Raw genomic sequence first — 56362 nt, 5'->3', positions numbered from 1 at the left:
CCGATGGTCGCCAGCGCTCCGCCATCGGGGATCACCTTGTACGAGGTGCTGCGCACGCCCGCTTCGGCCGCGGCCTCGGCGTGGCCGGGCCAGGATCCGGTCGGCACGACCACGTAGAGCCCGCCGGGCCGCAGCACCTCGAGCGAGCGAGTGCCGGTCTCGGACTGGACGTTGCCCACCAGGTCGATGACGACGTCCACCTCGGAGACGACCTCCTCGAACCGCGTGGTCGTGTAGTCGATCACGACGGCCGCGCCGAGCTCACGAAGCCACGAGGCGTTGCGACCGGAGGCGGTCACCGTGACGTGCGCGCCGAAGTAGGCGGCGAACTGCACCGCGAAGTGGCCGACCCCGCCGCTGCCGGCGTGGATCAGCACGCGCTGCCCCTCGTGCGCGTGGGCGGTCTCCACCACGAGACCCCAGGCCGTGAGCGCGGCCAGCGGCGCGCCGGCCGCTTCGACGTGCGAGAGGGATGCGGGCTTGCGGGCGACCGAGAGCGACGGCGCCACCACGTACTCGGCGTACGAGCCGCCGGTGCGTGGGAACGACGCCATGCCGAACACCTCGGTGCCCGGTGCCAACGGGTGAGCCTCATATGGGCTCTTGACCACGATGCCGCTGAAGTCGTAGCCCAGGGTCGCGGGGTACGCCGCGATGGCTCCCGAGACGCCCCTGCCGCCGCGCGTCTTGGCGTCGATCGGGTTGACCCCCGCCGCGACGACCCGCACCAGCACCTCGCTCAGCACGGGCGAGGGGACGGGAACGGATGCTGCGCGCAACGCGTCCGCATCGCCCGGGGCGTCCACGACCATCGCCCGCATCTCGGCGGGCGGCGCCGCGACGGGGGCGAGCGGGGTCTCTGGTGCCGATCGCAGCGGTCGGATCCTCATCGTGCGCTCCTTCCGCGGGCGTGCCGCCCTCGGCACAGAACTGAACCCCCGTTGGGTACAGTCAACCCTGCCTTCGTCTCGCCCGTGTTACGCGGGTGCTACCGGTGTCGCAACACGGACCGCGCACCGCGGACGATCGATGCGGCGGGTTGCGGGAGGACGACGCCGTCGAGCCCTGAGGAAGCGGCTCAGGACGCGGGGCGCTCGCCGAGCGTGAGCGCATGCAGCAGGCGCGTGAGGTTGAGGATGTCGTCGACAGGCCACTCCTCGAGCGCGTCCACGAGCAGGTTCTCCTGCGGGGCGCGCGCCTGGGCCAGGCGCTCTAGCCCGAACGGGGTGGGGGAGAGCAGGCTCGACCGTCCGTCATCGGGATCGGGCGTGCGCTGCACGAGGCCGAGCTGCTCGAGCTCGCGCACGGTGCGGCTGATCTGGCCCTTGTCGGAGGCGAGCGACTCGGCCAGTGCCGACAGCGTGATGCCCTCGCGGCGCACGATGGTCGTGAACACCTTGTAGGCGCCCGGCAGCATTCCGGGGCTCACCCGGTTGGCGTTGTCGATGAGGATCCGGCGTATGCGGTTGATCAGCTCCGAGAATTCCGCCTCGAGGGCGCGCACCGCCTCGGTGCGCGCCGCTCGAGTGTCGTCGGAGGTCATCAGGTTCGACACTAGCGTCGGGTTCCGGATGCCTCGTCCGCGACGCCTGCGGCCGGGGCCGCAGCATCCGTGTCCGCCGTCGCGGTGAGCGTCTCCATGCCCTCGGCGACCGAGACGGTCGCGAGGTCGGCCTCGCTCGCCTGGACGCGCTCGCTCGTGGTCATGCGGGTGAGCGGCTTGTTCGGCAGGAAGATGATCGCGATGAGGCTGATCACGGCCAGCGGCACGGCGATCAGGAACGAGTGGGCGATGGCCTGGGCGTAGATGTCCTCGACGATCACGCGGATCGACTCGGGCAGCGTCGAGACCTGGGGGATGGTGCCCGACGCGAGCTGCTGCCCGATGGCGGCGCCCTTCTCGCCGAGCGCCATGAGGGCCGCGCCGATGTCGTCCTTGCGTTCGGTGAACAGGTTCGTCGCCGAGGTGGCGAGCGCCGCACCCATCACCGAGACGCCGATCGTGCCGCCGAGGCTGCGGAAGAACGTGACTCCCGAGCTCGCGACGCCGATCTCGCTCGGGTTCGCGGTGTTCTGAACGATGAGCACGAGGTTCTGCATGGTCATGCCGACGCCGGCGCCGAGCAGGAACATGTAGAGCGAGACGAGCACGAAGTTCGTGTCGTAGTGGATGGTCGACAGCAGGTACGAGCCGGCGATCAGCAGTACGCCGCCCACGATGAGGTAGGGCTTCCAGTGCCCCGTCCGGGTGACGAGGCCGCCGATCACGATCGACGCGAGGAGAAGGCCGCCGATCATGGGGATCGTCATGAGGCCGGCCTCGGTCGGGGTCGCGCCACGGGCGAGCTGCATGTACTGGCTGAGGAACACCGACGTGCCGAACATCGCGATGCCGATCGAGATCGATGCGATGACCGCGAGCGTGAACGTGCGGTTGCGGAACATCGTGAGGGGGACCAGGGGCTCCGCGGAGCGCAGTTCGACGATGATGAACAGCACGGCGGCGAGGAGCGCGCCGCCGACCATGAGGATGGTCTCGGTGCTCCACCAGTCGTAGTCCTTGCCGGCGTTGGTCACCCAGATCAGCAGGAGCGACACCGAAGTCGACAGCAGCACGATCCCGAAGTAGTCGATGCGCGCCTTGGTCTTCGGGCGCGGCGGAAGGTGGAGCGTGCGCTGCATCATGATGAGCGCGGCGACGGCGAACGGCAGCGCGATGAAGAAGTTCCAGCGCCAGTCGATCGTGTCGGTGATGAAGCCGCCGAGGAGCGGACCGCCGACGGTCGCGACCGCCATGACAGCGCCGAAGAGACCCATGTACCGGCCGCGCTCGCGCGGGCTGATGATGTCGGCCATGATGACCTGGCTGAGTGCGGCGAGGCCGCCCGCGCCGATGCCCTGCACCGCGCGGAACGCGATCAGCGTGCCCGGCTCCTGCGAGAACCCGGCGGCCGCGGTGGCGAGCACGAAGATCACGATCGCGATCTGGATCAGCAGCTTGCGGTTGAAGAGGTCGGCGAGCTTGCCCCAGATGGGTGTCGAGATCGCCGTGGTCAGCAGGGTCGCGGTGACGACCCACGTGAACGCCGCCTGGTCGCCGCCGAGGTCGTGGACGATCACGGGGAGCGAGGTCGAGACGACGGTCGACGCGAGCATCGACACGAACATGCCGAGCAGGAGGCCGGTGAGCGCCTGCAGCACCTGGCGATGCCGGCGCTTCGCGTCGACGATGGCGACCGACCCGGTCGCGGGGGTGGACGTGGCCATAGGAGTCCTTACGAGTGAGACGTGGTGGGTTTCGCGGCGGCATCGGCGCGCAAGAAGGTTGACTCGAGTCAACAGTTGATTCGAGTCAACTATACGCTGATGGTTGACGTGCGTCAACTATCAGCGGGGTCGACGGGGTTCCGCATTGCCCGCCTGTGAAGGAGCGACGGCGTACGGATGCCGCGCGCCGCGGTGTCCGCGTCAGGAGGAGCGGGCCGCGCGCTCGGCGGAGCGGATGACCGCCTCGACGCCGAGCATGAAGAGCTCGCGGTCCTCGAGGTCCAGCAGCTGTGCGGAAATCTGGGCGATGTGCGGGTGCTTGATGGGGTCGACGAGGAGCGGCCCCTCGAACCAGGGGCTCGCGTCGGCGCCGGCGAGAGTCGTGCGCTCGGCCCGCGCGCGGGCCACGCCCGCGGCGATCGAGAGCACGTGGGTCGCCATGAGGGCGTAGTGCTGCACCAGGGCATCGCCGGTGAGGCCGGCGCGCGAGAAGGCGTCGAGCATGAATTCGATGGCGTCGAGCTCTCCGGGACCGTGGGTGGTGAGCACGATCGCCTCCTGGCCCACGGCGGGGTAGCGGGCGAACTCCGTCAGTGTCGCCGACGCGAGCTGGCGCAGACGCTCCTGCCACTGCGCGGGATCGGCGGTGACCGCCGCGAGGCTGCGCACCGTGAGTTCGTCGAGCAGCGCGCCCATCAGGTCTTCCTTGCCGCGGAAGTGGCGGTAGACCGCGGTCGGATCGGTGCCGAGCTTCGCCCCCAGGTCGCGGATCGAGAGGGACGCGGAGCCGGTCGTCTCCGCGAGCTCGAGGCCGGCGGCGATGATCGTCGCGCGGTCCAGACGCTTCGCGCCCGCCTTGTCGCGCGTCGCCCCGGTGCGTGCCGCCATGATCCCCGCTTCCGCCGTCGCGTCCATCGTGCCACGGGCGCGCGTCTGCCCGTCGTGACGTCCCGAGCCTAACCGATCGGTCATCGGCACTGTCAACGGTGTTGACATGCCCGATGACATCGGTCTATCGTCAAGCGACCCGTTCGACGACGAAGGAGAGGTCCCCGTGGCCGCTGCTGTACCCGCAGATGCAGACACCCCGTTCGCAGACACCGTGTTCATCGGAGGCGCGCTGTTCAGCTCCGACCTCGTGCGCTCGGGAAGCGCCGAAGCGGTGAGCGGCATGGCCGTCGCCGTGCGGGACGGCCGCATCGCGGCTGTGTGCGCCGAGGACGAGGCATCCGTGTTCATCGGTCCTGGCACCGAGGTCGTCGACCTGGCCGGCGCGCTGCTCGCCCCCGGATTCCAGGATGCGCACGTGCACCCCATGTCCGGCGGCGTGGAGCTGCTGCAGTGCAACCTCACCGGGTCCGAGGACGCCGCTGACACGCTCGCGACGATCGCGCGCTACGCCGCCGAGAACCCCGAGGCCGAGTGGATCGTGGGCGGCGGGTGGTCGATGGACCACTTCCCGGGGGGCGCGCCGCTGCGTGCCGCGCTCGACGCCATCGTGCCCGACCGGCCAGTGCTGCTGGCGAGCCGCGACCACCACTCCGCATGGGCGAACACCGCGGCGATGCGTGCGGCCGGCGTCGATGAGACGACCGCCGACCCGGCGGACGGACGGATCGAGCGGGAAGCCGACGGGTTCCCGGCGGGCACCTTCCACGAGGGGGCGGCCGACCTCTTCGCCGAGGTCCGGCCGAAGGTCTCGGAAGACCTCGCCTACGCGGGCCTCCTGCGGGCGCAGGACGACCTCATCGCGCAGGGCATCACGGGCTGGCAGGACGCACTCGTGGGCAACTTCCCCGGGATCCCCGGTGCCCTCGCCTCATACCGCCGGGCGCTCGCCGAGGGAACGCTCAAGGCCCACGTCGTCGGAGCCCAGTGGTGGGAGCGCAGCGAGGGGATCGAGCAGCTCGAGGGCATGATCCGCGCGCGCGACGAGGTCGCGGCGCTCGGCCACCAGGACCGCTTCTCGCTCGGCTCGATAAAGTTCATGGTCGACGGAGTCGCGGAGAACCACACGGCCGCGATGCTCGAGCCGTACCGCGACGGGCACGGCCACTCCACCGACAACCGCGGCCTGTCGTTCATCCCGGCCGAGCGCCTGCGCGAATACGCCATCGCCGCCGACGCCGCGGGCTTCCAGCTGCACTTCCACGCGCTCGGCGACCGTGCCGTGCGTGAGGCGCTCGACGCGCTCGAAGCGGCAGCGGAGGTCAACGGTGCGACCGACGGCCGCCACCACCTCGCCCACATCCAGGTGATCGACGCGGCCGACGTCCCGCGCTTCGCCGCGACGGGTGCCGTGGCGAACATGCAGCCTCTCTGGGCGTGCCACGAGGACCAGATGGACGAGCTCACGCTGCCGTTCCTCGCCGAGTCCGCGGCATCGCGCCAATACCCGTTCGGCGACCTGCAGCGGGCGGGGGTGCGCCTCGCGGGCGGCAGCGACTGGCCGGTGTCGAGCGCCGACCCGCTCGCGGGGGTGCACATGGCGGTGAACCGCGTCGCCCCGCTGTCGGGCGACGAGCCGCTCGGCGGCGCGCATCAGCGCCTCGATCTCGCCACGGCGCTCGCCGCCTACACGTCGGGCACGGCGTACGTGAACCACCGCGACCACGACACCGGCTACGTCCGATCCGGCTACCTCGCGAATCTCGTGGTCGTCGAACCGAACCCGTTCACCGTTCCGACCGAAGACCTCTACCTGTGCCGCGTCGCCTCGACGTGGATCGACGGTGAGCGCGTCTTCGCGCGCGCCGCTGCCGATGACGAGGCACAGGCGGACGTCGATGCCGACGCCGACGCCGAGGTCGCAGCATCCGTTCCGTCCTGAGTTCCCTCTCCACCACCCGACACCGTCGTCCGAACCCGAGGAGCACCATGATCCCCACCCGACGCCCCGCCCGTCGCCTGCTCGCCGTCGCGAGCGTCGGCGTGGCCTGCGCACTCGTCCTGTCCGCGTGCAGCGCCGACACGTCGAGTCCCGACACCACCGCCGCGCCTGAGTGGGAGTACACCGCCGAGACGGCCGCGCCGACGGGCGACATCGACTCGTTCTCGTGGGTGAGCTACTCCGAGCCCTACTCGCTGGACTATGCGTACGCGTTCGACTACGCCGACAACCAGGTGCTCTCGAACGTGTGCGAATCGCTGCTGCGCCTGAATCCCGATTACACGCTGTCGCCGGGGCTCGCCGAGGCGTTCGAGCACCCGACGCCCGAGACGTGGGTCTACACGATCCGCGACGGCGTGACGTTCCACGACGGCACCCCGCTCGCAGCCGCCGACGTCGTCGCTTCGCTGAGCCGCCACCTCGATCCCGAGGTCGGCTCCTCGTGGTACTCGGTCTACCAGAATGTGGCTGCGATCGAGCAGACCGGCGATCGTCAGGTCACCGTGACCATGACCCAGGCCGACTCGCAGTTCAATCTCGCGATGGGCGGCTCGGCGGGCGTGGTCGAGTCCGCCGCGACGCTGGCCGAGAAGGGCGCCGATTACGGCAACTCGTCCGGTCTCGTGAACTGCACAGGTCCGTTCGCGCTCACCGAGTGGAAGTCGGGCGAGTCCGTGACGCTGACCCGCTACGACGACTACTGGGACGACACGCTGCGCGCCAGGGCCGGCGAGGTGGAGATGCTCTTCATGAGCGACTCGAACGCCAGGGTCAACGCATTGAAGTCGGGCGAGGTCGACGGGGGCTGGATGATCCCGACCGATGCCATCGCCCAGCTGCAGTCGGCCGGCAAGGGTGACGTGTACTTCGGCCTCAACACCGCCGTCGGCAGCCTCGTCGTCAGCAACCTGGAGGGTCCCCTCGGCGACCTCCGCGTGCGGCAGGCACTGATGATGGCGATGGACCGGCAGGGGATCCTGGATGCTGCGGCCAAGGGTTACGGCGAGCTCACCGACGCCCTGACCACCGAGTCGGTGTGGGTCGGCGCGAGTGACGCCGCCCTGGATGAGGCGTTCGAGGGGCTCGAGGAGTACCCGTACGACATCGAGGCGGCGAAGAAGCTCATCGACGAGGCCGGCGTCGCCGGCGAGGAGATCGTCATCGCGACCGCTCCGATCGGCAACGACTTCGCCGTGATCTCACAGGGTGCGGCGGCGGCCGCGCAGTCGATCGGGCTGACGGCGACGATCGAGACCGTGAGTCCCAGCGCCTACACCGCCCTCTTCTCAGACCCGAGCGCCCGCGAAGGCGTCGACCTCTTCTACACGTCGTGGTACCTGTCCAGCCCGGATCCGCTGGAGATGTACGGCGTGCTGCGCACCGGCGAGTTCAGCAACTACGGCAACTGGAGCGATCCCGAGTTCGACGCCCTGGCGAACGAGGCTGTGGCCATCGACGACCCCGCTGAGCGCAGTGAGGTCACCGCGCAAGCGCAACGCATCGCCAACGAGCAGCTGCCGTGGCTGCCGCTCTTCGAAGGCCCGATGACCGTGTTCCTCGGTGACCGGGTCACCGGCGTCGCTCCCTCGGTGGCGTTCCTCTACTTTCCGTGGGCGGCGACCATTGGCTCGCGGTGACCTGAGCGGGGACCTCGCGCTCGGTGCCATGCCCGTCCCCGGCGGAAGCGCTTCTTCCCAGGCTCGCGGGATGGAGGAGGTGCGATGATCGCCGTGCGCCGGATCGCCGGCAAGCTCGGAGGACTGCTGCTCACGCTCTTCCTCGCATCGCTCCTGGTGTTCTTCTCGCGATTTCTGGTGCCCGGCGACCCGATCGCATTCCTGCTGCGGGGCCGCAAGCCCAGCCCCGAGGCGGTCGCGCAGATCACCGCGCAGTACGGCCTCGACCTGCCGCCGTGGCAGCAGTACCTGAACTGGGTGGCGGGACTCCTGCAGGGCGATCTCGGACGCTCCCTGCAGTACCGGCAGGACGTCACGGTCGTGCTGGGCGAGCGGCTGCCCGTCACCCTCGGGCTGGTCGTGATGGCGGGCACGATGATCGCGGTCGTCGGTCTCATCGCCGGCGCGATCGCGGCGCTGTACCGCGGCCGGCTCGCGGATCGCTCGATCCTCATCGGGCTCACCGTGCTCGGCGCCATCCCCTCGTTCGTCGGATCGATCGTGCTCATCGCGGTGTTCGCGGTGCAGCTCGGCTGGTTCCCGTCCTTCGGGTCGGGCGAGGGCTTCTGGGACACGGTGTACCACCTGGTGCTGCCATCGATCGCCCTCGCCGTCGTCTTCGTCGTGCTGGTCGGCAAGGTGACGCGGTCGTCGATGATCGACCAGCTCGACCGCGAGCACGTCGAGGTGGCGATCAGCCGCGGCATCACGCGCACAACGGTGATCCGTCGTCACGTCTTCCGCAACGCGGTCGGCCCGATCCTCACCGTGAGCGGCATGCTCGTGGCCGGGCTCCTCGTCGCCAGCTCCATCGTCGAGGCCGCCTTCGGTCTCGCCGGCATGGGCTCGCTCCTCGTGCAGTCCGTCGACCGCCTCGACTTCCCGGTCGTGCAGGCGATCGTCCTCCTCGTCGTGACCGCGTTCGTGCTCGTGAACGCTGTCATCGACATCCTCGAACCCTGGATCGATCCCCGATCCGCCGCCGGAGCCGGTGCCCGATGACGACCACACCCACACTCGCCGTGAAAGTGCTGCGCGCACCGCGGCTGCCCCGTACCAGCGTGACCTTCGCGATCGCACTCGGTGCGCTCGCCGTGATGACGCTGGCCGCGATCTTCGCGCCGTTCCTCGCGCCCTACAACCCGGATGCCGTGGACTTCGCGGCCGTGAACGCACCGCCGAGCCCCGCGCACTGGCTCGGCACCGACGGCCTCGGCCGCGACACGCTGAGCCGCCTGATCTACGGTGCGCGCACCGCGCTGCTGGGTCCGCTCCTCGTCGTGGTGGCGTCGACTGTGCTGGGCATCCTCCTCGGGCTCCTCGCCGGATGGCGCGGCGGCTGGATCGACTCCGTGCTCGGTCGCGTGTTCGACGTGCTGTTCGCGTTCCCGTCTCTGCTCATCGCGATCATGGCGGTCGCGCTCTTCGGCAAGGGGCTGGTCGCACCGGTCATCGCGATGAGCATCGCGTACGCACCGTTCGTGGCGCGCCTGACACGCTCGCTCATCGCCGCCGAGCGCACGCGCCCCTATGTCGCGGCGTACCGCGTACAGGGCTTCGGCGGTGCGTGGATCGCGCTTCGGCGGGTGCTCCCGAACGTCACCCCGATCGTCGGCGCGCAGTCGACCCTCAACTTCGGATACGTGCTCGCCGAGCTCGCCGCGCTGTCCTTCCTCGGTCTCGGTGTGCAGCCGCCGACGGCCGACTGGGGCGCGATGATCAACGAAGCGCAAGCGGGGCTCATCGGCGGGCACTTCCTGCCCGCGATCGTGCCGGCGGTCGCGGTCGTCGTGGTCGTCGTGGCCGTCAACATCATCGGGGAAGAGCTCTCCGATCGCATCGGTGGGGAGATCCCGGCATGACCGCAACCGAGACCCACGTCGATCCGGCAGCGCCGGCCGCCGCAAGACCGCCACTGCTCGAGATCCGCGACCTGACGCTCGACCTCGCCGAGGGCACGCGGCTGCTCGACGGCATCTCCCTGTCGGTCGCCGCAGGCGAGACCGTCGGCCTCGTCGGCGAGTCCGGGTCGGGCAAGTCGCTGACCGCCCGAACGGTGCTGGGGCTCGTCCCCGACCGCTCGGCGATCAGGGGGGAAGTCGTGCTCGACGGGGCCGGGGTGCTCAGCGCTTCCCCGACGGAGCTGCGGCAGCTGCGCCGGCGCGGTGCCGCGATGATCTTCCAGGATCCCCGCGCGGGCATCAACCCGATGCGCACGATCGGCGACCACCTCACCGAGGCGCTGCGCCTCGCGGAGGGGTGGTCGACGGATGCTGCGCGGGCGCGGGCCGTCGAGCTGCTGGAGGCGGTGCGCCTCCCACGGCCCGAGGACCACCTGCGTCAGTACCCGCACGAGTTCTCGGGCGGAATGCTGCAGCGCGTGATGATCGCCGGAGCCTTGACGACGTCACCCAGGCTGCTGGTGTGCGACGAGCCCACGACGGCCCTCGACGTGACCACCCAGGCCGAGATCATCGGCGTGCTCACCGAGCAGCGCGCGAGCCGCGGCATGGGCATGCTCTTCATCACCCACGACCTCAACCTCGCCTCGTCGCTCTGCGACCGGGTGTACGTCATGAGCGGCGGGCAGGTCGTCGAGCAGGGCCGTGCGCACGACGTGCTGCGCGACCCGCGGGCCGAGTACACACGGCGACTGGTCGCCGCGACACCCACGCTCGTCGGCGCTGCGCCCGGTGCGACCGCGGGTCGCAGAACCGGGGGCGCCGCGGAGCACGCCGGGGTGCAGCATCCGTTCCCCGACGCGTCGTCGACGACCTCCGATCCTGTGCACGGCCATCCGGGCGCGACGGATGCTGCCGCCATGGCCGAGCCCGCATCGCCGATGCTCGAGGCGGTCGGCGTGTCGAAGACCTATGTGCGCCGGGGCAAGGAGCCGGTGCGCGCGGTGATCGACGCGTCGGTCGCGGTGCCGCGCGGCGGCGCACTGGGGGTGGTGGGGGAGTCCGGATCGGGCAAGTCGACGCTCGCGCGCATGATCGTGGGGCTCGAAGCCGTCGACGCGGGCCGCATCCGCATCGACGGTCGGGAGCGCACGGCAGTGCCGCGCAGCCGGCGCGAGCGCCTCGCCCACGCGCGGAGCGTGCAGATGGTCTTTCAGGATCCCTACCTTTCGCTCGACCCGCGTATCACCGCCGGTCGGGCGATCGAAGACGCCCTGCGCCTGCACACCCGTCTGAGCGCGGCAGAGGCTCGTTCGCGCGTGCTCGACCTGCTCGCCCAGGTCGGGCTAGGGGAGAAGCACGCCGGAGCGCGCCCCCGGACGCTGTCGGGCGGTCAGCGGCAGCGGGTCGCGATCGCGCGCGCCCTCGCGATCGAGCCGGACGTGCTGGTGATGGATGAGGCGACGAGTGCGCTCGACGTCTCGGTGCAGGCGCAGGTGCTCGATCTCGTCGACCGCATCCGGCGCGAGCGCGCTCTGACAGTGCTCTTCATCAGCCACGACCTCGCCGTCGTCAGGCGCGTCTGCGACGAGACCGTCGTGATGCGGCGCGGCGAGATCGTCGAGCGCGGCCGCACGGGCGAGCTGCTCGCCGCGCCCCAGCACGAGTACACGCGACTGCTCATCGACTCGGTGCCCAAGCCCGGCTGGGATCTCGAAGCGGCGGCCGAGGAGATCGCCGAGGCCGGCGTCGAAGCACTGGATCTGGAGACGTCACGGAACGGGGACGGCGAGATCGCGGCGGTACAGGCCGCGAAGATCGAGGCATCGGGACAGGCGCGGTGACCGGCCGGATCTTCGTCGCACGGCATGGGGAGACGCTCCTCAACGCGCTCGGCCGAGTCCAGGGCTGGAGCGATGCGCCCCTCACCGCGCGCGGTCGTGCCGAGGCCGAGTCGCTCGGTCGGACCTTGATCGCGGCGGGGGCTCGCATCCGGGTCGCACGCTGTGCCGACCTGGGACGCCATCGCGAGACCGCAGCGGCCGCGCTGGCGGTAGCCGCGCCGGAGGTGGTCGCCGAGGTCGACGAGCGCTGGCGAGAGTTCGCGTTCGGCGCGTACGAGGGAGCCCGTGGCGAGCGGCTGTGGGCGGATCTCACACAGGCGCACGGGAGGGCTGTCGCCGCGCTGCGTTCGGCGGAGGTCGAGGTGCTGGACGTGCTCGCGGCACTGCCTGCACTCGGCGCTCATGCCGGCGTACCCGTCGAGTCCGTCGCGGAGGTGCGGACGCGAGCCCGGGCAGGATTCGAAGCGGCAGTCGCCGCACCGCAGGCGGCCGGCGCGGTCTCGGGGGCCGCTTGTGACGTGCTGATCGTCACCAGTGGCCTCACACTCCTGGTGCTGCTGTCGGCGCTCGCCATCGACACCTCGACCTTCGAAGGAGGAATCGGAAACGGCGCCGTGGTCACGCTCGTGCGCGCCGCGGCCGACGCAGGTGACGCCGGGCGCTGGACACTCGCTCCTGCCGGCGCGGAGTGGGGGGCCGAATCCGTCGACTCGGTGTGAAGCGGTGCGCTGCGGCGCCTGCCGGCGGAGGATGGAGGCGTGTTCAGCGTCGAACTGATCCCGGACGCCGAACTCGACCGCGCGGTCCGGGAGGACTGGGACCGGCTGCTGGGAGCGGATCTGCCCAGCTCGGGCCGCAATCCCGCGCCGAGCAACCGTCCGCACGTGACGCTGGCGGTGCGCGAGCGGCTCGAGCCCGCCGCCTTCGCCGGGCTGGCCGGCCTGCTCCCGGTCCCGCTGGAGCTCGGCGGCATCGTTCTCCTCGGCCACCGGGATCGGTATGTGCTGGCGCGGCATGTCGTCGTCAGCTCGCAGCTGCTCGCCGTCCACCGCGCGGTCGCCGAGATCGCCGGCCGGCCCGAGCCGCGCTACTCGACCACCGCGGTGGACCGGTGGACGCCTCACATCACGCTGGCGCGCGGGCTCACGGCCGTCCGGCTGGCGACGGCCCTGCGGCTCATCCGGGCGCCGCACATCGTGGGCGAGGCGACGGGTGCGCGGGTGTGGGATGCCGAGAGCCGGACGGTCACGACGCTCGCGTGAGCCGGATCAGTCGGCGAGGGCGAGCGCGCGGTACGGCTCACGCGGCGGGGCCGGCGGCTGCGGCATCCGTTGCGGCTGCTGCCTCGCCCGCATGGTCCGCAGGTAGAGCTCGTCGATGAGGGCGGTCGCGAGGCGGACCAGCTTGGCGATCTCGGCGTCGTCGCGGTCGACCCACGCGCAGCGCGGCTCGTCTCCCACGGGCACGAAGCCGTCGTGCTGCTCCCACGCGACCAGGGTGCGCTCGGCGCCCAGCACGTGCTGCTGCCACCAGACCTGGCGCAGGTACGAGCGCGGGATGCTGCGCCACGCCTTGTTCGTCGTCTTGATCTCCGAGAGGGTGATGCGTCCCGCCGCGTCGACCGCGATGCCGTCGGGCGTCGCGAGGTGGCGCTTCTCGACGACGGCGTGGAAGAGGGCGGACGATGGCTGGATGCCGTGCGTCGCGGCGACCCATGCCGCGATCTCGGGCTCGCGCGCGCGGCCGTGCGCCGTGTAGGCGTTGCCGGAGAAACCCGAGCCGAGGAGCTTCGCGTCCGCGGCGCGCACGATGGCTCTGTCGGAGGTGAGGGTCGCGACATCCGTCGCGGTGATGCCCCTCGAGCGAGCGCGCACCCAGGCGACCCGGTCGCGCGAGTCCGCGACGATGCGGGCGGCGACCTCCGGTGCCTGCGCCACGAGCCCGGACGGGCGCGCGGCAGAGGGAACGGGATTCACTCCTCGAGGCTACGCCGCCGACCCGACATCCGCCGCCTGCGACGCACCCTTGTGACGGCAGGGACGATGGCCCGCAGCATCCGTCCGCGCGGAACGTGCGTCTTCGCCGAGGCGACATGATCCGCGCGGGTGATCGTGTCGCCCCCGCGAGGTCGCACGATGTCGACGGGCCAGCCGACGGGCGCGAGGTTGACGCGCGTGGATCGGGTGCACTCGGCGAGAGCGCACGACCTCGACGCGACCGGTGGTGTGCGCAAGGGGGGTTGCGGTGAGCCGTGACGGTGGCATCCTCGGGGGCATGGACACCATCACTTCCGGCGAGTTCCGCGCGTTCCCGGGTGTCGAGGACTGGCATCCGCGGGTGACGGGGGCGTTCGCGCTGTTCCGCACCGGTACGTTCGCGGTGGGAGCGCAACTGTTCGGTGCGATCGCCGAGCTGGCGGAGGCCGCCGACCACCATCCCGATGTGGACGTGCGGTACTCGACGGTGCGCGTGCGGCTGATGACGCATTCGGCCGGCGGATTGACCCGGAAGGACGCCGCGCTCGCCGCGCAGATCTCGGACGCCGCGCGGGAACTGGACATCCCCGCCGACACGGGGCGCATGCTCGACGTGATGCTCGCCGTCGCCACGCCCGACCCCGGCGCGGTGGTGCCGTTCTGGAAGGCGGCGACCGGATTCGCCGAGGTGCGCGACGGCGTCCTGTTCGACAAGGACGGCCGCGGCCCGCTCATCTGGTTCCAGCCGGTCGACAAGCCGCTGCGCGGCCGGTCGCACCTGGATGTCAACGGGCCTCGGGACGTCATCGAGAAGCGGCTCGACGCAGCCCTCGCCGCGGGCGGCGTCATCGTCGACGACTCGCACGCGCCCGAGTGGTGGACGCTCGCCGACGCCGACGGGCACAAGGTCGACCTCTGCCCCTGGCGGCAGTGACGCCGACGGACGCCCGCCGGCCCCGATTTGGTGGTGGGCGCGGCATCCTTTACCCTGGATGAAGCCGAAGACCGCCGGTCATCGACGTGCGTGCGAACGCATGGAGATCGAAGCTCTGCAACGCAGGGGCCCGCGCAGGTGTCACGAACGATTCTCCTGATTCAGGAATCCTGCTCCGTGCGCTTGCGCCGGAGCTTTTTTGTTGCCGCGACGAGCAGATGAGCGGATGCCTTCAGCCGGCGCCCCGCCACCGCGGAGCGTCTCATTCACACAAGGAGTGGCCATGGCGCAGAAGGAAGCATCGGTCGCCGAGCTCACGAAGAACTTCGAGGACTCGACCGCCGTTCTGCTGACCGAGTACCGCGGTCTGACGGTTGCCCAGCTCAAGGAGCTGCGCAACAGCATCCGTCAGGACGCGGAATACGCCGTGGTGAAGAACACGCTGACCAAGATCGCCGCGAACAACGCGGGGATCACGTCGCTGGACGACGACCTCAAGGGTCCGTCGGCCATCGCATTCGTGCACGGTGACCCCGTCTCCGTCGCGAAGGGTCTCCGTGCCTTCGCCAAGGCACACCCTCTTCTCGTGATCAAGGGCGGTTTCTTCGACGGAAACCCCCTGAGCGCTGACGAGGTCAACAAGCTCGCCGACCTCGAGAGCCGTGAAGTCCTGCTGGCGAAGCTCGCCGGTGCGATGAAGGCCTCGATGACCAAGGCGGCATACGTCTTCAATGCGCTTCCGTCGAAGGCCGTCCGCACGGTCGACGCGCTGCGCGAGAAGCAGGAGTCCGCGGCCTGATAACGGCCTCGGCATAGCAAACCACTATCAAGGAGAAACATCATGGCAAAGCTCAGCACTGAGGAGCTGCTCGACGCGTTCAAGGAGCTCACGCTCATCGAGCTCAGCGAGTTCGTCAAGGCGTTCGAGGAGACCTTCGACGTCACCGCTGCCGCCCCCGTGGCCGTGGCCGCTGCCGGCGCTCCCGCCGGTGGTGCCCCCGCCGACGAGGTCGAGGAGAAGGACTCGTTCGACGTCGTCCTCGAGGCCGCCGGCGACAAGAAGATCCAGGTCATCAAGGTCGTCCGCGAGCTCACCTCGCTCGGCCTGGGTGAGGCGAAGGCCGTCGTCGACGGTGCTCCGAAGGCCGTCCTCGAGGGCGCCAACAAGGAGACCGCCGACAAGGCGAAGGCCGCTCTCGAAGAGGCCGGCGCGACGGTTACCCTCAAGTAATCCCGCGCTGCTTCTGCAGCGATTCCACGAAGGCCCCGGATGCTCGCATCCGGGGCCTTCGTCGTGCCTGGCGTCAGCCGTTGCCGAGCGGGCCGACGCCGATGACCGCGGAGGCTTCGTCGTCGACGGGTGCGGTGGAATTGCGCACCACGAGCGGCGAGGACTCGAACAGGCGGTGGGTGGGGGCTTCCGGGTCGTCGAGCTGCCACATGAGCAGCTGCACCGCGGCGCGCCCCTGCTGGTGGGGACGCTGCTGCAGTGTGGTGAGCGAGAACATGTCGGCGTACGCGTGGTCGTCGATGCCGACTACGCTGAGCCGCTCCGGAACGCGGATTCCGAGTCGGCGGGCGGCGATGATCGCCCCGACCGCGACCTCGTCGCATACCCCCACGATCGCCGTCGGCCGCGTGCGGCGATCGCCGAGGAGCTCGACGGCGGCTCCGTAGCCGCCGGGCATCGTCACCTCGGAGTGGACATGGCGAGCGGATGCCTCGAGCCCGGCCTCGCGCATCGCCGAGCGATAGCCGTCCAGGCGGCGGCCGTCGCCGAAGCTGGTGTGCCGCCCGTCGGGGTCGCCGCCGAGGAAGACGATCTCGCGATGCCCGAGGCACAGGAGGTGGTCCGTGGCGATGCGGGCGGCGGCCTCGTCGTCGATCGAGACCGCGTTGGTGCCGACATGGTGGCCGCCGACCGCCACCACCGGCTTGCCGAACGCGATGAGGCGCTCCAGTTCACGCGCGCTGGGTTCGATGCCGACCGCGATCAGGCCGTCGAACCTCTTGCGGGCGAGGAAGTGCTCGAACATCTCGCGGCGCGCGGCCGACTCGGGAGGCGCTCCGTAGAGCGCGAGGTCGTAGCGGCGTTCGAGCAGGGCATCCTGGATGCCCTCGAGCACCTGCGAGAAGAACCACCGGTCGAGGGAGGGGATGACGACCCCCACGGTCTGGGTCCGGCCGGTCACCAGGCTCACGGCGCTGGTGGTGGGGACGTAGCCCAGTGCAGCCGCGGCTTCCCTCACCCGCTGGCGGGTCGCGGCCGAGACGTAGCCCGAGCCCGTCAGCGCGCGCGAGGCCGTGGATTTCGACACGCCTGCCGCCCGCGCAACATCGGCGATGCCCGCCATCGGGTCCTCCTCGCGCTCCCGGGGACGCCGCCGTCGCCTGGGTTCTGGAACCGGTTCCAGGGGTCATTGTGCCGGGATCCTGTACCGGACGCCACCCCAGGCGCTGGTGTTTACCGAGTTGTGACCGCGGGTCATTGTGCGCTCTGGCGGCATCCCCTAGTTTGAGCATGGAATCGGTTCCCGATCTCACATGTGCGGAGCCCGAGAGGCGTGGCTCCGCGAACTCGAAGAGGAGGCAGACACATGACTGCACTGCGATCACGTCGTCGACACGGCTACATCGCGCTGGGACTGACGGCTGTCGCGGCACTCACACTCGCCGGCTGCGCCGAGGGCGGCGACGACGGCGGCGACAGCGGCTCGGTAGAAGGAGAGACCGTCGAGATCGCCGGCGGCATCACCGGCTCGGAGGCGGACAACCTCCAGAAGACCTTCGAGCAGTTCGAGGAAGACACCGGCATCACCGTCAACTACACCGGTGACAAGGGGTTCGAGGGCAACATCGTCACCAAGGTGGCAGGCGGATCCGCGCCCGACATCGCCATCGTGCCGCAACCGGGCCTCTTCCGCTCGCTCGTCGAGACCGGCGAGGTCAAGGAGGGCACGGCGGAGGTCGAGGCCAACGTGGACGAGTACTGGTCATCCATCTGGAAGGACACGGGCTCGGTGGACGGCACGTTCTACGCCGCGCCGATGCTGGCCAATCTGAAGGGCTACGTCTGGTACTCGCCGAAGAGCTTCGCCGAGTGGGGTGTGGAGCCGGCGACGACGTGGGACGAGCTCATCACGCTGACCGACACCATTCGCGAGAAGACCGGCGAGCCGCCGTGGTGCGCCGGATTCTTCTCGGAAGCCGCCTCCGGGTGGCCTGGGACGGACTGGGTGGAAGACCTCGTGCTACGTCAGGCCGGACCGGAGGTCTATGACAGCTGGGCAGCCGGAGACACGCCGTTCACCGACCCCGACATCGAGGCGGCATTCGACTCCGTGGGCGAGATCCTGCTCAATCCGGACTACGTCAATGCAGGGTTCGGCGACGTCAAGAGCATCAACTCGACGGCATTCGGTGATCCCATCGCTGCCGCTGTGGCCAACGGCACGTGCGCGCTGACCCACCAGGCATCCTTCCTCACGGCCAACTTCCTCACCGCGAAGACGGCAGACGGCGCGACGCCGGAGGTCGGCCCGGATGGCGACGTGTACGCCTTCTTGCTCCCCGGCCCGGAAGCAGGCGAGCTCGCGGTCGAAGGCGGCGGCGAACTGGTGACCGCGTTCTCGGATGATGCGGCAACGCAGCAGGTGCTGGAGTTCATGTCGACTCCGGAGTTCGCCGACGCGCGCGTGAAGCTCGGCGGTGCCATCTCGGCCAACACCGGCGCCGACCCGACGCTGGCATCGAGCGAGTTCCTGACGGAGGCGATGAAGATCGTGCAGGACCCGAACACGGTGTTCCGCTTCGACGCCTCCGACCTGATGCCGGCGACCGTCGGCTCGGGCTCGTTCTGGCGCGGCATGGTCGACTGGATCGACGGCAAGCCGACGCCGCAGGTCCTGAGCGACATCCAGGCGGGATATCAGGACTGATCCACCGCATCCCGGTGCCGGGTCCGCACGCTCCTCGTGCGGCCCCGGCATCGGGGCGATTCATCCGTCGACGTCGACGGGGGAAGGCCGAACATGTCTCAGACCACAACATCGGCGGCCGACGAGGCCCAGGGCACGCCTCCGCCTGAACGCGGAGGACGCAAGCCTCCATCGCGGCGGACGACGCGACTCGTCGTCACGATCGGGTTCATCCTGATCGCGGCGCTGATCGTCTTCCTCCTTCTGAGCCCTCCTAACCCGGACGCGCGGCCGGTCTCGCTCGGGTTCTCGTACAACTCGTTCTTCCAGTGGATCGGCAACATGGGGCCGATCGTTCAGATCCCCGTCATCCTGGTGATCTTCGCTGTGGTGGTCGGCATCCTCCTGGTCCTCATCGAGTACGCACCCCGCGCCGGCAAGGGCTACTTCTGGCTGCGGCTCATCTCGTGCTTCGCGATCCCGTTCCTCGCGTTCATGATGCTGCGGCCGTACCAGGGCGCGGTGGTCTACGTGATCGCGATCGCCCTCATCGCCGGCGGTCTGCTGTTCTGGGCCGACTACCGGGCGAGCCAGGGCGCCGGCTATCTGTATCAGCTGACGCTCTTCATGGCGCCCGCCGCCATCGCGATCCTCGTCGGCCTCGTCTACCCGAGCATCGCCACCATCATCCAGTCGTTCTTCGACAAGACCGGGGAGAACTTCGTCGGCCTGGAGAACTACGTATGGGCCTTCACGAACCCACAGGGGTTCTGGTCCATCATCAACACGCTCATCTGGGCGATCTTCGCACCGGTCTTCGCGACGGTCGTCGGCCTGGCGTACGCGGCCTTCATGGAGCGGGCGCGCGGTGAGCGGTTGCTGAAGCTGCTGGTGTTCATGCCGTTCGCGATCGCGCCGGTGAGCATCAGCCTCATCTGGAAGTTCGTCTACGACTACCGCCAGGGCGAGCAGATCGGAACCCTGAACGCGATCGTCGTGGCGTTCGGTGGTCAGCCCGTACCGTGGCTGGACATCTGGCCGCTGGTCAACACGTTCTGCCTGCTGTTCGCGTTCGTCTGGGCGCAGACCGGATTCGCGATGGTCGTGCTCTCGGCGGCGATGAAGGCAGTGCCGGTGGAGCAGCTGGAAGCGGCTCAGCTCGACGGCACTTCGGCCTGGCAGCGATTCATCAACGTGACGGTGCCCGGCATCCGCACGTCGATCATCGTCGTCCTCACGACCGTGACGATCGCCGCCCTGAAGCTGTACGACATCGTGGCGGTGATGACTGGCGGGCGGGCGAACTCCACGGTGCTCGGCTTCGAGATGGTCAACCAGCAGCAGCGGTTCCAGAGCTACGGTCACTCGGCGGCGCTCGCCGTACTGATCTTCGTGTTCGTGACGCCGCTGATCATCTACAACGTGTTGCAGCTGCGCAAGCAGAGGGAGGTGCGGTGATGACCGCCGTCGACTCCGAGACCACGCCGCAGAACACCAAAGCGGAGGCGCGCAGGGTCGCGCGCGAGACGCGTCGCAACGAGGCCCTGGCACACAAGCGGCTGACGTCGCCACTTGCCACCGTCTTCGCCGTCGCGATCGCGTTCCTGTGGACGATCCCGACGCTCGGCCTGCTGATCACGTCGTTCCGGCCGGGCGCCGACTCGGCGACGTCAGGCTGGTGGACCGTCTTCACCAACCCCGACTTCACACTGGGCAATTACCGGGACGCGCTGACGTCCGGCGGAACCGCCCTGACGCTCGGCGAGTCCTTCCTCAACTCGCTGGCGATCACTATCCCGGTGACGATCTTCGCCCTGGCCGTCGCATCGCTCGCCGCATACGCGTTCGCCTGGATGGACTTCAAGGGGCGCGGGTTCCTGTTCGTCGCAGTGTTCGCCCTCCAGATCGTCCCGATCCAGATGGCGCTCGTGCCGCTGTTGAGCCTGTTCTCGAGGGGTCTCGAGATCGGTGAGGTGCAGATCTTCCCGGGGCTCGAGATGCGCGAGGTCGATCACAGCTTCGCCACGGTGTGGATCGCCCACGTCATCTTTGCGATGCCGTTGGCGATCTTCCTCCTGCACAACTTCATCTCGGAGATCCCCTCCGATGTGATCGAGGCGGCTCGCGTGGATGGCGCCGGGCACGGGCAGATCTTCTTCCGAATCATCCTGCCGCTCGCGACTCCCGCGCTTGCGTCGTTCGCCATCCTCGAGTTCATCTGGGTGTGGAACGACCTGCTCGTGGCGACCATCTTCGCCCCGACGACATCGCTGCCGATGACCCAGACGCTGAACTCCTTGTCCGGTACCTGGGGAAACCAGTGGTTCCTCGTGTCGGCCGGGGCGTTCCTCGTGCTGTTCGTGCCGATCATCGTGTTCCTCGCCCTGCAGCGGTTCTTCGTGCGCGGACTCATGGCCGGCGCGACGAAGGGCTGACACAGCGGAAAGGATGCTGCGAGCATGCGTGAGACGCAGGCTCGCAGCATCCGTTTCTGCTGCCGCTCTCGATCCCCGCGTCAGTCCGTGCAGCCGAGCCGCGTCTGGATGGACTTCATGGCGTCGATCTCGGCGGTCTGACCGTTCTTGATCGCGGTTGCGACCTCGAGCGCGCGGGGGTCGGCGCCGAGCTCGAGGAGCGCCTCGGCCATGGGGATCGCGCCTTCGTGGTGGCGGATCATCAGCGCCAGGAACTGGCAGTCCGCCTGCTGACCCGTCGCCGCCTTCAGCGCGGCGATCTCGGCCGCCGAGGCCATGCCCATCGCCGCGTGTGCCTCTTCGTCGGTCATCGCATCAGCGGACGAGCCGCCATGCGCGTGCTCGGAGTCCGCGGCATCCATCCACTGCATCATGGGCCCGCCCGACTGGGGAAGACCCCACTGCACGAGCCAGTCGTACATCTCGCCGCGCTGGCCGGCCTGACCGGTGGCGATGTCGTAGGAGAGCACGCGCAGCTCTTCATCGTCGGTCTTGCGGTAGATCTCCATCGCCATCTCGATCGCCTGTGCGTGGTGCACCTGCATATCGCGGGAGAACCCGGCCTCAGGGGAGTCGGTGCCCGGGCTCGACACGGCGGCCTGCGTCCCGAAGGTCGAGAAGCGCCCCACCGCGAACGCGAGGCCCGCGATGAGGATGAGTGCGACGACGATGACGAACCATCGCCGCGAGCTCCCCGCCGAGGGCTCGTCGGCCATCCGCTGCCTACTTCTTGCCGGGGGCGTCGTACGCGCCGGTGCAGGCGGCGTTCGGCTCGGGCGCGTTGGTGCTCTTCCAGTACGCCTTGATGAACTCCTCGATGCGCTCGTCGTCGGCGGAGTCGACCTTCAGCTGGGCGTTCCACGCGCTGACGGCGATGGGAGTGTCCATGTCGTTGTAGGGCGAGAGGACCGTGTAGGTCGACGGCAGTTCGCCCTCGAGCTTGGCGATGTCGTCCTCCGAGACCTGCGCGGGGTCGTAGGTGACCCACACCGCGCCGTGCTCGAGCGCATGCACCGCATTCTCGTTCGGAACCGGCTCGGTGTACACACCGCAGTTGAGCCACATCGCGTTGTGGTCGCCGCCGGCCGGGGGAGTCTGGGCGTACTCGACGGTGCCCTCGACGTGGTTCGCCGTGTTCGTGAACGTCTCGACGCCCTCGATGCCGCTGCCGTCGCTGTCGCCGCGGGCGTACGACGGGGCCGGAGCCGGCGCGAACACGATCGATGCGACGATGGCCGCGACGACCAGGACGGCGGCCGTCGAGCCGACGATCCACCAGACCAGCTTGCTGCGCTTGCGCTTGGCCAGCTGCCGCTGATACTCGGCCAGCTTCTCCTGGCGCTTCTGCTCGCGCTGCTGCTTGACGGTGAGGTCGATCTTCGCCTGAGTCGCGGGGTTGCCGCTCTTGCGCTTCTCGTCGGATGTCGGGGTCATGCTCGTGATCTCTGCCAATCGATGCAACAGCGGTCTGGGCGCCCGGCGCGGACCGCCGGAAAGCGGATGACGGGTCGCCCTCATCCTATGCGAGCGCATGAGTCCGCCCCCTGGGAAGGAGCCGACAGCGGTCCGGGGTTTCGGGGGCGGGCCCGTCGTGGGATACCGCTTGCAGGCGGGGCGGGGGCATCCGTTATCATGGGTATTCGAATCGATTCGACCTTGCGTGGTCGATCGTGCAGGTCCGGTGCCGATCGGCAGCGCCGGACGACCCGCATCACTTCGACCCCCTGCGCACGCCTGACCGGCTCTGCCGGCGTCGACGCCGTTCCGCCTCGCCCGCCGCCCTGTCGAACCCCGCCACGAAACGAAGTCCACTGTTGCTCGACACCGCCTCCATCCCCACTCAGAAGCCCGACACCCGCCGGCCCGAAGCTCCCGCCGCCGCACCGAAGCCGCATCCGACCTCGACGGGCGCGATCCGCACCCTCGGCACCAATCCGGCCACTGCGCCGATCGTGCTGCACCCGGGCGACTCGATCCCGCATCGCCGCCGCGTCCTCTACATCGTGCTGCTCGGCGCGCTCACGGCGCTCGGCCCGTTCACGATCGACCTCTACCTGCCGGCGTTCCCGGTGCTCGAGGCGGATTTCCAGACCACCGCCGCGATGATCCAGCTGACCCTCACGGGCACGATGATCGGCTTCGCGCTGGGTCAGCTCATCGTCGGCCCGCTGAGCGACAAGGTCGGTCGACGCATCCCGCTGCTGTCGGTGACCGCACTGCACGTCGTGGCCAGCGTGGGGGCGGCGCTCGCGCCGACGCTCGAGCTGCTGTCGGTGGCTCGCGTGCTGCAGGGCGCCGGCGCCGCGGCCGGTGGAGTCGTCGCGGCCGCGATCGTGCGCGACCTCTTCGGGGGGCGCCGCCTGGTGGTCATGCTGTCCCGTCTCGCGCTCGTCTCGGGCGTCGCGCCGGTGCTCGCGCCTCTCGTCGGCTCGGCGCTTTTGGCCGTCATGCCGTGGCGCGGCGTCTTCGTGGTCCTCGCGGTGTACGGCGCGGTCATGCTCGTCGCGTCGATCGTGCTGCTCCCCGAGACGCTGCCGCCGGCTCGTCGCCACGACAAAGGCGCCACGACGGTCTGGCAGCGTTACCGCAGCGTCTTCAGCGACCGCGTCTTCATCGGCGTGCTCATCATCGGCGGCATGACGTTCTCGGGGCTGTTCTCGTACCTGTCGAGCTCGTCGTTCCTGTTCCAGCTCAGCTACGGCCTCAGCCCGCAGCAGTACGGACTGATGTTCGCGGTCAACTCGTTCGGCGTGGTCGCGGGTGTGCAGACCGCTTCGCGACTCGCCGCGCGGTTCGGCCCGCAGTGGGTCATGGCCTGGTCGACCGCGGTGCTCGTGGTCGCAGCATCCGCCATCATCCTCACCGACCAGCTCGGCCTGGGCCTGTGGGGCACGATCGTGCCGCTGTTCGTCTTCATGACCGCGTGCGGGTTCACGTTCCCCTGCGTTCAGGTGCTGGCGCTCGACCGCCACGGCAAGGCGGCCGGCACCGCGCAGTCGATCATCGGGGCGACGAACTTCGGCGTCGCGGGCCTCATCTCGCCGCTGGTGGGATGGATCGCGAAGGACGCCGGCATCACGGCCACGACGATGGCTGCGGTCATGGTCGGGTGCGCCGTCATCGGCGTGCTGGCGCTCTGGCTCGTCGTGCGCCCGCGCACCGTCGAGCGCCTCGCACCCTGATCCCGCGTCAGGCCTGCGCCCGCACCGGCTGCAGCCGGAAGAGGCGGACGGTGCGCCCGGACTCTCGCTCGTAGTTGCGGTAGCCCGGCCACTGGGCCTCGATCCGCGCCCACACCGCGTCACGCTCGGCGTCGGCGACCGGCGTTGCGCGTACCGGCATGCGGCGACCACGCACGGTGATCGCCGCATCGGGATGTGCGAGCAGATTGGCGGTCCACGCGGGATGGCGGGCGCCGGCGAAGTTCGTCCCGGCGACGATCGCGCGGCCGCTCCCGTCGGGCGTGTACATCAAGGGCACGTCCCGGGGCTCGCCGGACTTCGCTCCGACCGTGTGCAGCACGAGCGACGGGACCAGCAGCGCGCTGACCTGGACGCGCCCGCGCGACAGCCACGCGACGAGCCGCTCGACCGGCGGCAGGAACACGGGGCCGATCACGCGCCGGAACACTCTGGTGCGCGTGAGCGGCGCGATGAGGCTGCGCACCGCGTCGACGACCGCTGCCATCGATACCTCCTCGTCATCGCGATGAGACCGCACACTAGCAGCGGCGCCCACCGCATCGCGGTGCTTTCCCGAGGTTTCTCGACCCGGCCCGGGTCACCGGCCGCGGCGATCGGATGGGCGCTCGACGAGCGCTGGCGACGATCGAGCATCGGGGGGCGCTGTGTCAAGAGGTGGCACAGACGCGATCGGCGGGCAGAATGGGGCGATGACGACAGTTCAGCGTCGGGTCGCGATGCCGGTCATCGCGTACCTCGCGGTCGGATCCGGCCTCGTGGTGTTCTCGTGCCTGCTGGGCTGGTGGATCTTCGCGCGCGGCGAGGAGCCGTTCGCGATCGACACCGCGTGGAACCTGTTCGTCGCCCAGTTGTGGAATCCCGTTCTCACCGGCTTCTCGCACGTCATGGATTTCGTCGGCGGCGGATGGTTCAGCGTGATCGTCGTGCCGATCGGCGGCGCGATCGCGCTCGTCGTGCTGCGGCGGCCGTGGGCCGCCGCGTACTTCCTCGCCGCTGAGGCCGCTTCGGCGGGGGGAGTGCAGGTGCTCAAGCATCTCTTCGGCCGCGTTCGTCCCGAGGACATCATCGTGCTCTCCGACTACGGCTCATACCCGTCCGGGCATGTCGCCAACGCGGCCACGATCGCGGTCGCCGCGGTCGTGATCTTCCCGCGGGTGTGGGTGGCGATCGTGGGCGCCGCGTGGGTCGTGCTGATGGCGTTCAGCCGCACCTACCTGCACGCGCACTGGCTGAGCGACACCCTCGGCGGCGCGCTCCTCGGCGCGGGCGTGGCGCTGCTGGTGGCGGCGGCGTTCGCCGTGCCGATGGCGCGGGAGGGAACGGATGCTCCGGCTCGACGCCGGTCGTTAGGCTGAGCGCATGACTGCCTCAGCGCCCGAAGAGTCCGCGCAGACCGATCCGGCGCTCGTCGCAGCTGAGGCGGAACTCGCCAGACTGCGCGCCGAGGCCGAGGCTGCCGAGGCGCAGCTCAAGGCCGCCCAGGCGAAGGCGGCGCTCGCTGCCGCCGAGGCCGCCGCCGCGAAGGCCAGGGCTGCCGGTGGCCACGTGCCCGACGCATCCTCATCTGAGGACCGGAGCCGAAGCGAGGAGGTCTCCGGCGAGGTCGCTCCTCAACCTGGCGCGGAGCCTCAATCGAGGACGGAGCAGACTCCGGGCGTGGAGGGCCAGGGGCCCGCGCGAGCGCCCCTCTCGGATTCAGCGACGCAGGAACAGAGTCCGAGCGGATCGACCACGCAGGAGACCCACGACGGCCCTCTCACCGAACAGGAAGTGCAGAGGGTCGCGTCGGGTTACGCATTCGAAGGCGCGACCCTGGATCTCGGCGCCCTCCTCAACGGCGACCCGGTGGCGTCGGCGCAGATCCGCATCCCGCTGCCGATGATGAACCGCCACGGACTCGTCGCCGGCGCGACCGGAACCGGCAAGACGCGCACCCTGCAGGGTCTCGCCGAGCAGCTCGCGGCGAAGGGCGTGCCCGTGTTCGCGGCCGACATCAAGGGCGACCTGTCGGGCGTCGCGACGCAGGGCGAGCCGAGCGAGAAGCTGCTCGCGCGCACGCGGGCGATCGGCCAGGACTGGAAGCCCGAGGCCTCCGTCACGGAGTACTTCGCGCTCGGCGGCGTCGGCAAGGGGGTGCCGGTGCGGGCGACCGTGTCGGGCTTCGGTCCGCTGCTGCTGAGCAAGGTGCTCGGTCTGAACGACACACAGGAATCGAGCCTCGGCCTCGTGTTCCACTACGCCGACGCCAACGGCCTCGCGCTCGTCGACCTGTCGGACCTGCGCGCCGTGCTCACCCACCTCACGAGCGACGAGGGCAAGGCCGAACTCAAGGCGCTCGGCGGGTTGTCGGCGGCGACGGTGGGGGTGATCCTGCGCGAGCTCATCACCTTCGCGGACGCCGGAGCCGACGTGTTCTTCGGCGAGCCCGAGTTCGACGTGGCGGATTTCATCCGCACGGCACCCGACGGTCGCGGGGTCATCAGCCTGCTCGAGGTGCCGGGGGTCATCGACAAGCCCGCGCTGTTCTCGACGTTCCTGATGTACCTGCTGGCCGAGCTCTTCGAGATCCTCCCCGAGGTCGGCGACGCCGACAAGCCGAAGCTCGTCTTCTTCTTCGACGAGGCGCACCTGCTCTTCAAGGATGCCTCGAAGGACTTCCTCGCGGCGATCGTGCAGACGGTGCGACTCATCCGCTCGAAGGGCGTCGGCGTCTTCTTCGTGACGCAGACCCCCAAGGACGTGCCGTCGGACGTGCTCGCGCAGCTCGGCTCGCGCGTGCAGCACGCGCTGCGCGCCTTCACGCCCGACGACGCGAAGGCGCTGCGGGCGACGGTCGGAACGTATCCGAGATCGGGCTACGACCTGGAGCGCGTGCTGCAAGAGCTCGGTACCGGGGAGGCGATCGTCACCGTGATGAGCGAGAAGGGCGCGCCGACACCGGTGGCATGGACGCGACTACGCGCGCCGCAGGGACTCATGTCGCCCACGCCCGAGCCGGCGATCGTCGCGGCCGTCAACGCGTCGCCGCTGCTCGCGAAGTACGGCACGGCGATCGACCGCGAGTCGGCGCGCGAGATCCTCACGGCGAAGATGAGGGCCGCCGACGATGCCGCCGCAGCCGAGGACGCCGCTCTCGCGAAGGCCAAGGCCGACGCCGAGTACGCCAAGCAGAAGGCCGCCATCGACCAGCAGCAGGCCGCGGCCGACAAGGCGAACGCGGCGGCCGAGAAGAAGGCGCAGCAGGAGTACGAGCGGCTCCTCAAGAAGACGGCGGGCACGACCCGCACGTCGCGGTCGGCCCGGACGTCGCCGATCGAGCAGATTCTCAACTCGAAGTCGACGGAGGCGATACTGGGTGGGGTGATCCGCGGGATCTTCGGCACCGGCAAGCGCTGACGCATCCCGGCCCGGCGGGTCGCTCCCGATCCGAAAGGTCTCGCGTGCGCCGCAGAGCAGTCGTCTTCGTCGCGCTCGCGCTCGCCCTTCTGACGGCCGCCGTAGGCATCTGGCTGGCGGTCGCCGCAGCGGCACGGGACACGGATGCTGCGCCCCCGGTGTCGGTCTCGCCTTCCGCGTCGGCCGCCCCGGTGACGGCCGACGACTACTGCTACGTCGAGGCGATGATCTACTACCGGGTCAAGGAGCAGGAGCTCGCGGAGACCCTGCTGCGCAAGCAGGGGATCGAGGCCGGTGCGAGCGGGTTCGCCACCGGGATCGCCGCGCGCGACGAGGACGAGCTCGAAGACCTCCGGGCGTGGTACCTGTCGTGGGCCGATGCGCGTCCGGCGGAGCCGCCGACGGACGGCCCATGCGGCGGGCACGGCTCCGATCACGCCCAGATGCCCGGCATGCCGTCGTGGAGTGCGCTGCAGGGATTCGCCGCCGCGGAACATCCCGACGCCGAGAAGCGCTTCGCCGAGATCCTGCATGCGCAGAACGCCGGGATGATCGCCCTGGTGACGCTCATCCTCGAGGGCGATCCGCACCCCGCGGTGGCGGAGTCCGCAGAAGCGGTGCTCCAGCAGGCCGAGGCCGACCAGGAGACGCTGCAGGGCATTATCGACGCCGTGCCCTGACCGCTCGTGCGCGGGTGGATGCCGCGACCCGCGGCATCCGTGTTCCCCCTCCGTCGACAGGTCATCCGGGCCTCTGCATGACCGGGGAACGCCTTCCGGTCCTGTGCAAGCCTGGTTGACCTGTTGAAGCGGTGGGGAGGAGGAGTCACCAGCCGCTCAGCGAGCCCACCGGCGCGAGAGCGCGCGCGGCATCGCGGAGGGCGCCGACGTGGCGGGCTGCCACGGAGAGGCGTGAGATCGACGTCGACAGCGTCAGCGCACCCACGGGGCGTGCCGCCTCGTCGTGGATCGGCACCGCGAGGCAGCCGCGATCCGAGGTGAGGAGCGCGACCTGCTCGGTGTAGCCGCGGACCGCGTACGCCTCGTTGATCGCGCGCACCTCGTCGGGTGCCGGATCGATGCGCCAGTTCGGCGCCTGCGGAAGCCGCCGCTCGGGATGCGCCACGAGCCAGAGGTGGCCGATCGCCGAGCGTGTGGGGTCGGCGAGGAGGGCGTCGCGGTCGGAGAGCGGACGCGACTCGTCCTCGTCGAGGACCATCAGACCCGAGCGGTGGAAGGCGAACAGGTGCACGGCCTCGCCGGTGTCGTGGCGCAGCCGATCGACCAGCGCGGCGTGCGCCGGGCGGGTGCGTGCGCCCACGATCGCCGCGAGCTCGAGCACACGCGTGCCGAGGAGGAACCCCGAGAAGTCGCTGCGGCGCACAAGGTATTCGTCGCGTACCAGCGAGTTGACCACGCGGTACACCGTCGCGCGGGGTGCGCCGACGGCGCGGGCGATCTCGGCCGCGGAGGCGCCGCGGTCGTCGCGCGCGACCTGCTCGAGGATCTCGAGGGCCAGGCCCAGACCTTTCTCCGGCAGGCGGATGTCGCCCGGGGCGCCGGCGCCGCTCACGTCCGCGCCGGCCCGTCGATGCAGTCGGCATCGGTCGGCCAGTCGTGCACGCCGATGCGTGCCGCCACGCGCGGATGCCGCGCGATGCGAACGGACCCGGCGACCACGACCGCGGCCAGGACGCCCACGGCCCACAGCAGACCCGCCGGATTGTCGCGCAGCGTCGCAGCGAGGTAGAAGCCGAGCACGCACAGCAGTCCGGCGAGGGGGAGGACGGTCAGCACGACCGCCCGGGCGGTGAGCTCGCCGATCCGCGCGAGGAACACCGGGGCCGCCGCGCACACCAACGCGTAGGCCAGGACGAAACCGAGGATGGAGGCGGGCGAGGTGACGATGCGCATGTCCTGGCGGCTGCCTCCCCACGCGAGGATCGCGACGGGCACCAGGGCGACCGCGGAAGCGAGCAGCACGCCGCCGAGCGCCGGCACCCCGCGACGAGACACACGCCCGAACACCGCGGGCATGAGTCCCTCGCGGCTCATCGCGAACGCCAGTCTCGTCGCGGCGTTGGTCATCGCGAGAGCGCAGGCGAGGAACGAGATGGCGACGATCACGTCGATGAGGCCGGCAAGACCCGTGACGGACGCGAGGGATGCCGCGCCCGGTCGCTCCGCCACGATCGACAGCTGCGCGGCGGTGCCTACGAGCATCACGAGCCCCGTCGCGCCGACGCTCACCATGATCGCGCGCGGCACGGCGGCGAACGGGCGCCGCGTCTCGGGGCCGAGCGCGGCGCCGCTCTCGAACCCGACGAAACCGATCAGCGCGAAGGCGACACCGGTGATGATCGCCTCCAGCGATACTTCGGACGCGCGCGGGATGAGCAGACCCACGTCCCAGCTGGTGAGGCTGAGCGCGGCGACCGACAGACCCAGCACGGTGATCACGGCGATCGACTCGAGTATGAGCAGCACGCGTGTCGACATGCGCAATCCCCGGGCGACGACGGTGGCGATGACCGCACCGAAGCCTGCGATGAGGGCGATCACGAGCCACGGAGGAGCATCGCCCCCGCTCATGATGCTCGCGAGTCGCGTCGACCCCGAAGCGAGCGTATTCATCGCCACGGCGAGGTAGCCGACGCCGAGCGCCGCGCCGGTGAGGAGACCGACGTGGGGGCCGAGGCCCCGCACGGCGAACGTGTAGAGGGAGCCGGTGCTGGAGATACGGCGCGCGAACATGCCGATCACGAGACCGACGCCGACGACGAGGGTGATGGTGATCGCGATGTCGAGGAAGGCGAAGGAGCCGCTGCGGGCGAAGGCGGCGGCGGGGTGGATCAGCAGCACGCCCGCCGGCGCGGTGGCCGCGACGGACTGCGCGACCACATCGATCGTGTGGGCATGGCGTCGGTGGAGCCCCGCGAACGGAGAGCTGGTGCCGAGGTCGTTGCGGGGGCGGGCCCGCTCGATCGCGTTCGCGAGTGCACTGCTCACGCGTCCTCCTCGCTCCCGGCGCACACTGCCGTACGACTGGCGGTGACGCTACTGCCTGCGCGTTGCCGGGAACGACGGGGCATGTTTCGGCCGCGTGACGTGCCCTGAGATCGGAACGCCTTGCGCGCTCGCCGTCGTCTCACGAGGTTTTCGCCGGGCGTTCGCGGCCCCGAATCATCGGGAAACGGCGGCGTCGAAGAATCGGCCCCGATGCGGGTGCGAGCCGCGTCTTCGCCGTCGAAAGGACTCCTGTGACCGAACAACAGCTCTCCACCGAGGGGGACTCGCCGCCCTCGGACCCGCGGCCCTCGAGGCGGAGCCGCTTCCTCACGCCCCGCACGCTCGGGATCGGCTCCGCGCTCGCCGCGACCGCCGCGGCCGTCGCCCTGGTCTTCGCGACGCAGACCGCCGTGCAGGCGACCTCGTCGCCCGAGACGCCCACGTCCACCCCGATCGCCGCCGACAGCACAGACGAGGACGCACCGGAGAAGGCGACCGAGGTTCCGAAGCCGACCACCGTGGCCGCCGCGTACGACGGGTTGACCGGCGAAGAGGTCGAGTACGTCCGCTTCGTGGGCGCCCAGGATGCCGCCTTCGCCGCCGGCAAGGACCTGTTCGGCGAGCCCGGCCTGCAGTTCCTCTCGACCGACGTCGCCGACCCGCAGGCATACTCGGACGGGCACCGCCGGCTGCTCTCGCTGTACTACGACTACGCCACCGACGAGACGGTCAGCATGATCGTCAACGTGACCAACGGCGCCGTCGAGTCGGTCGACCGCGCGTCGGGCACCCAGCCTGCTCCGACCGATGCCGAGACATCGTTCGCGTGGGAGCTGCTGCTCGCCGACGACGCGGCGCAGCCCGTGGTCGACGAGTTCGCCGCGCTCACCGGCGGCTCGGTGCTGACGCCGGCGTCGGCCGAGGTGCTGCTGACCGCCCACTCGTTCGTGACGGATGCCGGATCCTTCGGCGCCGAATCCTGCGGCGTCGACCGATGCGTGCAGGTGCTCGCCCAGGTCGACGGCGGCGCCTTCCTCACCACCAGCACATACGTCGTCAACCTGTCGACGCGTGCCGTCCTGACCATCTCATGACCATGGAGACACTCCCGATGAAACGAACCTCCCTCCGCCGGATGCTCGGCGCGGGCACTGCGATGGCCCTCCTCGCGGGCGGCCTCGTGCTTTCCGCGCCGGCCGCCGCATCCGCGCAGACCGTCACCGAGGCATCCTGCTCCGGCGAATCCCTCGTCTCGGAGACGCTCGAGTCCGGCTCGAGCTGGCAGATGTGCTGGCGTCTCGACACCTACCGCGGCCTCGTGCTCGACAAGATCGCGTACCAGCCGCGCGACGATGCTGCGCCGATCCTCGTGCTGGACTCGATCGCGCTCGCCCAGCTCAACGTGCCCTATGACACGGGCGCCACGGAGTACAACGACGTCACCACCTACCAGGTCGGCGGCCGCCGGCTGCAGGCCATCGCGGCGGTCGACTGCCCGGTCGGCGAGGTCTTCAGCGCGTGGGTCGACGCGACGCGCGGCACGATCCCCGCGCTCTGCATCGGCGAAGAGGACTCGGGCCTCGCGTACCGCTCGAACATCAACAACGACGCGCTCTACGCGGCGCAGGGCACCGACCTCGTGCTGCACACGGTCTCGCGCATCGGCTGGTACGAGTACCAGACGGAGTACCGGTTCCACGACGACGGCGAGATCTCGGTGCGCCTCGGCGCGACCGGCGACCTGTCGCCCAACGACTACGTGAACGTCGTCAACCAGGGCTGGCCGATCGCGCCGGGCCAGGAGGACTTCGCCGTCAACCACTACCACTCCGCATTCTGGCGCGTCGACTTCGGCATCGACTCGGGTGCGAACCAGGTGGTCGAGAAGTTCGCCACGACGCCGACGGGCGAGTACGGCACGACCGGCGACACCGGCCACACCGCGATCCTGGAGACGCAGCTCAGCCAGATCACGAACGAGACGAAGACGATGGGGTCCAACCGCGAGGCCTACCGGGTCGTGAACCCGGACAGCCTCAACGCGGACGGCCACGCCCGCTCGTACGAGATCATCGTGCCGCGCGACCAGGCGTACAACCTCAACCCCGAGACTGACTTCGACATCGCGTTCACGTCGGCCAAGTCGGACGAGATCCACGCCAGCCACAACCTGATCCCGTCGAAGGCGGGTCAGATGGTCACGGACTACATCGCCGATGCCGAGTCGCTCGAGGACCCGGTGGCGTGGGTGAACGTCGGCTTCCACCACATCAACCGCGACGAGGACCAGAGCCCAATGCCGATCCACTGGCAGGGCTTCACGCTCTACCCGCGCGACTTCGCCGCGCAGAACCCCAACATCCCCGAAGGCCGCAAGTGGGTCAACGGCGACATGCGGGGTGTTCCTAACCCGAACATCACCCCGACGCCGACCGCGTCGCCCACGCCCACCCCGACGACCGAGCCTACGGGTGAGCCGACACCCACCGTGACGCCGACCGCCCCGGGCAACGGCAACGGGAACGGCAACGGGAGTGGGAACGGCAACGGCAACGGCAATGGGAATGGGAACGGCAACGGGAACGCGGCCGCGCCGGCCGCAGCCTCGGTGACGTTCGGGTCGGACGAGGTCGCGCCGGGCGCCGCGCAGACGGCCACCGCCGACGGCTTCGCTCCCGGTGAGACCGTGAGCGCCGTGATGCACTCCGATCCGGTCGACGTCGGCACCTTCGTGGCAGACAGCGAGGGCGTCGTGAGCGCGCAGTTCATCGTCCCGTCGGGCACGCCGGCCGGCGAGCACACGCTGGTGCTGACCGGTCAGACCTCCTCGGCGGTCGCGCAGGGCACCTTCACCGTGGCGTCCGCGTCGCCCGCGGCGGTGTTCGGCGCTCTCGCGACCACGGGCACCGACGCTAATCGCTGGGCGCTCTCGGGGCTCGTGCTCCTGGTCGCCGGTGCGGGCCTCGCCGGCACCTCGTGGTACTTGCGGCGTCAGCAGGGCGCGAAGGCTCACGCCTGACCCGCTCCCGCGGGGCGGCGCCTGGCGCCGTCCCGCGGGACCCTTCCTCGGCCCCACCCGCCGGGGGCGCGGCATCCGATCCGAAAGGAGAATTGATGCGCAATCGCATCGCCGCACTCGGCGTCGCGCTGGCCGTGTCGACCGTGGCCGTCGCCGGCACCGCGGTCGCACTCGGGCTGACGACCGCGAAGGACTCGGTTCCGCAGGCGGCAGCTTCAGGAGCGATGACGGATGCCGCCACCGCCGCCTACCCGACCCTCGAGGACCACTGCTACATCGAGGGCATGATCCCGCACCACGAGCAGGCGCTCGAGCTCAGCGGCCTCGTGCTGGGCGCCGCCGGTGTTCGCGAGCGCACCCGCGCGCTCGCCGAGTTCATCGTCGCCGACCAGACCGCCGAGATCGACACGATGCGGGCGTGGCAGAGCGCGTGGCGCGGCGCCATCCCGGCCGAGGGCACTGCCGGCGCCCATCAGGGTCACGGCGGTTCGCCGGCCGTTGTCGGCGCGATCGCGACCGGCTGCGGCGATCATCCGCACACCCGGATGAAGGGCATGGCGACCGCCGAGCAGCTCGCCGCGCTCGACGCCGCCGATGGAGTCGACGCCGATCGGATGTTCCTCGAGCTGATGATCGCGCATCACGACGGTGCGCTCGAAATGGCCGAGAGCGCCGTGCGGGAAGGATCGAACGCATTCGTCCGCACCTCCGGCAAGCACGTGCTCGTGGAGCAGCAGCGTGAGATCGACGCCATGACGGCGCTCCTCGCCCAGGTGCCGTGACCCCCGTCGCCAGCCCGGCTCGGCGGCCTGCCGCGGCGGAAAGCCGCAAGCGCAGCACGCTCGTGTGGATCGCTGCGGTCCTGGCTCCGGTTGCCGGCGCCCTGCTGATCGCGGCGGCGTTCGGCGTCGCCACGGTGCGCAACGACTCGATGAGCCCGACCCTCCACAGCGGGGACACCGTCGTGTTCGACCGCTGGAGCACGCCCGTGCGCGGCGACGTGGTGCTGCTCGTCGACCGCGAGGGCTGGTCGGGCACGGCGGACACGCTGCTCGTGAAGCGGGTCGTCGGTGTCGCCGGAGACGTCGTGGCCTGCTGCGAGGCCGGCAGCGGCCGCCTGCTCGTGAACGGCGGCCCGCTCGACGAGCCGTATGCGACCGAGGAGCGCCCGGGCGGCGACATCCCGTTCCGGGTCACCGTGCCCGAAGGCGCGGTGTGGGTCATGGGCGACAACCGCGCGGAGTCGGCCGACTCGCGCCTCTCGGTGTCCGGACCCGGCCGCGGTGCGGTGGCGCTCGAGGCGCTGCGCGGCACCGTGCGGCTCTGGTGGGGAGGCTGACGCGCTGCGGATCCCTCGGCCCCACAGGTCAACCGGGGTCGCACCGGAGAGCTGAGCGGATTCGTCCTGCACAAGCGCGGTTGACCTGTTGAAACCGGTGCGGGATCGGAAGACCTGTTGAAACCGGTGAGGGACCGGAAGACCGGTTGAAACCGGTGCGGCAACGGAAGACCGACGGTAGGGGGCGACCCTCGGGAGCCGCGCGAGGCATAGCCTGGAGGCATGGCGACGAAGCCTCCGACCGCCGACATCGACGAGACGCGAGTGCACGCGACACGGCCGAAGAAGGTCGCGGTGGGCGTGCCGGCAGTGCTGCATGCGCTCGAGATCGCCAACGCGCAGATGGGTGTGACGCGTTCGGTGCAGACGCTCCTGCGCGTGAACCAGAAGGACGGCTTCGACTGCCCCGGCTGCGCGTGGCCCGAGGAGGACAAGCGTCACGTCGCCGAGTTCTGCGAGAACGGGGCCAAGGCGGTGGCCGAAGAGGCGACGCTGCGCCGCGTTGGACCGGAGTTCTTCGCCGCGCACTCGCTGGACGACCTGCGCGCGCACGACGACTGGTGGCTCGGGCAGCAGGGGCGGCTCACCCATCCGATGGTGCTCGATGAGGGCGCGACCCACTACCGCCCGATCTCGTGGGACGACGCGCTGCGGCTCGTCGCCGACGAGCTGCGATCGCTCGATGACCCGGACGAGGCGGTCTTCTACACGTCGGGTCGCACCTCGAACGAGGCCGCATTCCTGTACCAGTTGCTCGTACGGGGCTTCGGTACGAACAACCTCCCGGACTGCTCCAACATGTGCCACGAGTCCAGCGGCTCGGCGCTCACCGAGACCATCGGCATCGGCAAGGGCACCGTCTCGATCGAGGACGTCCACGAGGCCGACCTGCTGATCGTCGCGGGGCAGAATCCCGGAAGCAACCACCCGCGCATGCTGTCGGCGCTCGAGAAGGCGAAGCAGCGCGGTGCCACCATCATCGCGGTGAATCCGCTCCCCGAGCCTGGGTTGATGCGGTTCGAGAACCCGCAGACGGTGCGTGGCGTGGCGTTCGGCGGCACGAAGCTCGCCGACGAGTTCGTGCAGATCCGCCTCGGCGGCGATCAGGCGCTGTTCCAGGCGATCGGCAAGCACCTGCTCGAGGCCGAGGAGGCCGAAGGCGGCGTGCTCGACCACGCGTTCATCGCGGAGCACACCAGCGGCTTCGACGCCTATCGGCAGGCGATGACGGATGCCCCGTGGCGTGAGTTCGTGGCCGCCACCGGGCTTCCCGAGAAGGCGCTGCGCCGGGTGGGCGAGGCGGTGCGCACGTCGAAGGCCACCATCGTCTGCTGGGCGATGGGACTGACCCAGCACAAGCACTCGGTGCCGATGCTGCGCGACGTCGTGAACATGCTGCTGCTGCAGGGCAACATCGGGCGGAGCGGCGCAGGCCTCTGCCCGGTGCGCGGGCACTCGAACGTGCAGGGCGACCGCACGGTGGGCATCTACGAGAAGCCGTCGTCGAACTTCCTCGATGCGCTCGACGCCGAGTTCGGGTTCGCCGCGCCACGCGAGCACGGGTACAACACGGTCCAGGCGATCCGGGCGATGCGCGACGGCCGTGTGCGGTTCTTCATGAGCATGGGCGGAAACTACGTCGCCGCAACGCCTGACACCGCGGTCGTGGAGGCGGGCATGGCACAGGTCGGGCTCACCGCGCACGTGTCGACGAAGCTGAACCGGTCGCACGTGGTGACGGGGCGTCGCGCGCTCATCCTGCCGACCCTCGGCCGCACCGACCGCGACCGTCGCGGCGCACGCGAGCAGCGCGTCACCGTGGAGGACTCGATGGGCGCCGTGCACGCGTCGCGTGGCCGGCTCGCCCCGCCGTCGGAGGAGCTCCTCAGCGAAGTCGCCATCGTCGCGCGGTTGTGCGCACTCCTCTTCGGGTCGCAGGGCGACTCCCCGCCAGACGCGCCGCCCCAGCACGTCGGCGACCACGACCTCGGATACCCCGAGCGCACCGCGTCCGAGGAGGCCGACGGTGCCGACCACCCGGCCGACCACAGGGTCCCTGAGCGTGTGGAAGGGCCGTCCAACGTCCCTCATGCCGACTGGGCGGCGCTCGAGGCCGACTATGCGCTCATCCGCTCGCACATCGAGCGGGTCGTGCCGGGCTTCGACGACTACGAGGAGCGCATCGACAAGGGGCGCACGCTGCACCTGCCGAACGGTCCACGCGATGCCCGGCGCTTCGCGACCGTCGACGGCAAGGCGCGGTTCACCGCCAACCCGCTCGAGTACCCGGTGATCCCGCGGGGTCGGCTGCTGCTGCAGACGCTGCGCTCGCACGACCAGTACAACACCACGATCTACGGCAAGGACGACCGGTACCGCGGCATCCACGACGGGCGACGCGTCGTGCTCGTGAACACCAAGGACATCCAGGCTCTCGGGTTCGCCGAGGACGAGATCGTCGACCTGGTGTCGGAGTGGACCCGTCCGGACGGCACGATCGAGGAGCGCCGCGCCGAGGAGTTCCGGATCGTCGCCTACAACACGCCCAAGGGCAACGCCGCCGCCTATTACCCGGAGACGAACGTGCTCGTGCCGCTCGACTCCGTCGCCGACATCTCGGGCACGCCCACCTCGAAGGCCGTGATCGTCCGTCTCGAGCACCGCGCCTGAGCCGGGCGTGCGCGCCTAGGCTGGGTGCATGACCCGAGCCGCTGTCGTCACCGTGTCGGACCGCTCGGCCGGAGGGTTGCGGACCGATGAGAGCGGACCCATCGCCGTCGCGGCGCTCCGCGAGGCCGGCTTCGACTGCGCTGACGCGGTCGTCGTCCCCGACGGCGCCGACAGCGTCGAGCGCGCCCTCACCGCGGAGGTCGTCGCGGGGGTCAAGCTCATCGTCACCACCGGCGGCACGGGCGTCTCTCCCCGCGATCAGACCCCGGAGGGCACCGCGCGCGTCGTGACGCGCCAGATCCCCGGCATCTCCGAGGAGCTCCGCCGCCGCGGCGCCGCCGAGAAGCCGGCGGGCATGCTCACGCGCGGCATCGCCGGCGTCGTCGACCCGCACGGGGTGCTCGTCGTGAACCTTCCGGGATCCCCCGCAGGCGTGGCGTCCGGCATGCCGGTGGTGGTGTCCGTCGCCCGCCACGTGCTCGACCAGCTCGGCGGGAGCGACCACTGATGGCCGTCTCGACCGGCGGGGTGCGCGTCGCGGCGATCAGCGCGCAGCCTCTCGACCTCGACGCGCACCTGCGCGCGGTGGACGACCCCCACATGGGCGCGGTCACCACGTTCGTGGGGCGCGTGCGCGATCACGATCCGGATGCTGCGACCGCGGTCGTCGGTCTCGAATACTCCGCCCACCCCGACGCCGAACACACCCTCGCCCGGCTCGCCTCGGCGGCCATCGGAACGACCGGCGCCCTTGTCGCGGTCTCGCACCGCGTCGGCACGCTGCACGTGGGTGATGCGGCCGTCGTGATCGCGGTCGCCTCTGCACACCGCGCGGAGGCCTTCGAGGTCTGCCGCACCCTCATCGAGACGATCAAGACCGACCTGCCGGTGTGGAAGCGCCAGCTCGAATCCGACGGCACCGCCACCTGGCTCGGCCTCGGCGGCTGACGCTCGCCCGTTGCCCCGCGCAGAACCGGTGATCTGCGCGGACACCCCTCGCGGCAGCATCCGTTCCCGGCGCGTCGCCCAGGAAGTCCGATGCTGCGCTGTCAGGAGGTCAGCCTCCGGCGAAGGGCGGCAGCACGTCGACGAGCTCGTCGGCGCCGAGCGGGGTGTCGTCGGCGACCCGTGAGCCGCCGACCAGCACGGCGCAGCGGGGAAGGATACCGCCGAGACCTGGATAGGCGGCCGACACGGCCTCGCGCAGCGCGCCGAGCGTGGACTCGGACCGGCGCTCGGTGTCGAGCCCGGTGGCCTCCTGGGCAGCGGCGAAGTAGCGGACGACGGCCATCAGACCTCCCACTCGTTGGCCATGGCGGTGATGACCGCCACCGCGGCCGCGATGTCTTCGGGGGAGCCACCCGCGCGGCCGGCGACGAGACCGGCGGCGAACGCGCTGAACGGCGCCGCGGGTCGGGCGACGCCCAGCGCGACGTCGCGCGCCAGGTCGAGGATCAGCGCCACCGGGAGCTCCTCGGGCGAGAGGTCGAACCGCTCGCGCAGCGCGTCGGCCCACGCATCGAGCGCTTCGGGCGGAAGGGTGCGGGACTGCTCGCTCATGACGGCTCCTCCTGGGCATGCGCGGCCCTTCGTCGGGCCTCTTTCAGATCCTCCCACGTGTCGACGTCGCGGGTCAGGTCGTCGGGTGCGGTCACGACGGTGATCGCCAGATCATCGAGCAGCGCGCGCATGGGCGCGTCACGGCCGCCGAGGGGAAGAACGGATGCTGCGTCCCGCAGAGCACGCGTGCGATACGCCCCGATCAGCCACTGGGGCCGGCTCGACGCATCGGCCAGGCAGACGCCGTCGCTGTCGGAAGGCAGGAGCCGGATGTCGTCGACGAGGCGCCGCACGGCGGCGACGACGCCGGGGAGGTCGCATGCGAGCAGGAGCGTCCACGTCGGGTCGTCCTCATCCGCCCAGGAGGCGAGGGCGGCGACGACGGCCGCGGCGGGGCCTGAGAACGGCGGCTCTTCGCGCACCCACGCCACGGGCAGCGTCTCGTCGAGGACGGGTGCCACCACGGTGATCGGCCGGGCGGCAGCATCCGTCACCGCCGACACGGCCGCCGACAGCAGCGTGCGTCCGCCCACGTCGAACAGGGGCTTCGCCGCCCCGTCGACGCGCGAGGCGCGACCGCCGGCCAGCAGGATCGCACCGAGATCGCCCGGAGCCGGCGTCATGCCTCGCCCGGGCGGTGCCAGTCGCCGCTCTTGCCACCGGTCTTGGTCACGATCCGCACGTTCTCGATCGAGGTGCCCTTGTCGAGGCCCTTCACCATGTCGACGACAGCGAGGGCGGCGACCGAGACCGCGGTGAGAGCTTCCATCTCGACACCGGTGCGGTCGGCCGTGCGGACCGTCGCCTCGATGCGCACGCCGTCGTCGTCGATGGCTAGGTCGACGGTGGCGCCGTGCACACCGATCACGTGGGCGAGGGGCAGCAGCTCGGGTGTGCGCTTGGCGGCCTGGATGCCCGAGATGCGGGCGACGGCGAGCACGTCACCCTTCGGCACCGAGCCGTCGCGCAGCGCCGCCACGACGTCTGGCGCGCAGCGCACGAACCCGCGTGCCGTGGCGGAGCGGACCGTGGGCTGCTTGAGGGTCACATCGACCATGCGGGCATTGCCCGCGTCGTCGAGGTGAGTGAACGTCGGCTGCTCGGTGCTCATGAGATCAGCATGACATCGACGAGATCACCGGCCGCGACGGCGTCGACCTCCGCCGGCACCACTGCGTACGCCTCGGCCCTACCCAATCCGCCGGCGAGGTGCGATCCGCCGGTGGTCGCAGGGATCACTCGCCACCCCCGCGGGTCGGCGCGGTCGATGGTGACCGGAAGATACTGGCGCCGGCCGGGAGGCGTGCGCCAGCCGGACGCAGCGCGCAGCGTGAGCACGGGGCGATCCAGCGCCTGACGCCCCTGCATGCGCAGCAGCGCCGGGCGCACGAACACCTCGAACGACACCGCGGCGCTGACGGGGTTGCCGGGCAGACCGAACAGCAGCGTGCCCGAGGGAAGGCGGCCGAGACCCTGCGGCTTGCCCGGCTGCATCGCGATCTTGGAGAACGTCATCGTGCCGGCGAGTGTCGTCTTGACGACCTCGTAGGCACCTGCGCTCACGCCGCCCGAGAACACGACCACATCGGCGCATCGCGGCGACCGCGGATCGGTGACCTCGGCCAAGAGGGTGTCGAGCTCGCCGGGCTCGTCGGGAACGCTCGCGCGGCGCACCACCTCCGCGCCCGCGTCGGCGGCCAGGGCCGCCAGCAGCACGCTGTTCGACTCGGGGATCTGGCCCCTGCGCAGCGGCGCGCCGGGCTCGACCAGTTCGCTGCCCGTCGAGACGACGGCCACGCGCGGGCGCCGCGATACCACGACGTCCGCGACGCCGGATGCCGCGACCGCCGCGACCTGGAGAGCACCGAGCACGATGCCGGCGGGCAGCACCTCCTCTCCGGCACGGGCGTCCTCGCCGGCGCGCCGGATGTGCGCGCCGAGGGCGCGCGGCGCGCGCAGGACCGAGATCGACCCGAGCGAGTCGGCGAGACCGCCGGCCGTGTCTTCGAACGGCACGATGGCGTCCGCGTCGGAGGGCACCGGTGACCCCGTCATGATGCGCGCGGTGTCACGGGGCGCGAGGCGGGGGTCGGCGGCAGTGCCGGCGGGGAGGTCGGCGACGACCCGCAGCGTCGCAGGGGTGTCGGGGGTGGCATCGGCCACGTCCGCGTAGCGCACCGCGAAGCCGTCCATCGCGGAGTTGTCGAAGACGGGGATGTCGACGGCCGCCTGCACGGGTTCGCTCAGCGTGCGGCCGTGGGCATCGGCGAGAGGCACCCGTTCGCCGGACAGCGGCGCGGCGTCGGCCAGCACGTCGGCGAGGTGCTCCTCGACCGTACGCAGTCCGCTCACGCGTGCACCGTCCTGATGTCGCGGTTCCACGCGTCGATGCCCCCGGCGAGGACGGATGCCTCGACCCCGGCGCCGCGCAGAGCCACCGCCGCGCGCTGCGCGCGCATACCCACCTGACATACGACGACCACCGTGCGGGCCTCGACCCGCGACGGATCGGCGAGCACCTCGCCCAGCGGCAGCAGCACCGAGCCCGGGATCACGCCCCGCTCGGTCTCGAAGGGCTCACGCACGTCGAGGAGCACGCTTCCCGCGCGCTGCGCGGCCAGAGCTTCGGCGGCGGAAAGCTGCGGGATCGCGGGCGTCTGTCCAAGCCGGGGTGCCGTGGGCACGTCCACAGGCGCAGGGTGCGTCGCATCCGTCGCGCGGTCCGTCGCCGGACGCAGAGGAAGCTCATCTGTCCGCCCCCGCAGCGCGTCGACCACGAGCACCCGTCCGAGCAGCGGTTCGCCCACACCGGTGATGAGCTTCACGGCCTCGGTCGCCAGAATCGACCCGACCTGCAGGCACAGCGCCCCGAGCACCCCCACCTGAGCGCACGACGGCGCCTCACGTCCTGCCTCCGGCGGATACAGGTCCGCGAGCCGCACGGGCGTCGCGCCGGCGGGCGGCGCCGACCAGAAGACCGTGGCCTGCGCGTGGAACTCCTGCACGACACCCCACACGAGCGGTACGCCGAGCCGGTCGCACGCGGCGGCGACGGCCTCGCGGGTCTCGAACGTGTCGGTGCCGTCGACCACGACGTGCGCGCCGGCGAGGAGAGCCGCGGCGTTTTCGGGAGTGAGCAGCGCCCGCACCGGTCGCACCACCGTCGTCGGCGAGAGGTCGGCGGCGATGCGCACCGCCGAGTCGACCTTGGGCGCCCCCACATCGCTCACGCGGTGCATGACCTGCCGCTGGAGATTGGATGCCTCGACCCGGTCGTCGTCGATGACGGTGAGGGTGCCGACCCCCGCGGCAGCGAGTGCGACCACGACAGGAGAGCCGAGGCCGCCCGCCCCCACGACGGCGACGTGCGCGGCGGCGAGACGGCGCTGGGCGATCTCGCCGAAGCCCGCGAGCACCCGGTGGCGGGCGGTGCGCGTGCGTTCGGCGTCGGTCAGCTCGGCGACCGGTTCGACGAGCGGGGGAAAAGCCATGCCCTCAGGCTAGCCGCGCCCGTGTGCGTGCAGGCCGTTCATGCGGCAGCTCCGAGCGGTCCATCGGCGGGTGGCCCCCGTTCCGGCTGTTGTCAAGTGCCCTCCCACTTCGCACTCGCGCGGAATATCGTTCCCGAACAGACGACGGGAGCATCACATGAGCGGTCACCGCGACGAGCCGACCACGAACGCCGAGAGCACGGCGGCAGCCGGCGATGACGGGGGAGTGATCCCCCGTCTGAACCCCGACGACACCAACCCCGCGAGCGACCTCAAGACGGACGTCATCAGGGACGTCGAACGGGAGCACACCTTCACCAGCGACGTCGTGGGCCCGCGCCGCGACGAGATCTCGGACGAGGACTCCGACCTGGAGGAGCGTTCCTGACCTCTGTGCACGGCGGGAAGCCACCGGCACCACTGTGCTCCGCGCCCGGTCGGCGAGCAGCATCGCGTGCGAGGTATCCGCTACTGCGGTGATGATCACCGGAATCATCCTCAGATGCGGTGATAGCGTACCGATATGGCCGGCTACAAGATCTCGGAGGCCGCGCGCCTGCTCGGGGTGAGCGACGACACCGTCCGGCGGTGGGTCGACGCCGGCGCGCTGCCGACCACCGGGGCGTCGCCGATAGAGATCCCCGGGGACGCGCTCGCCGCGCACGCGGTGGAACTGGCCGCGACGCCGAAGGATCCCGCCGACGTACTGTCGAGCGCCCGCAACCGGTTCGTCGGGCTCGTCACGCGCGTGCAGGTCGACGGCATCATGGCGCAGGTCGACATCCAGTCCGGACCGCACCGCGTGGTCTCGCTCATGTCGAGCGAGGCGGTGCGCGACCTCGGCCTCGAGCCGGGCTCCCTCGCCGTCGCCGTGGTGAAGGCCACGAATGTCATCGTCGAAACCCCGAAAGCCTGACGTGCCGCGCTCCCGGCTCCCGCGTACCGCCGTGGTCCTGGCCTCCGTGGCCCTGCTGGTCACCGGCTGCGCGACCGGGGCAGACCGGGCTCCGGCCGCGACGCCCGCTCCGGCGACGTCGGCAGGGCCAGAGCTCGCCGGAGGCCTCACGGTGTACGCGGCGGCGTCGCTGAAGGCGGCGTTCGATGAGCTGGCGACGGAGTTCGAGGCGCAGCATCCGTCCGTCGCGGTCCACCCGATCACGTACGACGGCTCGTCGACGCTCGCGACCCAGATCATCGAAGGGGCCCCCGTCGACGTGTTCGCGTCGGCCGACGAGGAGAACATGCAGAAGGTCGTCGGCGAAGGCCTCGCCACCGACCCGCAGCTGTTCGCCACCAACACGCTCGTGCTCGTGGTGCCCGCGGGCGATCCCGGCGGCGTCGAGACGCTCGCCGACCTCGCGAAGACCGACCTCACCGTGGTGCTGTGCGCCGCCGAGGTGCCGTGCGGCGCGGCGTCGGCGACACTGCTGTCGAACGCGGGGGTCACCGCGAGCGTCGACAGCTACGAGCAGAACGTGACGGCGGTGCTCACGAAGGTGGCGGCCGGCGAAGCGGACGCGGGACTCGTCTACGTGACGGACGCGGCGACCAGGGACGATGTCGACACGATCGAGGTCGACGGTGCCGAGGACGTCGTGAACCGCTACCCGATCGTGGCCCTGTCTGATGGGGCGGGTGCCGAGGTCGCCGACGCGTTCGTCGCGTTCGTGCTCGGCGACGAAGGGCAGAAGGTTCTGGCGGCCATGGGCTTCGGGGCGCCGTGACCACCACAGCGGCACGCGTGCCCGCACGCGAAGAGCGCGCGGGGTTCGTGCCGCGCGTGCTCGCCGTGCCCGCGCTGATCGGGCTCGCGCTGCTCGTGCTGCCGCTCGGTGCGCTCGTCCTGCGGGTGGAGTGGGGGACGCTGTGGACCGACGTCACCTCACCGGAGGCGCTGTCGGCGCTGGGCCTCTCGCTCGCGACCGGCGCGGCGGCCACGGCGGTGTGCGTCGTGCTCGGGGTGCCGCTGGCGCTCCTCATCGCGCGCAGCACCGTGCGGACGGCCGCCGTGCTGCGGGCCGTGGTCACGGTGCCGCTCGTGCTGCCGCCCATGGTCGGCGGTGTGGCGATGCTGTTCCTCTTCGGCCGGACGAGCTGGCTGGGCGGCATCCTCGCGGAGTGGGGCATCCGCATCCCGTTCACGACGAGCGCCGTCGTGATGGCGCAGACCTTCGTCGCGCTGCCGTTCCTCGTGCTCGCACTCGAGGGCGCGCTGCGCGCGACCGGCGTCGGTTTCGAACAGGCGGCGGCGGGGCTCGGCGCGGGGCGCTGGACGATCCTCGCCCGCGTCACACTCCCGCTCGCCGCCCCGGGACTCGTCGCCGGCATCGTGCTCTGCTTCGCCCGCGCCATCGGCGAGTTCGGGGCGACCGCACTGTTCGCGGGCAACGCGCCGGGCGTGACGCAGACCATGCCGCTCGCGATCTACACGGCGTTCAACGGCGCCGGCGTCTCGCAGGGCACGGCGGTCGCGCTGTCGCTGCTGCTGCTCGTGACCGCCGTCGGAGTGCTGCTGCTCGTGCGCGCGTGGCGGGCCGAGGCGCCGCGATGAGCTCGGCGGTGTCGCAAGGGCGGACGGATGCCGAATCCGGCGCCGCAGCGGGCCTCGACGCCCGCGTGGTGGTGCGACGCGGCGGGTTCGCCCTCGACGCGGTGCTGCAGGTTCCCGCGGGGACGGTCGTCGCACTGATGGGACCGAGCGGGGCCGGCAAGTCGACGCTGCTCGGGGTGCTCGCCGGGCTGACCGGGTTCGACGAGGGGCACGTGCGGCTGAACGGGCGCGCGCTGGATGTGTCTCCGGCTCGTCGCACGCCCCCCGCGTCGCGCGGGGTGGTGCTCCTCGGGCAGGACCCGCGCCTGTTCCCGCACCTCAGCGCGCTCGACAACGTGGCGTTCGGGCTCCGCGTGCACGGAGCAGCGAAGGCCGCCGCCGCAGACGGAGCCGCCCAGTGGCTGCGTCGCGTCGGACTCGAGGGCATGGGTGGGCGCCGGCCGGCGCACCTGTCGGGGGGCCAGCAGCAGAGAGTCGCGCTCGCGCGTGCGCTCGCGACCACGCCCGCCGCGATCCTGCTCGACGAGCCGCTGACGTCCCTCGACACAGAGACGGCCGGCGACGTGCGCGCGCTCCTGCACCAGCAGCTCGCGGCCACTGGCACCACCGCGGTCGTCGCGACCCACGACGCGGTCGACGCCGTTGCGCTGGCCAGCCGCCTCGCGGTGCTCGAGGACGGCCGTGTCACGCAGTCGGGTCCCGTGCGGGAGGTGCTCGCGTTCCCGGCCACCCGGTTCGCCGCGGCGGTCGCGGGTCTGAACCGGGTGGAAGGGCGGGCGGATGCCCACGCGTGGCGCGCAGCGAGCCTCGTGCTTCCGGTGCCGCAGGGGACGCGGCATCCGTCCGCCGCCGTGTTCCGTCCGAGCGACGTGCGGGTCGTCGACGGGACGCCGCGGGGTGCGGGGGAGTGGACCGCGCGCATCGTGCGGCTCGAGCAGACGCCCGCGGGTGTGCGTGTGCGCACCGCCGACCCCGACGTCGCCGTGGATGTCGCCGCCGAGCGTGCGGCGGGGCTGGCGCCCGGGGATCGGATCACGCTCCGGGTGGACCCGGCCGACGTGCGGTTCGTGGACGCCCCCGTCGGTGCGCAGTCGTAGACTCGGCCGGTGATGCGAATCCGCCCCTTCCGTCCGGGTGATGAGCCCGCCCTCGCCGAGATCTGCCTCAAGACGGCGGACGCCGGCGCCGACGCGACCGGCCTGCTCGACGACGACGATCTCTGGGCGGAGATCTTCGTGCTCCCGTATGCCGCGCGTCACCCCGAGTTCGCGTTCGTCGTCGAGACCGACGACGACCGCGTGGTGGGCTACGTCGTCGGTGCGCCGGACTCAGCCGCGTTCGAGGACTGGTTCCAGACCGAGTGGTGGCCGCGGTTCGCCGAGCGCTGGCCCAGACCGCAGGGCGATCCGCTGCCGGTGAGCGCCTCGCGCCAGGACGGCATCGTGCGCTACGCCTACGCACGCCGCGGTGGTGCGCAGCCGTTCGGCGACGAATACCCCGCGCACCTGCACATCGACCTGCTGCCCGAGACCCAGGGGCAGGGGCTCGGCCGCCGTCTCATCGAGACGCTGGAGAACGCCCTGCGCGAGGCGGGCGTGCCGGGTCTGCATCTCGTGGCGTCGTCCGAGAACACCGGCGCCATCGCGTTCTACCCGCGGGTGGGATTCGCGCCGCTGCCGTCGCCGGAGGGCACACAGGTCTTCGCCACGCGGCTCTGACCCGACGGCCGCCGGCATGCGGCGCCCCAGTCGGCGCAGAACCCGGCAGGATCGCGGCGCGACGGCCGATACGCGCGCTCGGGAGCTGCTTCGGGCCGGCCTCTTGACGCTTCGCGGCCCGGAAGTCAACCCTGTGCCGTCGTCCGACCCCTCCCATAGTCTGCGGACGTGGACGATGTCTCGGCGCCGACCGGTCGCGAGCCGGCCCTGCAGGCGCAGCCCCGTGCGGACGCCTCCGCGCCGCGCGCCCTCGTCCTGGGGGCGACCGGCTACATCGGCGGCCGCCTGGTGCCGCGACTGCTGAATGCGGGGTACCAGGTGCGCGTGCTGGCGCGCGATCCGGCGCGGGCGGCCGCGCTGCCCTGGGGCGAGCGGGTCGAGATCGTCGGCGGCGACGCCACCGACGCGGCATCCGTCGCCGCAGCGGTGCGCGATGTGGACGTGCTCTACTACCTCGTCCACTCGATGTCGGGCGGCACGACGTTCGCCGACGCCGACCGCCGCGCCGCCCAGACCGTCGCGCGTGCGGCGGCCGCAGCATCCGTGGGTCGCATCGTCTATCTCGGGGGCCTGCACCCCGACGGGGTGACGCTGTCGCCGCACCTGAGATCGCGCGTCGAGGTCGGCGAGACGTTCCTGGCCAGTGGCGTGCCGACGATCGTGCTGCAGGCGGGCGTCGTGATCGGGTCGGGGTCGGCATCGTTCGAGATGGTGCGCCACCTCACCGAGGTGCTGCCGTACATGCCGGCGCCGAAGTGGGTGCGCAACCGCATCCAGCCGATCGCCGTGCGGGACGTGCTGCACTATCTGCTCGGCGCCGCGCGGCTGCCCGCCGACGTGAACACGGCCGTCGACATCGGGGGGCCCGACGTGCTGCGCTACGGGCAGATGATGAACGGGTACGCGGTCGAGGCGGGCCTGCGACAGCGGCCGATCGCGGCGCTGCCGGTGCTCACCCCGCGGCTCGCCTCCCACTGGGTCAATCTCGTCACGCCGATTCCTCGATCGATCGCGCGTCCGCTCGTGGAGTCGCTGCAGAACGAGTGCATCGTCAAGGATCACGCGGTCGACGACCTGATCCCGCCGCCGGAAGGCGGCCTGACGCCGTATCGGATGGCCGTGCGGCTGGCGCTCGGCCGCGTCGAGGCCGACGCGATCGAGACGAGCTGGCAGGATGCCGAGGTGCTCGGGGCGCCGAGCGACCCGCTGCCGAACGATCCCGACTGGGCCGGACGCGTCGTGTTCACCGACGTGCGCACCGCGCACACCCCGGCCTCTCCCGCGGCTCTGTGGGCCGTCATCGTGGGGATCGGCGGCGAGAACGGGTGGTATTCGTCACCGGTGCTGTGGGCAGTGCGCGGGTGGATGGACCGTCTCGTCGGCGGCATCGGGCTCGCCAGGGGCCGCCGCAGCCGCGACCGTCTCGCGGTGGGCGACGCGCTCGACTTCTGGCGTGTCGAGGCGCTGGAACCGGGTCGGATGCTGCGCCTGCGCGCCGAGATGAAGGTGCCGGGTCTCGCGTGGCTCGAGCTGCAGGCGTCGCCCGACGGCGACAGCGGCGGATCGCGTTACGACCAGCGTGCCGTGTTCTTCCCGCGCGGGCTCGCGGGGCGCCTGTACTGGCTCGCCGTGCTGCCGTTCCACGGGTTCATCTTCGCCGGCATGGCGCGGCGGATCACCGCGACCGCCGAGGCCGTGGTGGCGGAGCCGGCGCGGGCGGCTCCGCCGGTGTCGTCCTGACGCGGGTCAGCCGTCGAGGAGCGGTGCGCCCGACACCAGCCGCTCGAGCACCGAGCCCACCGGCACGTCGTCGTACTTGTAGCTGAGCTTCTGCACGATCGAGGCGCCCGCGATGAAGCGGAGCGGTTCGGGACCCCACGGCTGCATCATGCCGAGTTGCAGAAGGTGGCTCGCGGCGCTCGACAGCGTGGGCGCAGCATCCCACTGCCCGTGGAACTCGGGCACGAGATCGAGGAGCACCTCGAAGATGCGGTGGTACAGGAAGTAGTCGGGGATGCCGTCGCCGTGATCCCACCACGCCGCGAGCGCGAGCCGCTGCAGGCGGATCAGCGGTGTGCCCGGCACAGCGGCGATGAACCAGTTGCCGATCTGGCGATGGGTCCAGCGCGGATACAGCGCGCCCGCGGTGAGGAGGGGAGCCACGGCGCCCGGCAACGGCGCCGGTGCCCAGCAGGTCGCGTCGACCCAGATGCCGCCCAGCCGGTCGAGCACGCTGATGCGCACGAAGTCGGAGAAGTGCGCGGGGTGGTCCTTCTCGAGGGCGTCGGCGACCGCATCCGGGATCTCCACCAGCTCCCTCGCCGACCGGCCGTCCAGCACGGTCAGCGGCGTCGGCAGGTCGGCGTGCAGGCGCGTCATCTCACCCACGCATGCCTGCACCAAGGGCGGCGCGCCCTCGAGGGGCGTGTTCCAGAACGTGTAGAGGTTCAGCGTCGACGCATCGACCCGGGCGCCGTCGCGTTCGGCGATGAGGTGGCCGTCCCGGCGGGAGCCGGGCTGCTCGGGAAGCCCCGCCGCCACACGCAGCTCGGGCAACCGGGGCCGCAGGAAGTCGGTGAACGTGCGGTAGGCGGCGATGGCGGCGACGGGATCGACGGTGTCGCGGAACCTGTCCGCACGTCGCAGCTGCGCCTCGAGCCCTTCGAGCGGGTTCGGGAAGACGTCGCTCACGGCGCGAGCCCCTGCGCCGGGGACGGTGCGGGCCCCGACCGCGCGAGCAGGCGCCCGTCTTCGATGCGCACGACGCGGTCGACGAGACCGTCGGGCACCGTGACGTGAGAGATCAGCACCACTGCCTGGTCGTCCCCCACCGCACCCAGCAGGTCGGCGAGCAGGCGATCCGAGCCTTCCGGGTCGACACCCGCGGTCGGTTCGTCGAGCACGAGCACCGGGAAGCCCCGCAGCAGCGCCCGGGCCAGTGCGATGCGCTGCGCCTGGCCGCCCGACACCAGAGCGCCGCGCTCGCCGACGCGCGCGTCCAGACCGCCCCGCGCGCGCAGCCACGGGCCGAGGCCGACGCGGTCGAGTGCCGCCTCGAGCTCGGCATCGGTCGCCGTGTCGCGGGCGAACAGGAGGTTCTGCCTGATGTCCTCGTCGAAGAGCATCGGATGCTGCTCGCACAGGCCGACGGTGAGCCGGACGTCGTCGGGCGAGAGCTCATGCACCGAGCGCGGGCCGACGTCGTAGCCGCCCTCGGTCTCGAGGAACCGCACGAGCGCGTGCGCGAGTGTGCTCTTGCCCGCACCGCTCGAGCCGATCACGAGCACCCGCTCGCCGGGCCGGATGGCGAGGTCGACGTCGCGTAGGGCGGGCTCGGCGGCGCCGGGCCACCGTACCGTCGCCGCGTGCAACCGGATGCCGTCGCCGAGCGCCGGGGCGTCGCCGGTGGGCTCGATGGTCTCGCGGGCGAGCTCGGCGGGCGGGGCGGCCGGCAGCGAGTCGGCGATGCGCTCAGCCGACGCGCGCACCTGGCGCCACGCGGACGCCGCCATCGGCACGGACGCGAACACCTCGAAGACCGCCATCGGCACGAGCACGACGACCGCGAGCGACGGGCCGGTCAGCGAACCGGATGCCGCACCCGGCGCGGCGACCAGCACGGCGGCGATCGACGCGGCGCCTGCGAGGAGCGACACCAGCGCTGCGGTGCCGGCTTGCGCCGCGGAACGACGCACCACAGCGTGGCGGAGGTCGGCGTCGGAGCGCGCGATGCGCTTCCTGCTCTGCGCCTCGGCGCCGAACGCCGTGAGCACGTCGAGGCTGCCGATGTGGTCGAGCACCGCGTCGGCGAGGCGGGCGCGCAGCGGCGCGATGGCCCGCTCGGCGCGGGCCCCCGACGCCCATCCCCAGAGCGTCGCGATCGCCGCCGCGACCAGCAGGCAGGCGAGCAGGGTCAGGGCGGCGGGCCACCACACGAACGCCACCAGCACCACCGCGCCGAGGGCCACCAGCGCGGACGAGACGAGCGGCTGCACGACCCGCAGCGGGAGGTTCTGCAGTTCGTCGACGTCGTCGACGAGCGCCCCGAGCACCGAGCCGCGGCGCGTGCGCGCCAGGCCGTCCGGTGCCAGGGGAACGAGCCTGCGCACGAGATCCGCGCGCGTCGAAGCGAGCTGCCGCAAGGCGGCATCGTGGCCGGTGAGCCGCTCGAGGTAGCGGAAGGAGGCACGCGAGATCGCGAAGAACCGCACGCCCACGACCGCGGCCGACAGATACAGCACCGGCGGCTGCTCGCTCGCGCGCACGATGAGCCACGCGCTGACGGCGAGCAGCGCGACCGCGGATGCCTCCGACGCGAACCCGGCCGCGAGAGCCCACCAGAACCGCCGGGCGGGCGGCATAGCGCCGCGCAGCACCGCACCCGGTGTCGTGGCCGTCGCGGTCATGCGAGCACCTCGCTCGGCTCGAGCCGCACGACGTGATCGGCGATGGCGCGGGCAGACGTGCGGTGCGAGATGAGCAGCACGGTTGCGCCCTCGTCGGCGAGGAGACGGATGCCGCGCCACAACCGCCCTTCCGTTTCGGGATCGAGCGCCGAGCTCGGTTCGTCGAGCGCGATCACCGGGGCGTTGCCACGCAGGTGCCGGTAGAACGCGCGGGCGACCGCGACGCGCTGAGCCTGGCCGCCGGACAGACCCGCGCCCTGCACTCCGAGCTCGAGCGACAGGGCGAGCGCATCGGCGCAGGCGAGATCGAGCGCGCGTTGCGCGGTCGGGGCATCGGGTGCCGGATCGCCGAGGGTGACGTTGTCGCCGATGCTGCCGGTCAGGAGCCCCGGGTGCTGACCCGCCCACGCGAGCCAGTCCGACGGCTTCAGGGCGCGCACGCCGGTGCCGCCCCACGCAGCGTCCCCCTCGAACGCGGCAGCGCCTCGCAGAGCGGCGAAGAGACTTGACTTGCCGGCCCCGCTCGGCCCCTCGAGGAGGGTGACGGTGCCCGGATCGGCCGTCAGATCGACGGGCGGCAGCATCCGTTCTCCGCGCCGCACGCGCACACCGTCGAGCACGAGCCTCTCTTGCTCGCCTGTCGCAATCTGCCGCCCGCGGCGACCACCCGCGACAGGTGAGGGGGGAAAGGCGGGGGCTGCCGCCGCGTCCCGCGCGGCGTCGAGAACGTCGAACACGTCGTCGGTCGCGGCGACGCCCTCGGCCGCGGCATGGAACTGCACGCCGACCTGGCGCAGCGGCAGGTACGCCTCGGGGGCCAGCAACAGCACGAACAGCCCGACCGCCAGCGTGAGCGATCCGTCGATGAGCCGGAATCCGATCGATACCGCGACGATCGCCACGGCGATCGACGCGAGGAACTCGAGCGCGAACCCCGACAGGAACGAGACCCGCAGGACGCGCATCGTCTCGCGGCGGTATTCGCCGGTGACCCGTTCGATGGATGCCGCGGCCCGGTGCTGCCGGCCGAACACCTTGAGCGTCGACAGCCCTTGCACGGTGTCGGCGAACCGCGTGGCGAGGCGCTGGAGCGTGCGCCACTGCCGCTGCTGCACCGAGCGCGTCGCCAGGCCGATGAGCACCATGAAGAGGGGGATGAGCGGGAGCGTGAGCAGCACGGTCAGTCCGGAGATCCAGTCCTGCCACCACATCACGGCGAGGATCAGCGGCGTCGCCACGACCGTCTGCACGAGCTGCGGCAGGTACCGGCCGAAGTACGCCTCGAGGGCGTCGAGGCCGCGACCCGCGGTCACCGCGAGCGCGGCCGTGTTGCCGGTGCCGAGCCACTCCGGACCGAGCACGCCGACCGCCTCGACCAGTGCGGCGCGCAGCTGCCCCTGCACTTGCGCGCCCGCGCGGGCGGCGACCGCTTCGCGTGCCCAGAGCAGCACGGCGCGGAGAACGATCACGACCGCGAGGGCACCGAGGGCCGGTGAGAGCTCGGACCACGGCGTCCCGTCGATCGCTCCCGTGATCGCGCGCGTCAGAAGCCAGGCGAACGCGACGATCACCGCGGTCTGCGCCGCCGCGATCGCGGCGATCGCGACGAAGAAGCCGCGAGAGGCGCTCGCGTATCTCAGCAGCCGCGGATCGACGGGCTTGCCGTTCACGCGAGGCGGGGCATCCGTCTCACTCATTCCACCTCGACCCTACCCATCCCTCGGTCCGTCGCCGTCCACGCGGCGAGCGGTACTGTGCGTCGCACCGCGCAGAGGGGCTGAGCTACGACGAGATCCCGCGTGCCGGTCATGTCGGCCACGCGCTCACCGGCGGGTGGATGAGGGTTTCACCGTGGATCACCCGGTTCTCGGCCTCTCGGCGCAATGACGCAGGGGTGACGGATGCTGCGTCCCGCGGCATCCGTCACCCCGCTGTCTCAGTGCGCCGGTGCCGCAGCCGCCTTCTCGATGCGGGAGCGCGTGACGCGCTTGCGGAAGACCCAGTACGTCCAGCCCTGGTACGCCAGCACCAGCGGAAGGAAGATCAGGGCCGCCCACGACATGATCGTCAGCGTGTAGTCGGTGCTCGACGCGTTCTCGATCGTGAGTGAGCCGGCGGGGTCGCCCGTCGACGGCATCACGTACGGGAACAGAGCGAACCACACCGCGAGCACCGCCGTGACGATCGTGAAGGCGCCGAAGCCGAACGCCCAGCCCTCGCGCCCGCGGGCGTTCGAGATCCACGAGGCGATGAGGAGCACCGCCGCCGCCACCGACAGGATCGCCGTGACCACCGCGAAGTCGCGGCCCTCGGAGAACGCCATGCCCACCGTCCACACCAGGAATGCCGCAGCCACGACGATCGTGAGCAGGCCCGCCCGCCCGGCCAGGCGACGGGCGTCGGCGGCCACCTGGCCGTCGGTCTTCAGCGCGACGAAGTACACGCCGTGAGTGAAGAACAGCAGGAGCGTGGTCAGCCCGCCGAGGAGGCCGTAGGGGTTGAGAAGGGTCAGGAGCGAGCCGGTGAACTCGTGGTCCGCATCGAGCGGCACACCCTGCACGATGTTGGCGACGGCGACGCCCCACAGCAGCGCAGGGACGGCCGAGCCCACGACGATCATCGTGTCGAAGCCCTTCTTCCACCGCAGGGAGTCGCGCTGGTGGCGGTACTCGAACGAGACGCCGCGGAGGATCAGCGCGAGCAGGATCAGCAGCAGCGCGAGGTAGAAGCCGCTGAACAGCGTCGCGTACCACTCGGGGAACGCGGCGAACAGGCACGCGCCGGCGACGATGACCCAGGTCTCGTTGAGGTCCCAGACGGGCCCGATGGTGTTGATGACCTGGCGGCGGCTGATGTCGTTCCTGCCCAGGAACGGCAGCGACATGCCGACGCCGAAGTCGAACCCGTCGAGCACGAAGTAGCCGACGAAGAGGAAGCCGACGATCCAGAACCAGAGGTAGGCGAGATCCATGATGTGCTCCAGCAGCCCTTAGTAGACCGTCGTCGGGGTGTCTTCGACCGCCAGGTCGCGCGCATCCGGCGCCCCTGGCTCGGGAAGGGGTTCGGGGCCCTTCTGGGTCGTCTTCAGGATGAGGCCGAACTCGACCACCGCGAGTGCCGCGTAGATGAGGGTGAACGCGGTGAGGGAGATGAGCACCGTCCATCCGGGCACCGACGGCGACACCCCGTCTTCGGTGAGCATGAGGCTGAACACGATCCAGGGCTGACGGCCCATCTCGGTGAAGACCCAGCCCACGAGGATCGCGAGCAGGGAGGCGGGCCATGCCCAGATCGCGAGGCGCCACGCCCATGCGGGGACCTCGCGCTTGGCCTTCTTGCGCGTGAGCCAGAGACCGACGACCGCGACGAGTGCGGCGACGCCGCCGAGACCGATCATCCAGCGGAACGACCAGTACGTGACCCACAGGATCGGCGCGAAGTTGCCGTCCACCTGGTCGGCGAACTGCGGGAACAGCTCGGTCGTGTAGAGGTTGTTGAGGTCGTTGATGCCCTCGACGCAGCCGTCGAACGAGTGCGTCGACAACAGCGCCAGCAGGTATGGCACGCGGATCGAGAAGAGCTCGCTGGTGCCGTCGGGCGTGCCGAGCGTGAAGACCGAGAACGACGCATCCGCTCCGCACGCGCTGTCGAACATCGCCTCGGCGGCAGCCATCTTCATCGGCTGCGTCGCCACCATGACGAGGCTGAGCTGGTCGCCCGAGAGCGCCACACCCGCGAAGGCGGCGATCAGGCCCCACAGCCCGAACTTCAGCGACGAGCGCATCATCTCGACGTTCTGCCTGCGCAGCAGGTGCCAGGCCGAGATCGAGACGATCACGCCGGCGGTCATCATGAACGCCGCGAAAAGGGTGTGGGGGAGTGCCGCCAGGGCGACGGGATTCGTCAGCACCGCGAAGAAGTCGGTCATCTCGGCGCGCGAGCCGTCCTCGGCCATCTTGAAGCCGACCGGGTTCTGCATGAACGCGTTCGCGGCGAGGATGAAGTACGCCGAGAACCACGCGCCGATGGTCGCGATCCAGATGCTCGCGAGATGAAGCGCCTTGGGCAGCTTGTCCCAGCCGAAGATCCACAGGCCGATGAAGGTCGCCTCGAAGAAGAACGCCATCAGTCCCTCGAAGGCGAGCGGAGCCCCGAACACGTCGCCGACGAACCGCGAGTAGGACGACCAGTTCATGCCGAACTGGAACTCCTGCACGATGCCCGTGACGACGCCCATCGCGAAGTTGATCAGGAAGATCTTCCCGAAGAACCTCGTGAGGTGCAGCCACTTGACGTTGCCGGTGCGGAACCACGCGGTCTGGAAGATCGCGACCGTCAGCGCCATGCCCAGCGTGAGGGGGACGAAGAGGAAGTGGTACAGCGTCGTGAGGCCGAACTGCCAGCGTGCCAGCAGCAGAGGGTCCAGCAGATCCACGATGCGATTCTCCGATCGTTCCGGACTGTGTCTGATCACCGTAGCATGTGGTCAGACCACATGGGAGACGTCGCCGCAGCGGGCGCCCGGTGCCCCCAGATTTCCAGGAATGCGGGGCGGACGCGAGAGTGAGCGCCGTGAATAATGCGGTCGCACCGGCGCCCGCCGCCCGTGGCGCGACTACCCTCGGAAGCATGGCGAGCCGGGCACAGCGATCGGAGCCGGGCGCGTGACCGCGATCCCGGTGGCGATCGGGCGTCGGATGCCTGTTGCGGCGGCGTCCGTTGATGGCGGTGCGGTGCCGATGGGCGATCCGCTCGTGGATACGTATGGGCGGGTGCATCGGGATCTGCGGATTTCGTTGACGGATCGGTGTTCGTTGCGGTGCACGTATTGCATGCCGGAGCAGGGCAATGAGTGGTTGGCGAAGTCGAGCATTCTGACGGTGGATGAGATCGTGCGGATTGCCCGGGTGGCGGCGGCGGACGGGATCACCACGTTCCGGTTGACCGGTGGGGAGCCGTTGCTGCGGGCGGACATCGTGGAGGTGGTGCGCCGGCTGGCGGCGGTCACTGGCGCGGACGGGCGTGCGGTTCAGGTTGCGATGACCACGAACGGGATCCGGTTGCCGCAGTTGCTGCCGGCTTTGGTGGAGGCGGGGCTTGACCGGTTGAACATCTCGATCGA

The 56362-nt window shown here is 70.8% G+C and carries 54 protein-coding genes (1 of these 54 cut by a window edge); 32 read left to right on the top strand and 22 right to left on the bottom strand.

Annotated features, from left to right (window positions below):
* The 4 genes from JNB61_RS15755 to JNB61_RS15740 form a co-directional block, all read right to left on the bottom strand.
* Window positions 1–890 carry the 5' portion of an NADP-dependent oxidoreductase gene (locus tag JNB61_RS15755; protein WP_220290717.1) on the bottom strand. 136 nt of this gene lie to the left of the window's left edge, so the window shows 890 of its 1026 coding nt (coding positions 1–890); it begins with the start codon at window positions 888–890; the stop codon falls past the left edge of the window.
* Window positions 891–1078: 188 nt separating this feature from the next.
* Window positions 1079–1543 (bottom strand): MarR family winged helix-turn-helix transcriptional regulator, encoded by a 465-nt coding sequence (locus tag JNB61_RS15750; RefSeq protein ID WP_220290715.1) that lies wholly within the window; start codon window positions 1541–1543, stop codon window positions 1079–1081.
* 11 nt (window positions 1544–1554) lie between these two features.
* Entirely contained in the window at window positions 1555–3267 is a 1713-nt protein-coding gene (locus JNB61_RS15745; protein ID WP_220340229.1) for an MDR family MFS transporter, read from the bottom strand.
* Window positions 3268–3468: 201 nt separating this feature from the next.
* On the bottom strand, window positions 3469–4239 hold the full coding sequence (locus tag JNB61_RS15740; RefSeq protein WP_223214889.1) for a TetR/AcrR family transcriptional regulator: 771 nt from the start codon (window positions 4237–4239) through the stop codon (window positions 3469–3471).
* Window positions 4240–4261: 22 nt separating this feature from the next.
* On the opposite strand from JNB61_RS15740, the gene JNB61_RS15735 reads away from it, so the two are divergent.
* The 7 genes from JNB61_RS15735 to JNB61_RS15705 all read left to right on the top strand — a co-directional run bounded on the left by JNB61_RS15735 (window position 4262) and on the right by JNB61_RS15705 (window position 12840).
* Window positions 4262–6097, top strand: a complete 1836-nt coding sequence (locus tag JNB61_RS15735; RefSeq protein WP_220340228.1) for an amidohydrolase — start codon at window positions 4262–4264, stop codon at window positions 6095–6097.
* Between the two features lie 47 nt (window positions 6098–6144).
* A complete protein-coding gene (locus JNB61_RS15730; RefSeq protein WP_220340226.1) occupies window positions 6145–7794 on the top strand; it encodes an ABC transporter substrate-binding protein in 1650 nt (549 codons plus the stop codon).
* Between the two features lie 84 nt (window positions 7795–7878).
* Entirely contained in the window at window positions 7879–8835 is a 957-nt protein-coding gene (locus JNB61_RS15725) for an ABC transporter permease (RefSeq protein ID WP_220290707.1), read from the top strand.
* Window positions 8832–9695 (top strand): ABC transporter permease, encoded by an 864-nt coding sequence (locus JNB61_RS15720; protein ID WP_159842396.1) that lies wholly within the window; start codon window positions 8832–8834, stop codon window positions 9693–9695. Before JNB61_RS15725 ends, JNB61_RS15720 begins: the two co-directional genes overlap by 4 nt.
* Window positions 9692–11578 (top strand): dipeptide ABC transporter ATP-binding protein, encoded by a 1887-nt coding sequence (locus tag JNB61_RS15715; RefSeq protein ID WP_220340225.1) that lies wholly within the window; start codon window positions 9692–9694, stop codon window positions 11576–11578. The genes JNB61_RS15720 and JNB61_RS15715 overlap by 4 nt, the downstream gene beginning before the upstream one ends.
* Entirely contained in the window at window positions 11575–12297 is a 723-nt protein-coding gene (locus JNB61_RS15710) for a histidine phosphatase family protein (RefSeq protein ID WP_220340224.1), read from the top strand. The genes JNB61_RS15715 and JNB61_RS15710 overlap by 4 nt, the downstream gene beginning before the upstream one ends.
* Before the next feature lie 39 nt (window positions 12298–12336).
* Entirely contained in the window at window positions 12337–12840 is a 504-nt protein-coding gene (locus JNB61_RS15705; protein ID WP_308289214.1) for a 2'-5' RNA ligase family protein, read from the top strand.
* A 6-nt stretch (window positions 12841–12846) separates the two neighbouring features.
* Here the strand turns inward: JNB61_RS15705 and JNB61_RS15700 are convergent, their stop codons facing one another.
* A complete protein-coding gene (locus JNB61_RS15700) occupies window positions 12847–13554 on the bottom strand; it encodes a YqaJ viral recombinase family protein (RefSeq protein ID WP_308289213.1) in 708 nt (235 codons plus the stop codon).
* A 298-nt stretch (window positions 13555–13852) separates the two neighbouring features.
* On the opposite strand from JNB61_RS15700, the gene JNB61_RS15695 reads away from it, so the two are divergent.
* The 3 genes from JNB61_RS15695 (at window position 13853) to rplL (ending at window position 15719) form a co-directional block, all read left to right on the top strand.
* A complete protein-coding gene (locus JNB61_RS15695) occupies window positions 13853–14488 on the top strand; it encodes a VOC family protein (RefSeq protein WP_220290700.1) in 636 nt (211 codons plus the stop codon).
* A gap of 283 nt (window positions 14489–14771) precedes the next feature.
* A complete protein-coding gene (gene rplJ / locus JNB61_RS15690) occupies window positions 14772–15287 on the top strand; it encodes a 50S ribosomal protein L10 (protein ID WP_109211493.1) in 516 nt (171 codons plus the stop codon).
* Between the two features lie 42 nt (window positions 15288–15329).
* A complete protein-coding gene (gene rplL, locus JNB61_RS15685; RefSeq protein ID WP_159842404.1) occupies window positions 15330–15719 on the top strand; it encodes a 50S ribosomal protein L7/L12 in 390 nt (129 codons plus the stop codon).
* 73 nt (window positions 15720–15792) lie between these two features.
* Here the strand turns inward: rplL and JNB61_RS15680 are convergent, their stop codons facing one another.
* Window positions 15793–16842 carry a LacI family DNA-binding transcriptional regulator gene (locus JNB61_RS15680; protein WP_220340223.1) on the bottom strand — a complete coding sequence of 350 codons (1050 nt, stop codon included), beginning with the start codon at window positions 16840–16842 and terminating at the stop codon, window positions 15793–15795.
* A 243-nt stretch (window positions 16843–17085) separates the two neighbouring features.
* On the opposite strand from JNB61_RS15680, the gene JNB61_RS15675 reads away from it, so the two are divergent.
* The 3 genes from JNB61_RS15675 (at window position 17086) to JNB61_RS15665 (ending at window position 20840) form a co-directional block, all read left to right on the top strand.
* Window positions 17086–18426 (top strand): ABC transporter substrate-binding protein, encoded by a 1341-nt coding sequence (locus JNB61_RS15675; protein WP_220290696.1) that lies wholly within the window; start codon window positions 17086–17088, stop codon window positions 18424–18426.
* 93 nt (window positions 18427–18519) lie between these two features.
* The gene (locus JNB61_RS15670) at window positions 18520–19863 is read left to right on the top strand and encodes a carbohydrate ABC transporter permease (protein WP_220290694.1); all 1344 of its coding nucleotides are present in this window, start codon (window positions 18520–18522) and stop codon (window positions 19861–19863) included.
* Complete coding sequence (locus tag JNB61_RS15665; protein WP_220290692.1) at window positions 19863–20840, top strand: carbohydrate ABC transporter permease; 978 nt, start codon at window positions 19863–19865, stop codon at window positions 20838–20840. The genes JNB61_RS15670 and JNB61_RS15665 overlap by 1 nt, the downstream gene beginning before the upstream one ends.
* Window positions 20841–20920: 80 nt before the next feature.
* Here the strand turns inward: JNB61_RS15665 and JNB61_RS15660 are convergent, their stop codons facing one another.
* Together JNB61_RS15660 and JNB61_RS15655 are read right to left on the bottom strand one after the other, a co-directional pair.
* Window positions 20921–21595 (bottom strand): DUF305 domain-containing protein, encoded by a 675-nt coding sequence (locus JNB61_RS15660; protein WP_220340222.1) that lies wholly within the window; start codon window positions 21593–21595, stop codon window positions 20921–20923.
* A gap of 7 nt (window positions 21596–21602) precedes the next feature.
* On the bottom strand, window positions 21603–22313 hold the full coding sequence (locus JNB61_RS15655; protein WP_220290688.1) for a DUF3105 domain-containing protein: 711 nt from the start codon (window positions 22311–22313) through the stop codon (window positions 21603–21605).
* Window positions 22314–22693: 380 nt separating this feature from the next.
* On the opposite strand from JNB61_RS15655, the gene JNB61_RS15650 reads away from it, so the two are divergent.
* Complete coding sequence (locus JNB61_RS15650) at window positions 22694–24061, top strand: multidrug effflux MFS transporter (protein WP_220290686.1); 1368 nt, start codon at window positions 22694–22696, stop codon at window positions 24059–24061.
* 7 nt (window positions 24062–24068) lie between these two features.
* Here JNB61_RS15650 and JNB61_RS15645 read toward each other — a convergent pair whose 3' ends face one another.
* On the bottom strand, window positions 24069–24566 hold the full coding sequence (locus tag JNB61_RS15645; RefSeq protein WP_159842418.1) for a nitroreductase family deazaflavin-dependent oxidoreductase: 498 nt from the start codon (window positions 24564–24566) through the stop codon (window positions 24069–24071).
* 205 nt (window positions 24567–24771) lie between these two features.
* Here JNB61_RS15645 and JNB61_RS15640 point away from each other — a divergent pair, with 205 nt between their 5' ends.
* Genes JNB61_RS15640 through JNB61_RS15630 form a run of 3 tightly spaced genes read left to right on the top strand, consistent with a single transcriptional unit; the run spans window position 24772 to window position 28158 of the window.
* Window positions 24772–25437 carry a phosphatase PAP2 family protein gene (locus tag JNB61_RS15640; RefSeq protein WP_220290683.1) on the top strand — a complete coding sequence of 222 codons (666 nt, stop codon included), beginning with the start codon at window positions 24772–24774 and terminating at the stop codon, window positions 25435–25437.
* A gap of 4 nt (window positions 25438–25441) precedes the next feature.
* Window positions 25442–27478, top strand: a complete 2037-nt coding sequence (locus JNB61_RS15635; RefSeq protein WP_220340221.1) for a helicase HerA-like domain-containing protein — start codon at window positions 25442–25444, stop codon at window positions 27476–27478.
* A gap of 44 nt (window positions 27479–27522) precedes the next feature.
* Complete coding sequence (locus tag JNB61_RS15630) at window positions 27523–28158, top strand: DUF305 domain-containing protein (protein WP_220340220.1); 636 nt, start codon at window positions 27523–27525, stop codon at window positions 28156–28158.
* Between the two features lie 145 nt (window positions 28159–28303).
* Here JNB61_RS15630 and JNB61_RS15625 read toward each other — a convergent pair whose 3' ends face one another.
* Window positions 28304–29050, bottom strand: a complete 747-nt coding sequence (locus JNB61_RS15625) for an IclR family transcriptional regulator (protein WP_220290677.1) — start codon at window positions 29048–29050, stop codon at window positions 28304–28306.
* A complete protein-coding gene (locus JNB61_RS15620) occupies window positions 29047–30486 on the bottom strand; it encodes an APC family permease (protein ID WP_220340218.1) in 1440 nt (479 codons plus the stop codon). Before JNB61_RS15620 ends, JNB61_RS15625 begins: the two co-directional genes overlap by 4 nt.
* A gap of 251 nt (window positions 30487–30737) precedes the next feature.
* Here JNB61_RS15620 and JNB61_RS15615 point away from each other — a divergent pair, with 251 nt between their 5' ends.
* From JNB61_RS15615 to JNB61_RS15585, 7 genes are all read left to right on the top strand, one after another.
* A complete protein-coding gene (locus JNB61_RS15615; protein WP_220340216.1) occupies window positions 30738–31580 on the top strand; it encodes a hypothetical protein in 843 nt (280 codons plus the stop codon).
* Window positions 31581–31597: 17 nt separating this feature from the next.
* The gene (locus tag JNB61_RS15610; RefSeq protein ID WP_220290671.1) at window positions 31598–33505 is read left to right on the top strand and encodes a copper amine oxidase; all 1908 of its coding nucleotides are present in this window, start codon (window positions 31598–31600) and stop codon (window positions 33503–33505) included.
* Between the two features lie 95 nt (window positions 33506–33600).
* Complete coding sequence (locus tag JNB61_RS15605; protein WP_220340214.1) at window positions 33601–34287, top strand: DUF305 domain-containing protein; 687 nt, start codon at window positions 33601–33603, stop codon at window positions 34285–34287.
* A complete protein-coding gene (gene lepB, locus JNB61_RS15600; protein ID WP_220340213.1) occupies window positions 34284–34844 on the top strand; it encodes a signal peptidase I in 561 nt (186 codons plus the stop codon). The genes JNB61_RS15605 and lepB overlap by 4 nt, the downstream gene beginning before the upstream one ends.
* 222 nt (window positions 34845–35066) lie before the next feature.
* On the top strand, window positions 35067–37514 hold the full coding sequence (locus JNB61_RS15595) for an FdhF/YdeP family oxidoreductase (RefSeq protein WP_220340212.1): 2448 nt from the start codon (window positions 35067–35069) through the stop codon (window positions 37512–37514).
* 28 nt (window positions 37515–37542) lie between these two features.
* A complete protein-coding gene (locus tag JNB61_RS15590; RefSeq protein WP_220340210.1) occupies window positions 37543–38022 on the top strand; it encodes a MogA/MoaB family molybdenum cofactor biosynthesis protein in 480 nt (159 codons plus the stop codon).
* Entirely contained in the window at window positions 38022–38462 is a 441-nt protein-coding gene (locus JNB61_RS15585) for a molybdenum cofactor biosynthesis protein MoaE (protein ID WP_220340208.1), read from the top strand. The genes JNB61_RS15590 and JNB61_RS15585 overlap by 1 nt, the downstream gene beginning before the upstream one ends.
* 109 nt (window positions 38463–38571) lie before the next feature.
* On the opposite strand, the gene JNB61_RS15580 is transcribed toward JNB61_RS15585, so the two are convergent.
* Genes JNB61_RS15580 through JNB61_RS15555 form a run of 6 tightly spaced genes read right to left on the bottom strand, consistent with a single transcriptional unit; the run spans window position 38572 to window position 42565 of the window.
* Complete coding sequence (locus tag JNB61_RS15580) at window positions 38572–38805, bottom strand: MoaD/ThiS family protein (protein ID WP_159842432.1); 234 nt, start codon at window positions 38803–38805, stop codon at window positions 38572–38574.
* Window positions 38805–39074: a DUF6457 domain-containing protein gene (locus JNB61_RS15575; protein ID WP_220340206.1), complete on the bottom strand. Its 270-nt coding sequence runs from the start codon at window positions 39072–39074 to the stop codon at window positions 38805–38807. The genes JNB61_RS15580 and JNB61_RS15575 overlap by 1 nt, the downstream gene beginning before the upstream one ends.
* Entirely contained in the window at window positions 39071–39697 is a 627-nt protein-coding gene (gene mobA / locus JNB61_RS15570) for a molybdenum cofactor guanylyltransferase (protein WP_220340204.1), read from the bottom strand. The genes JNB61_RS15575 and mobA overlap by 4 nt, the downstream gene beginning before the upstream one ends.
* Complete coding sequence (gene moaC, locus JNB61_RS15565) at window positions 39694–40185, bottom strand: cyclic pyranopterin monophosphate synthase MoaC (protein ID WP_220340203.1); 492 nt, start codon at window positions 40183–40185, stop codon at window positions 39694–39696. The genes mobA and moaC overlap by 4 nt, the downstream gene beginning before the upstream one ends.
* A complete protein-coding gene (locus JNB61_RS15560) occupies window positions 40182–41426 on the bottom strand; it encodes a molybdopterin molybdotransferase MoeA (protein WP_220340202.1) in 1245 nt (414 codons plus the stop codon). Before JNB61_RS15560 ends, moaC begins: the two co-directional genes overlap by 4 nt.
* Entirely contained in the window at window positions 41423–42565 is a 1143-nt protein-coding gene (locus JNB61_RS15555; protein WP_220340201.1) for a ThiF family adenylyltransferase, read from the bottom strand. Before JNB61_RS15555 ends, JNB61_RS15560 begins: the two co-directional genes overlap by 4 nt.
* 157 nt (window positions 42566–42722) lie before the next feature.
* On the opposite strand from JNB61_RS15555, the gene JNB61_RS15550 reads away from it, so the two are divergent.
* The 7 genes from JNB61_RS15550 to JNB61_RS15520 all read left to right on the top strand — a co-directional run bounded on the left by JNB61_RS15550 (window position 42723) and on the right by JNB61_RS15520 (window position 48574).
* Window positions 42723–42953, top strand: coding sequence for a hypothetical protein (locus JNB61_RS15550; protein WP_220290639.1), 231 nt, complete (start codon window positions 42723–42725; stop codon window positions 42951–42953).
* A 135-nt stretch (window positions 42954–43088) separates the two neighbouring features.
* A complete protein-coding gene (locus JNB61_RS15545) occupies window positions 43089–43481 on the top strand; it encodes a TOBE domain-containing protein (protein WP_220340200.1) in 393 nt (130 codons plus the stop codon).
* On the top strand, window positions 43453–44289 hold the full coding sequence (modA, locus tag JNB61_RS15540; protein ID WP_220340199.1) for a molybdate ABC transporter substrate-binding protein: 837 nt from the start codon (window positions 43453–43455) through the stop codon (window positions 44287–44289). The genes JNB61_RS15545 and modA overlap by 29 nt, the downstream gene beginning before the upstream one ends.
* Entirely contained in the window at window positions 44286–45116 is an 831-nt protein-coding gene (locus JNB61_RS15535) for an ABC transporter permease (protein ID WP_308291280.1), read from the top strand. The genes modA and JNB61_RS15535 overlap by 4 nt, the downstream gene beginning before the upstream one ends.
* Complete coding sequence (locus tag JNB61_RS15530) at window positions 45113–46213, top strand: sulfate/molybdate ABC transporter ATP-binding protein (RefSeq protein ID WP_220290634.1); 1101 nt, start codon at window positions 45113–45115, stop codon at window positions 46211–46213. Before JNB61_RS15535 ends, JNB61_RS15530 begins: the two co-directional genes overlap by 4 nt.
* Before the next feature lie 9 nt (window positions 46214–46222).
* Window positions 46223–46834 carry a GNAT family N-acetyltransferase gene (locus tag JNB61_RS15525; protein WP_220290632.1) on the top strand — a complete coding sequence of 204 codons (612 nt, stop codon included), beginning with the start codon at window positions 46223–46225 and terminating at the stop codon, window positions 46832–46834.
* A gap of 168 nt (window positions 46835–47002) precedes the next feature.
* A complete protein-coding gene (locus JNB61_RS15520; protein ID WP_220340198.1) occupies window positions 47003–48574 on the top strand; it encodes an SDR family oxidoreductase in 1572 nt (523 codons plus the stop codon).
* A gap of 6 nt (window positions 48575–48580) precedes the next feature.
* Here JNB61_RS15520 and JNB61_RS15515 read toward each other — a convergent pair whose 3' ends face one another.
* The 5 genes from JNB61_RS15515 to JNB61_RS15495 all read right to left on the bottom strand — a co-directional run bounded on the left by JNB61_RS15515 (window position 48581) and on the right by JNB61_RS15495 (window position 55675).
* Window positions 48581–49525, bottom strand: a complete 945-nt coding sequence (locus JNB61_RS15515) for a capsular polysaccharide synthesis protein (protein WP_220290629.1) — start codon at window positions 49523–49525, stop codon at window positions 48581–48583.
* Window positions 49522–51240, bottom strand: coding sequence for a thiol reductant ABC exporter subunit CydC (gene cydC / locus JNB61_RS15510; protein WP_220340197.1), 1719 nt, complete (start codon window positions 51238–51240; stop codon window positions 49522–49524). Before cydC ends, JNB61_RS15515 begins: the two co-directional genes overlap by 4 nt.
* Complete coding sequence (cydD, locus tag JNB61_RS15505) at window positions 51237–52937, bottom strand: thiol reductant ABC exporter subunit CydD (RefSeq protein WP_220340196.1); 1701 nt, start codon at window positions 52935–52937, stop codon at window positions 51237–51239. Before cydD ends, cydC begins: the two co-directional genes overlap by 4 nt.
* A 239-nt stretch (window positions 52938–53176) precedes the next feature.
* On the bottom strand, window positions 53177–54211 hold the full coding sequence (gene cydB / locus JNB61_RS15500) for a cytochrome d ubiquinol oxidase subunit II (RefSeq protein WP_220340195.1): 1035 nt from the start codon (window positions 54209–54211) through the stop codon (window positions 53177–53179).
* Between the two features lie 18 nt (window positions 54212–54229).
* Window positions 54230–55675, bottom strand: a complete 1446-nt coding sequence (locus tag JNB61_RS15495) for a cytochrome ubiquinol oxidase subunit I (RefSeq protein ID WP_220340194.1) — start codon at window positions 55673–55675, stop codon at window positions 54230–54232.
* A gap of 262 nt (window positions 55676–55937) precedes the next feature.
* On the opposite strand from JNB61_RS15495, the gene JNB61_RS15490 reads away from it, so the two are divergent.
* Window positions 55938–56362, top strand: a 425-nt coding sequence (locus JNB61_RS15490; RefSeq protein ID WP_220340293.1) for a radical SAM protein, incomplete at its 3' end; no start/stop codon positions are given.

It is taken from the genome of Microbacterium ureisolvens, from assembly GCF_019511645.1.
Lineage (GTDB): Bacteria > Actinomycetota > Actinomycetes > Actinomycetales > Microbacteriaceae > Microbacterium > Microbacterium ureisolvens_A.
This window is presented reverse-complemented; position numbering and strand designations above follow the sequence as displayed.

Excerpts from the sequence above, each read along its gene's own strand:
- JNB61_RS15750 (WP_220290715.1), bottom strand. The coding sequence starts at position 1,543 with ATGACCTCCGACGACACTCGAGCGGCGCGCACCGAGGCGGTGCGCGCC.
- JNB61_RS15745 (WP_220340229.1), bottom strand. The coding sequence starts at position 3,267 with ATGGCCACGTCCACCCCCGCGACCGGGTCGGTCGCCATCGTCGACGCG.
- JNB61_RS15740 (WP_223214889.1), bottom strand. The coding sequence starts at position 4,239 with ATGACCGATCGGTTAGGCTCGGGACGTCACGACGGGCAGACGCGCGCC.
- JNB61_RS15735 (WP_220340228.1), top strand. The coding sequence starts at position 4,262 with ATGCCCGATGACATCGGTCTATCGTCAAGCGACCCGTTCGACGACGAA.
- JNB61_RS15730 (WP_220340226.1), top strand. The coding sequence starts at position 6,145 with ATGATCCCCACCCGACGCCCCGCCCGTCGCCTGCTCGCCGTCGCGAGC.
- JNB61_RS15725 (WP_220290707.1), top strand. The coding sequence starts at position 7,879 with ATGATCGCCGTGCGCCGGATCGCCGGCAAGCTCGGAGGACTGCTGCTC.
- JNB61_RS15720 (WP_159842396.1), top strand. The coding sequence starts at position 8,832 with ATGACGACCACACCCACACTCGCCGTGAAAGTGCTGCGCGCACCGCGG.
- JNB61_RS15715 (WP_220340225.1), top strand. The coding sequence starts at position 9,692 with ATGACCGCAACCGAGACCCACGTCGATCCGGCAGCGCCGGCCGCCGCA.
- JNB61_RS15695 (WP_220290700.1), top strand. The coding sequence starts at position 13,853 with ATGGACACCATCACTTCCGGCGAGTTCCGCGCGTTCCCGGGTGTCGAG.
- rplJ (WP_109211493.1), top strand. The coding sequence starts at position 14,772 with ATGGCGCAGAAGGAAGCATCGGTCGCCGAGCTCACGAAGAACTTCGAG.
- rplL (WP_159842404.1), top strand. The coding sequence starts at position 15,330 with ATGGCAAAGCTCAGCACTGAGGAGCTGCTCGACGCGTTCAAGGAGCTC.
- JNB61_RS15680 (WP_220340223.1), bottom strand. The coding sequence starts at position 16,842 with ATGGCGGGCATCGCCGATGTTGCGCGGGCGGCAGGCGTGTCGAAATCC.
- JNB61_RS15675 (WP_220290696.1), top strand. The coding sequence starts at position 17,086 with ATGACTGCACTGCGATCACGTCGTCGACACGGCTACATCGCGCTGGGA.
- JNB61_RS15670 (WP_220290694.1), top strand. The coding sequence starts at position 18,520 with ATGTCTCAGACCACAACATCGGCGGCCGACGAGGCCCAGGGCACGCCT.
- JNB61_RS15665 (WP_220290692.1), top strand. The coding sequence starts at position 19,863 with ATGACCGCCGTCGACTCCGAGACCACGCCGCAGAACACCAAAGCGGAG.
- JNB61_RS15660 (WP_220340222.1), bottom strand. The coding sequence starts at position 21,595 with ATGGCCGACGAGCCCTCGGCGGGGAGCTCGCGGCGATGGTTCGTCATC.
- JNB61_RS15655 (WP_220290688.1), bottom strand. The coding sequence starts at position 22,313 with ATGACCCCGACATCCGACGAGAAGCGCAAGAGCGGCAACCCCGCGACT.
- JNB61_RS15645 (WP_159842418.1), bottom strand. The coding sequence starts at position 24,566 with ATGGCAGCGGTCGTCGACGCGGTGCGCAGCCTCATCGCGCCGCTCACG.
- JNB61_RS15640 (WP_220290683.1), top strand. The coding sequence starts at position 24,772 with ATGACGACAGTTCAGCGTCGGGTCGCGATGCCGGTCATCGCGTACCTC.
- JNB61_RS15635 (WP_220340221.1), top strand. The coding sequence starts at position 25,442 with ATGACTGCCTCAGCGCCCGAAGAGTCCGCGCAGACCGATCCGGCGCTC.
- JNB61_RS15610 (WP_220290671.1), top strand. The coding sequence starts at position 31,598 with ATGAAACGAACCTCCCTCCGCCGGATGCTCGGCGCGGGCACTGCGATG.
- JNB61_RS15605 (WP_220340214.1), top strand. The coding sequence starts at position 33,601 with ATGCGCAATCGCATCGCCGCACTCGGCGTCGCGCTGGCCGTGTCGACC.
- JNB61_RS15595 (WP_220340212.1), top strand. The coding sequence starts at position 35,067 with ATGGCGACGAAGCCTCCGACCGCCGACATCGACGAGACGCGAGTGCAC.
- JNB61_RS15590 (WP_220340210.1), top strand. The coding sequence starts at position 37,543 with ATGACCCGAGCCGCTGTCGTCACCGTGTCGGACCGCTCGGCCGGAGGG.
- JNB61_RS15585 (WP_220340208.1), top strand. The coding sequence starts at position 38,022 with ATGGCCGTCTCGACCGGCGGGGTGCGCGTCGCGGCGATCAGCGCGCAG.
- JNB61_RS15580 (WP_159842432.1), bottom strand. The coding sequence starts at position 38,805 with ATGGCCGTCGTCCGCTACTTCGCCGCTGCCCAGGAGGCCACCGGGCTC.
- JNB61_RS15575 (WP_220340206.1), bottom strand. The coding sequence starts at position 39,074 with ATGAGCGAGCAGTCCCGCACCCTTCCGCCCGAAGCGCTCGATGCGTGG.
- mobA (WP_220340204.1), bottom strand. The coding sequence starts at position 39,697 with ATGACGCCGGCTCCGGGCGATCTCGGTGCGATCCTGCTGGCCGGCGGT.
- moaC (WP_220340203.1), bottom strand. The coding sequence starts at position 40,185 with ATGAGCACCGAGCAGCCGACGTTCACTCACCTCGACGACGCGGGCAAT.
- JNB61_RS15555 (WP_220340201.1), bottom strand. The coding sequence starts at position 42,565 with ATGGCTTTTCCCCCGCTCGTCGAACCGGTCGCCGAGCTGACCGACGCC.
- JNB61_RS15550 (WP_220290639.1), top strand. The coding sequence starts at position 42,723 with ATGAGCGGTCACCGCGACGAGCCGACCACGAACGCCGAGAGCACGGCG.
- JNB61_RS15545 (WP_220340200.1), top strand. The coding sequence starts at position 43,089 with ATGGCCGGCTACAAGATCTCGGAGGCCGCGCGCCTGCTCGGGGTGAGC.
- modA (WP_220340199.1), top strand. The coding sequence starts at position 43,453 with ATGTCATCGTCGAAACCCCGAAAGCCTGACGTGCCGCGCTCCCGGCTC.
- JNB61_RS15530 (WP_220290634.1), top strand. The coding sequence starts at position 45,113 with ATGAGCTCGGCGGTGTCGCAAGGGCGGACGGATGCCGAATCCGGCGCC.
- cydC (WP_220340197.1), bottom strand. The coding sequence starts at position 51,240 with ATGACCGCGACGGCCACGACACCGGGTGCGGTGCTGCGCGGCGCTATG.
- cydD (WP_220340196.1), bottom strand. The coding sequence starts at position 52,937 with ATGAGTGAGACGGATGCCCCGCCTCGCGTGAACGGCAAGCCCGTCGAT.
- cydB (WP_220340195.1), bottom strand. The coding sequence starts at position 54,211 with ATGGATCTCGCCTACCTCTGGTTCTGGATCGTCGGCTTCCTCTTCGTC.